The following is a 57671-nucleotide window of genomic DNA, read 5'->3' on the forward strand; positions in this document are numbered from 1 at the left end:
AGCCACTGCCGCGCCACCACGCAGCACGCGAACCGCGGGCCCCGGACACAGCACAGTGTCCGGGGCCCGCGGGCATTTGGAAGGGGCAGGAGGCTTTTGCGGCGCCGGGGATGGCAGTGGCGGCGCTGGGCTCTCAGGGAACGGGTTCGACGTCGTTCGCGTGCTCCAGGGGTGAGGCCGCCTTGCGTCGGGGTGCTTCGGCCTCCGTCGCCGATGCAGTAGCCAAGGCCGGGCTGCGCAGTTCATCAAGCCTGACCAGGATGACGCCACCGACAATGAGCGCCCCGCCCAGGAGTTGGATGGCGCCGGGAAGCTCCCCGAGCAACAGCCATGCCCAGACCACGGCAAACAGCACCTCGGTCAGCGAAACGAAGGATGCCACCTTGGAGCCCAGGGCACGGGCCGCCATGATGCCGGATACGTAGGCCAGGACCGTTGCCAGGACTACCAGTCCGCCCAGTGACACCCACCATGGCGTAATCCACGGGCCGAGCCTGGTGTCCGCCGTACTGAAGGCCATGGGCAGCAAGCCGGTTGCGGCGGCGAGCCACATTACGGAAGCCCCCACCATGAGGCCGCCGGACGCCAGGACGATGGGCGGCAGGGAATCGTTCTCCTTGGCGGTGATGAAGAAGTACATAGCCAGGCACACTGCCGCCGCAATTCCCCAGAAAACACCAATGACGTCGATTTTGACCGCACCAGTGAGGTCAAGGACCAGCACGAGGCCCGCAAGGGACAACAGCGTACCGCCGAAGGTCAGCGCGCGTGGCCGCTTCCTGCTGGCAGCCCAGAGCCACAGGACGATGATGACGGGTGCCAGGTACTCCAGCAGGAGCGCGACACCAACGGAAAGCCGGGCCACAGCGTTGAAGTAGAACAACTGGCACGCGGCCACTCCGATGAGGCCGAACAGGACGATGGTGACCCAGTTCTCGCGCACCTGGTGCCACCGGCCACGCAGGGCGGGGATGGCCGGAATCGCAAGGATCAGGGCCGCGCCGGTGAGGCGAGCGGTTACTGCGGCCCCCGGAGACCAGCCAGTTTCGAGCAGCGCCTTGGCGAAGGATCCGGAGATTCCGAAGACAGCGGAGGAGAACAGTGCAACTCCCAGGCCGGAAGCCATAAAGCCACGGCGTGCTGCGGACATGCTTGAGGGGTTGGTGGCGGCAGTCATCGTCGCCTCCTGTCAGGAGTAAAGTGGGGTAATGCCCATGACACTACGCCGGGCCCTGTAAGGAGTCAAGATGGTCTTTGCCCCTGACACCGAGGTGGCGCTCCGCACCGTGGTGAATCTGATCAACAGCGCCGCGAATGGCCAGGAAACCCTGGCCACCGTGTCGGATCTGGACCGCTTCCTCGAGGCCGAAGGTTTCAGCGGATCCCGGACACGCAACGCGGCGGAACTGGCCAGCATCCACAAGCTGCGCGGCGAGCTAGCCAGGGTTTGGACCTCAGATGAGGATGCGGCGGTGGAATCCGTGAACCGCCTGCTGCGGGAGGCCAACGCCCTGCCGCAGCTGATGAAGCATGATCAGTGGGACTGGCACCTGCATGCCACCACCCGCGAGGCGCCACTGGCGGAAAGAATGGGCACCGAGGCAGCCATGGCCTTGGCGGACGTGATCCGAAGCAAGGAGATGGACCGAATGCTCGTGTGCGAAGGGGATGACTGCGATGCAGTGGTCCTGGACCTCACGCGGAACCGGTCCAAGCGATATTGCGACACCGGCAACTGCGCCAACCGGGCACACGTCGCGGCCTACCGGGCGCGCCAGGCAAAGGCGAGCTAGAACGGACGGGCCCGTCGGGTGCGCAGGATCAGCGGCCGGTCGGTCCGTCGGCGTCGGGGGTGCCGGGCTCGTCGGAACCAGGCTGGGAGCCTTCCCGACCGGCCCGCGGAGCCGTGCCACCGAATCCATGGGAAGGCTTGCGTGCTGAGCTCAGGTTGACACCTGATCCCTTGCCGAGGTGCTCGGCATTGTCCTTGTAGCTCATCGAGAGCATCGCGGCAATGACCAGCGTAACGATGAACGCGATGCCGGCCCCGGTGAAGGCGAGGTCGAACCGAGGGGCGCGTGAACTGCCGCCCGACGCGAAGATAAGGACTGCAAAAAAGGCGAGGACGGCCCAGAACGCGGAGAACATCAGCGGCCCCTTCACCGAGGTCCGCATCTTGCGCGGTTTTCCTGGTTGCTGGTCTGCCAAGGTGATTCCTCCCCTGCAGGCATAGCGCGAAAGGCCTGCCCGGTTCGAATGTGCGGTGGGTGTGTACGGCTAAACTTCTACGCCGGGTAGAACCGTACCTGTCTAGTTTACGGCTTCGCGGCAGCGCCCCGGGCATCATGGCGCAGAGTCAGCGCGGACAGCACCCAGAGGACGCCGGCAAGAATGGCCCCGCCACCGGCGACCCCCAGCAGCGCATGCGCACCGAGGCTGATGAAGAACGGGAGCGCCGCGGCCGTTCCGAGGCCAATGACCCCGGAGGCTATCCAGTCCCTGGCCAGGACGTGCCCGCCACGGTGCCGCAGTCCACACACCAGCTCGATCGCGCCTGCGAGGCCCAGGCCCAGCGCCGCCATCACGCCGAAGGGCACGTCGCCATGGAACAGCAGCAGCGCCGCGCCACTGCCTGCCAGGATCAGCCCTGCGGCCGAAAGCAGCTTTCCAGGCGTACTGTCGCGGGTGAAGCCGGCCTTTGGAGTACCCCACAGGACCAAGGCGCCAGTGGCCAGCAAGTAGGTTCCGCCCGCCCAGGCCATCACCTCAACCGACGGCGTGGCCCAGAAGATCGTGACGGCCCCGAATCCCAGCGCGGCAAGGGCCCGCAACAGGACCGGCTTCCACAGGTCTTCCTGGGGAGCGGTACCGGGCGTGGCTTCTGCGGGCGTCAAAGGGCGGGTCACCGGTCCAGTTTAGTAGGCGTGGCTGCTACTGCGAACCGAGCACCATCCACCTGTCGGACCTGGCACGGACGCCGAGGGTCAGGGCGCGGGCAGCCATGTACCCCAGCGCGAAGGCTGCCCACAGCCACCCCAGCCCGGCCAGCCCGGAAGCGCCCGAGCCCGCCACAGCCAGGAGCAGCGGGATGTAGACGGCGAGGTTGACGACGCCGGCAATCGCCAGGTACTTCGCATCGCCGGCACCGATCAGCACACCATCGAGGACGAACACGTAACCGGCCAGGGGCTGACCGGCGGCGAGTACCCACAAGGCGACGGTCAGCACAGAGTGGACTCCGGCGTCGGACGTGAACAAAACCCCTACCCAGGGCGCAGCAGCGGCGAGCAGCACACCCGTGACCGCACCAAAGCCTATGCCCCACCTGATCATCGTTCTGGTCAACAGGCGCGCCTTGGCGGCATTGGATGCCCCCAGCTCCTTGCCAATAAGGGCCTGGGCCGCGATGGCTAGGGCATCCAGGGCGAAGGCGAGGAAGGAAAAAATCGTCATGGCAAGCTGGTGCGCGGCCAGGTTCACCGGACCCTGGGCAGTAACCACCAGCACCGTTGCGAGAATGGCGATGCGCAGGCTAAGCGTGCGCAGCATCAGCCACGAACCGACGCGCGTCATCGCGCGGATGCCGCGCCAGTCGGGAAGCAGGGTGACGCCGTGCCGCGAGGCGTTCCGCTGGACCATCAACAGGTAGACGGCAGCCATGGCCCATTGCGCAATACTGGTCCCCACGGCAGAGCCGGTCACCGACCAGCCCAAGCCGTAGACCAGCCACAGGTTCAGGACAACGTTCAGGGCAAAGCCGGCCGTGGCCACCACCAGGGGTGTCCGCGTGTCCTGGAGCCCGCGGAGAACGCCCGTGCCCGCGAAAATGAGCAGCATGGCCACCAGTCCGGGCATGGACCAGCGGAGGTAGTCGGCGGCGAATACCCTGACGTCGCCGTCGGCACCCATGAGGCCCACGAGAGGATCGGCGGCTACGAAGCCTGCCGCAGCCAGCAGAATACCCAGCAGGAGCGCCAGCCACACACCGTCCCGTCCTGCCGCGAGGGCCCGGCCGAGCTGGCCGTCACCGAGCGCCCGCGCCACGGCCGGAGTGGTGGAGTAGGCGAGGAAGACCATCAGGCCGACGGCGGTGTGCAGGACAGCGGAGGCGAGGCCGACCCCGGCCAACTGGGCAACGCCGAGATGGCCCACGATCGCGGAATCCGCCAGCAGAAACAGCGGCTCAGCAATCAGGGCACCGAAGGCGGGGACGGCGAGCCGCAGGATTTCCCGGGAGTGGCCGGCGGGGGTCTTTGCGGCAGCAGGGGCAGCTTGATGTGGCACGACTGCCAGCCTATCGGGGCGTCCGGACATCCGGCCGGCCGCCGTGGCGCTCCCCTTCACGGGCTTCGGCGGAAGCCATGACAAACAACACACCAAGACACAATTAGTTGACACTTCAAGTATAGGTTTGGAAGACTCGGGACATGAACAAGACCTCGCTTAACACCACGGCAGTGACGATTCTTCGCGTCATCATCGGCTTCATCTTTGCCGCCCATGGCTGGCAGAAGTTCAACGAATGGACCATCGCCGGAACCCAGGCCTCCTTCGCCAAAATGGGTGTTCCCGCCGCCGAAATCGCCGCTCCGGCGGTGGCAGTCCTGGAACTTGGTGGCGGAATTGCGCTCATTCTTGGTGTCCTGACCCGGGTGGTCGCCCTCCTGCTGGCCCTTGACATGCTGGGGGCACTGTTTCTGGTGCATGCCTCTGCGGGGGTCTTCGCGGCAACCGGCGGCTACGAACTGGTACTGCTTCTGGCAGCAGCGGCATTGGCGGTGGCGCTTACCGGTGCCGGCCGCATCTCGGTGGACCGGGCCCTCTTCGGCCGTACGAACTCCAGGCTGGCCGTGCTCGCCTGACGGCTCACATCATGATCGAACGACGGCGGTGAGCACCCGGGTGCCCACCGCCGTCGTTGTTTTGTTCCTACACATTCGGTGACGCCCCGGACCGTGAGGTGCTTCTTCATCGGGGCGGGGCCGAAGCTACCCTCGGGTAACGCGGCGCCTCAGTAAGATCACAGCATGACTGAGACCGCAGCCAACTCCGTAACCCTCCGTTTCCTGGCCGCCCCCATGGATGTGGGACACAGCGGGTCCGTTGACGCTGGGACCGTCCTTGAATGGGTGGACAAGGCCGCGTACGCTGCCGCCGTCGGCTGGGCAAAGTCCTACTGCGTCACTGCCTACGTGGGCAACATCCACTTCGCTGATCCCGTCAACAGCGGCGATATGGTGGAAGTCGAGGCCACCATCGTGTACACAGGGCGCTCTTCCATGCACATCCGTACCGTCGTCTCCTCCGGGGATCCCAAAGGCGGACCAGCGACGATGCGCAGCCAGTGCATGGTGATTTTCGTGGCCGTGGGCGAAGACGGCAAGCCGATCCCGGTGAAACAGTTTGAGCCGGTCACCGCCCAGGAAATCGAACAGCGCGAGCACGCCCTTGCCAGGGTCAAGGTCCGGGAACAGATCGTTGCAGCCATGAAGGACCAGGAATATACCGGCGCCGGAACGGCCGAGCGCGTCACGCTGCGGTTCATGGCGGCCCCCACCGATGTGAACTGGGGCGGGAAGGTCCACGGCGGCATCGTGATGAAGTGGATCGACGAGGCGGCCTATGTCTGCGCGTCCCGCTACTGCGGCAAGGACACCGTTGCCGTGTTTTCAGGCGGCGTCCGCTTCTACCGCCCGCTGCTCATCGGACACGTGGTGGAGGTGGAGGCGCGCCTGGTCTACACCGGAACCAAAGGCATGCATATTGCCGTACACGTCCGCTCCGGGGACCCCAAGGGTAAGGAACTGAACCTCACCACGTACTGCCTGACAGTAATGGTGGCGCGCGACGCCGAAGGCACGTCAGTGCCCATCCCCCGCTGGGTGCCTGTCTCGGAGGAGGACAAGCGGCTGCACGCACATGCGCGAGAGCTGCTGGAAATCCGGGGCACTGCTCCCGGAAACCGCCTGCCCAACCACTTGCTGGCGCAGGGCTAAGCGGGCCAGCACCAAACGCTACGGGAGGTCAGAAGCCGCCGCCACCGGCGTCGGCCGCCATGTTGGCGAACCTCGAGTAGTGGCCCTGGAAGGCCACCACGATGTCCTTGGTGGGACCGTTACGGTGCTTGGCGATCAGGATGTCAGCCTCGCCAGCACGCGGTGACTCCTTGTCATAGACGTCCTCACGGTGCAGGAGGATCACCATATCCGCGTCCTGCTCGATCGAGCCGGATTCGCGAAGGTCAGAGACCATGGGCCGCTTGTCCTGCCGCTGTTCGGAACCACGGTTCAGCTGCGAAAGCGCGATGACCGGAACCTGGAGCTCCTTGGCCAGCAGCTTGAGCGCACGGGAGAACTCCGAAACTTCCTGCTGGCGCGACTCCACCTTCTTGCCGGAACTCATGAGCTGGAGGTAGTCCAGGATCACAAGCTTGAGATCGTGCTGCTGTTTGAGGCGCCGGCATTTGGCCCGGATTTCCATCAGCGACATATTGGGGCTGTCGTCGATGAACAACGGGGCATCGTTCATCCGGCCCATGGTGGTGGCGATTTTGGACCACTGCTCATCCTTGATGGTGCCCTTGCGGAGGTCCTGCAGCCCAATGGTGGCCTCGGCGGACAGGAGGCGCATGGCGATCTCGTTCCGGCCCATTTCGAGAGAGAACATCACCGTGGCCAGGTTGTTCTTGATGGCCGCCGACCGGGCGAAGTCCAGAGCGAAAGTGGACTTACCCACGGCGGGGCGGGCGGCGATGACAATCATCTGGCCGGGGTGCAGGCCGTGGGTCAGTTCATCCAGTTCATAGAAACCCGTGGGTACACCCACCATGCCCTCACCGCGGTGGCCGGAGGCTTCGATCTCATCCACCGTGGACTCCATGACGTCCTTCAGGACGACGTAGTCCTCGGCCGTACGGCGCTCTGCCACAGCGTAAACTTCGGCCTGCGCCTGGTTGACGAGGTCTTCCACTTCGCCATCCGAGCCATAACCGAGCTGGACGATCTTGGTTCCGGCGTTGACCAGGCGGCGCAGCACGGCGCGTTCGGCCACGATCTCGGCATAGTAGCCGGCGTTGGCTGCCGTGGGCACGGTCTGGATCAGTTCATGCAGGTACGCAGGGCCGCCGATCCTGTTGATCTCGGCGCGCTTGGTCAGTTCATCCGAGACGGTGACCGCGTCCGCAGGCTCGCCGCGGCCGTAGAGATCAATGATGGCTTCGTAGATGGTTTCGTGGGCTGGACGGTAGAAGTCCTGGCCACGGAGGATCTCCACGACATCGGCGATCGCATCCTTGGAGAGCATCATGCCGCCCAGGACGGACTGTTCCGCGGGAATGTCCTGCGGAGGTTTCCGGCTGCCTTCTGATCCGCGGGTGCCCTCGATCGAGTCCAGATGCGTTACTGACAAAGCTGCCGTCCTCCATTGTGTGCCGCGGCGGAACCGGTCCGGCCGTGGTTAAAGCTGTTCTTCCTGCGGGTACCTGCGCCGTGGAACATCCGCAACGCAGGCACCAGGACAGGTCTATCCGAGGGCACCGACAACTGACCATCCGGCGGCCCTGTCGGGTCCAAAGGCTTTGTGCACAAGAGTTATCCCCAATATCCACAGGTTATCCACAGAGGTACCCGCCACGGCGGGATCCAAGGAATCCGCCGCGGTCCTTCGCGTACTCCGCAGCAGCGTTTTCGCGTCCCAAAAACAGGTATCCCGCTACGCTAGCCCCCCTTTCCCCAAGGGCAAAGCCGCGTGTACCCGCGGCCTGTGGATAACCTGTGCACTAAGGGGCATAGCTTGTGCACAGCCTGTGGGTGACCCTGTGGAAACAAAGAAACTTTTCTATCCCATAAGCCTCTGACCTGCGGAAACGTCCATCCGGACGTGTGGAGGAAATATTCTTTTACTCAACCTTCATCCACAGCTTGCAGGCCGAGGCTGTTGATTGGGAACTGAATTCCGGGTCCAATCCTCCGCATCCATCCCTAAAGCGTGATGAATTCCACAGCACGTGCCCCGAATTGACGCCTTAGCAGGCGACCTGTATGCGAATCAAGGAATATGCTGTGGATAACCACGATCTGGCATAAGCTCTATACATGGGCGAAATACTGATGGTGCTGTTGCCTGCGTTGGTTTTGGTGGCAGTAATCTGGGCTCTCTCAACAGCCCTGAGCCCCCGTGACTCCGGAATCTCCGACGCCGAAAAATACCAGCAGGACCTCGCGATGCGCTCCGCCGAGCACTATGCCGCCCAAGTCCGTGCCGCCACTGCTGCCCGTGCCCGGCTGGAGGCAAACACGCGGCCCAGCCAGAATGAGGCACAGCAGTCACAGCAGGCAGACAACGCCCGTGCGGCATTGCACGCGCAGGCAGGCGGGCCGTCCGGCCAGCACGGGTACACAGCCCTTCCGGGCGGACAGCTCAATCCTCAATTCGCCCTGCAACTCCAGACGATGGCCCGCAGCGGGCAAAAGCTCCAGGCCATCAAACTCCTCCGCCAGGCGACGCACTTTGACCTGGCTACCGCCAAGAAGTACGTAGATCGGCTTTAGAAATGGAATCGCTTGTGATCCCCGCCCTCATCCTGGTGGTAGTTGCCGCCGCAGTGGCCCTGGGTGCCCGCGCCGTCAGCAGGCGCGTGGCGGCTTCCAACGCAGCCGGCACGGCCGCTCCCGCCACCGACCCTGTGGAGTTGGCGCGCACGGCCGCCGCGAAGCTTACGGAGGACCAGCACCGTCGCCTGTACGCCCTCATCGCCCAAGGGCAGGCCATGGCAGCGATCAAGCTCTACTACGAGGCCACAGACGCCGGCCTGAGGGCGTCACGGGATGCCGTAGGCGCGCTGGCGGCCCACCCGCAGCCTTACCGCAGCCCCGCGTCCGCGGAGCCCGTGCAGGATCCCGACGATGACGACACCCCCCAGCGCTTCCCGTACCGCTACCGGGCCATCGCCAGCAAGGGCGATGTAACCCGCGAAGTCAGCAGCAACATGCTCAATGACGAGATCTACGGGCGGATCCGCACGCTGGTCCGCAGCGGCGATATAGAGGCCGCCGCCACGGCGCTGACCAAGCACTCTGACATCACCCTCAAGCAAGCCCGTGAGTTCATCGCGCTCCTGGAAGACTAGGGCCTGCCCTTCCTCCTTGGATTCCTCCCCGCGGCTGTGATGTGTCCAGGGGCTAGAAGTCGAAGAGGTCCCCCAGCCAGCCCTCCTTCTTTTTGTGTCCGCGGCGGTCGTAGTCGCGGTCATGGCCCTGCTTGCCGTACTTCCGGTCGTCGTATCGCGGCTGGTCATACCGCGGCTGATCACGGCGCGGCTCAAAGTTCGGGTACAGCGGAGGCGGAGTCGGACCAGGCGCCGGGACCGCCGGGCGGGCGGGCGCCTGGGATCCTCCGGCCATGGCCTCGTTGGCGCGGTCGATGATCTTATCCAGTTCACCGCGGTCGAGCCAGACGCCGCGGCACTGGGGGCAGTAGTCAATCTCCACACCACTGCGTTCACTCATGATCAGGTCAATTGAATCCACAGGACATTTCATGTCCCGGTCAACGAGTGGCGGCTCCGGATAGTTCGGCAGAGGTGTCCGACGCCGGATTCCCGCCACCGGAGCCTGCCTCAACGTCCGCCCGAGATACCCGCCAGAAGTTGTTCGAACGGCAGGGACTCCAGGGCCGCCGGCTTGCGGCCAGGCTGCTCCCCTGTCAGGAGTCCTGCAAACTCGGCCGCCGCCCGCTCGATCCGGGACGAAAGGGGCGAGCCGCCGTCGTCGGTGTTTCCCCAGTCCTGCGGGCCTGCGAAGACGCCCGTGGCCGCCGTCCGGGTGCGCAGGTAGCTGAACAGTGGGCGCATCGCGTAGTCCAGGACCATCTGGTGCCGGTCGGTGCCGCCAGTGGCCCCCAGCAGGACGGCCTTACCGTCCAGGGACTTGGGGTCAAGCACGTCAATGAAGGACTTGAAGAGGCCACTGTAGGACGCACTGAACACCGGGCTCACCGCGATGATGCCCTCGGATGCCTCGACCCCGGCAATGACATCGGCCAGGCGCGGGGCCGCATAGCCGGTGACGAAATTGTTCGCGATGTCCACTGCGAGGTCCCGGAGCTCAACCACGTCCACAGTCACGTCGTAGCCTGCACGGGAAAGTTTGCGCTCTGCAGCAGCGGCAAGCTGGTCGGCGAGCAGCCTGCTTGAGGACGGCACTCCCAGGCCGGCGGACAGGACGGTGATGCGGCGGGTTTCCACTGTGGACTCCTGAAGTTCGATACGGACTACAATACATGCATTTGCATGTACAGAGGTAACCGGTGGTCATTCGGGTTTATTCCACGCGCCTGGCGGATCAGCGTTCCACTGAGTCACCGCGGCAGGTATCAGGTGGTGCTGGCTGACCTCCTCCGCGTCTGCGAAACTACGAGCATGGCAGAGAACAAGACCAAGCCCACAGATGTTCCTGCGGCAGAATTCCTTGCCGAGGTGGAGCATCCGCAGCGGCGTGCGGACGGCTTCGAGTTGTTGGAGATGATGACCCGCATCTCCGGGCAGGAAGCCATCATGTGGGGTCCGACCATCGTGGGGTTCGGCACCTACCACTACAAATACGAAAGCGGGCGGGAGGGCGACGCCGCGGCCGTCGGATTCTCACCGCGGAAGGCGAACTTGGTGCTGTACGGCCTCACCGACGGACCCGATGCCGACCGGCTCCTGCCCGAACTGGGGAAGCACAGGACCAGCGCAGCCTGCCTCTACATCAACAAGCTCGACGACGTGGACCGGAACGTTCTCGAGGAGCTGATCCGGTCTGGCTACAGGCATGTCACCACGGAGCTTAACAGCCCCTAACCTGCGCAAGAGGTGGTATTTGACGGTAGTCCGGAGCGTCAACACTGCTCTGAAGTGCCATTTCGATGCAGCGTCAGCACAGAAAACCCCCGCCGCCGGTCAGGCAACGGGGGTTTTCGTGCAGTTCAGTGCTTCGCAGCTGTTAAAACTACTTGCCTGCGACTACGTCGAGTTCGATCACTGCGGCAACGTCGTCGTGCAGACGAACGTTGGCCTGGTAGGAACCGACCGACTTGATGTGTGCCGGCAGTTCAACCTTGCGCTTGTCGATGCGGCCAAGGCCAGCGGCCTCAACGGCGTCGGCGACGTCGCCCTGCTTGACGGTGCCGAACAGGCGTCCGGTCTCGCCAGCCTTGACAACGAGCTTGACCGGCTTGGCGGAGAGTGCAGCGGCCTGCTTCTGAGCGTCTTCCAGGGAAGCGTGCTCGCGGGCGGCACGGGCAGCCTTGATGGACTCAACCTGCTTCTCGCCACCCTTGGACCAGGTCAGGGCGAAGTTGCGGGGGAGCAGGTAGTTACGTGCGTAACCGTCCTTGACCTCGACAACGTCGCCAGCAGCACCGAGACCGGTTACTTCGTGGGTCAGAATGAGCTTTGCCATGTTAGTTAATCCCTTCCTTAGCCGCGGCCAGCGCCGGAGTAAGGCAGCAGGGCAACTTCGCGGGCGTTCTTGATTGCCTGTGCGATCTTGCGCTGTTCCTGCACCGTGACGCCAGTGACGCGACGGGCGCGGATCTTTCCGCGGTCGGAGATGAACTTGCGCAGCAATGCTACGTCCTTGTAGTCGATGACAGTGATGTCAGCGGCCTTCAGAGGGTTGGACTTTGGTTTGGGCTTACGGAGTTCAGCCTTAGCCATCGTGGAGCTCCTATTCTATGGAGCCCGTGGATATTGATCCACGGGATGGTGGTGGTCCGACGGCGGCAGTCGCTTCGGTGCCATGCGGCACTCAGGCGGTCCCGGCGTCGGGCCTTAATTTTGGGTGGTTAGAAGGGGGGTTCGGAATCCGGGCCGTTGCCCCAGCCGCCTGCGTTGGAGACACCGGGCGTTGCCCAAGGGTCTTCCTGCGCTGCGGGCTGGTTGCCGCCCCAGTTTCCGCCGGAGTTGCCGCCCTGGCTTGCACCAGCGCCGCCTCCCCCGAACCCACCGCCGCTGTTGCCGCCGCCGAAGCCACCCTGTCCGCCGTTTCCGGCACCCCCGGCGCCGGAGCGCTGGGTACGGTTGACTTTGGCATTGGCGTAGCGCAGGCTCGGGCCGATTTCATCGACTTCGAGCTCAATGACGGTGCGCTTTTCGCCTTCTTTGGTTTCGTAGGAACGGCTCTTCAACCGGCCGGAAACGATCACGCGCATGCCCTTGGTGAGGGACTCGGCGACGTTCTCGGCTGCTTCACGCCAGACTGCTGCGCGGAGGAACAGGGTTTCCCCGTCCTTCCACTCATTGGACTGGCGATCAAAGGTGCGTGGGGTGGAAGCGATGGTGAAGTTCGCTACTGCCGAACCTGACGGTGTGAACCGCAATTCCGGGTCATTGGTGAGATTACCGATGACCGTAATGGTGGTTTCGCCTGCCATCTACTGCCTCCTTGTTCGATCCTGGATGAAGAATTCGATCCTGCGGGGTGAAGAATGAAAATCGGAGCTGAAATTACTCAGCAACAACCTTCTGCTCTTCGGGGCGGGTGATCTTGGTGCGCATGATGGTCTCGTTAAGAGACAGCTGGCGGTCAAGTTCCTTGGCGGTGTCCGGCTTGGCGGTGAAGTTCACCACGGCGTAGATACCTTCGGACTTCTTCTTGATGTCGTAGGCCAGTCGGCGACGGCCCCAGATGTCAACCTTTTCGATGGTTCCACCATCGTTGGTGATGACATTCAGGAACTTCTGAAGCGACGGCTCAACGGTACGCTCTTCGACCTCGGGGTCGATGATTACCATCAATTCGTAAGGACGCATATGTGAACCCACCTCCTTTGGGCTAAGCGGTTACGGCATTTCCGTAACAGGAGGTTCATTTGCGATGCCATGCACAGGCCCGGCCACCGGAACGGAGGCAGGACGCAGCACAGACTTCAATATCTTAGTGCATTTGGATCGGATAGGCGATTCGCGCTTGACTCAACGCTATGCGCCATGGTTCCACAGTGGAAGCAGCCATGAGGATATGTGGAAAACCGAGGCTGGGGGACCAGGGTCCTGTGCGCCGCAGCTAGAGTACAGAGCATGGACGCCGCACCGCTCATCGACCGCCCCGGCCCGGTCAGGCGCAGCCGGCTGCGGTTCCTGGCAATGCTGGTAGCGGGAATCGCGGCCACGCTGGCGACGGGCGCTACCGGCCGATGGTTACAGGCCCCGGCCGCAGGGTGGGCCACGGCAGCGCTGGTGTATGTCGGCTGGGTATGGCTGGTAGTGGGGAAGATGGGTCCGAAGGAAACCAAGGCCCACGCCACCGCCGAGGACCCGTCCCGGACCACCACTGACCTGCTGATCCTGGCGGCGAACGTCGCGTCGCTGGCTGCGGTCGCCGTCGTGGTTATGGACTCACACAATGGCGACGGCGGCACGCAACTTGCTGGGGCTGCACTGGTCCTGGCCAGCGTGGCCCTGTCCTGGATGCTGGTCCAGACCCTGTTCACCCTCAGGTACGCGGAGCACTATTACGGCGGGGCGACCGAAGGCGGCGTCAGCTTCAACCAGGACGAACCGCCGCAGTACACGGACTTCGCCTATCTGGCTACCAGCATCGGCATGACGTACCAGGTCTCGGACACCAGCCTGGAGAACCCGCGCATCCGGCGCGAAGCCCTGAAGCACAGCCTCCTGTCCTATGTTTTCGGTACGGTCATCCTGGCCGCCACGATCAACCTGGTGCTGGGCCTGGCGGCCTGAGGACGTCCGGAGACTTACGACGCTTGTGCTGCGCCGACGGCGGCATCCTCACCCTGCGGAGCCTCAGCTGCCGGTCCGGCCGGGCCACCCTTCCGGTAGCGCCATACCCCGATGCCAACCACCACGGCGGCCAGTGCCAGAGAGAGCATCAGGGACTCGCGCGTGGATTCCAGGATCACCATGCCGATCAGCAGCGCCACGATGCTGGCGATGGAAACCCAGGTCAGGTAGGGGAACAGCCACATCTTCAGGGCGAGGTCCTTGGCGGCGGCACCCATGCGCTTGCGCAGGATCAGCTGCGAGGACGCAATGACCAGCCAGACAAAGAGTGCGATCGCGCCCGAAGTGTTCACGAGGAACAGGAAGACGGTCTCCGGAGCGATGTAGTTCAGCCCCACGGTGACAAAGCCGACGACGGTGGAGGCTAGGACTGCGGAGGCAGGTACGCCCCGCTTTGAAATCCGGGTCCAGGCCACTGGCGCGTCGCCGCGCTTGGAGAGGGAGAAGAGCATGCGGCTGGCGGTGTAGAGGCCGGAGTTCAGGCAGGACAACACGGAGGTGAGGACCACAATATCCATGATGGTGCCGGCACCGGGGATGCCGAACAGTTCAATCACGGCGACGTAGGGGCTCTTGGCTACGTTGGCATCATTCCAGGGCAGCAGGGTGACCACGATGGCTATCGAGCCGATGTAGAAGACCAGGATCCGCCAAACAGTGGACTTGACGGCTTTCTTGACTGCGTCAACGGGGTTCTCGGACTCACCAGCGGCAATAGTGGCGATCTCTGCCCCGAAGAAGGAGAAAACGACCACCAGGATCCCGGCCAGGACCGCTCCCGGCCCGTTGGGCAGGAATCCGCCATTCTCGATGAGGTTGCTCAGGCCTGGTGCGGGGACTCCGGGGATAAGGCCCATAATGGCTGCCACTCCGAAGAGCAGGAACAGCACAATGGCTGCGACCTTGATGGAGGCGAACCAGAACTCGAATTCTCCATAGGACTTTACCGATCCCAGGTTGGTCAGCGTGAGCAGGACCATCAGGATCAGCGCCCACACCCACTGGTCGATTCCAGGGACCCACCGGTGCATGATCGCCGCGCCGGCGGTTGCTTCGATGCCCAGGACGATGATCCAGAACCAGGCGTACAGCCACCCGATGCTGAAACCTGCCCAGCGGCCCAGCGCCTTGTCGGCGTAGGTCGAAAAGGACCCGGTTTCAGGGTTGGCGGCCGCCATCTCGCCGAGCATCCGCATCACCAGGATCACGACAATTCCGGCAGCCATATAGGCCAGCAGGATTCCCGGGCCGGCCTGTTGGATCGCGGCACCGGACCCCACAAAGAGGCCTGCCCCGATGACGCCGGCAATGGCGATCATGGACAGATGCCGCGGCTTGAGCGACTTGGCGAGTTGTTGGTCAGCGTGCATGGGTGCGCCGTCCTTCATGTTGGTGCGGAAATTTGGCTGCCTTGCGGGGCCATAACGACGGGGCGGGAGGCCATCGTGGTTGCTCCGTGCGGTGGATCACACGTTTTATCCCACCCTAGACGCGCACCGGGCGCCGGTTGATGTGCACTGGCACAGAACGCCGGAGGCCAAATCAGATGTTTCCACAGGATGGCACACCATTGCGAACCATCCACTGCCTTGCAGGCAACTTTGAAATGCTCTCGAAACCTAAGTACTCAGGGCTCCAAAACCTGAGTACTCGCGGCTGAAACTACTCTGGTGCGGGATCTGGAACGGGGCTATATTGACTTCCAACGGTTGGGTACCGTGCTGGACGTAACGAAGCGGCCAGGAATTGCCCCGGCTCAGTCATGGGAATGATTGGACGGGGCTTCGACGACACATACAGGAAGTACAAGGCAATATCGGTCTCCTTCAACGATGGATGGGGACCACATGTCGTTAATCGGGCGAAGCAAGGAGTTGGACCGGATCCTCTCAGTGATCCGGGGGCCGAAGGAATCCGCCCTGAGCGTTGTAGGCCGCCGTGGTGTGGGTAAATCCGCCCTCCTGTCAGAGATCCCGCGACTCTCTGACTACCGGACAGTTTTCCTGCGGGCCAGTGCCTCCGAGTCCGACTGGCCTCTTTCGGGCCTCACTGCACTGCTGAACGGAATCGATGATCCCGTCCTCAACCGGTTCGCCGATGAACTGCTAAGAAACTCCACCGCCGCCCTGGATGTCCCCACCGTGTCCACGATGCTCCTGAATGGACTGCATCAGCGCTCGTCCTCACGCACAGTCGTCGTCGTCGACGATGCAGACCAACTGGATCCCAGCAGCCAAGCTGTAATCGGGTTCCTCGCCCGCCGCCTATCCGGGACGGACGTGGCACTTTTCATGAGCGTGCGTGAAGAAGTGCCGGACAGCCCGTTTGGCAGCCTCCCGGCCCTTCACCTCAAGCCGCTGAACTACAACGACACGGTCAGGATGCTGGAGTCGATTCCGGCGCGGCAAGTCGCAACAGCGGCAGTCCACGCGGTGGCTGCTACAACCCAGGGCAACCCGCTTGCCGCCGTCGAGCTTTACACCTGCCTGTTGGAGCGCCAGGCCGAGGGGAAGTACGCCCTGCCTATTCCACTGCCCTGCAAGGGGAGCTTCGAATCCGAATTCGCGGCAACGGTGGGCAGCCTGACCCCGGCCGCGCGGCAGGTCCTTGACCTGATGTCGCTGTCCTGCCGGAGCGATATCGCCACCTTGGAGAAGGTTTACAGCGACCTGTGGACGGGGGTGGACGAACTCCTGGCCAACGGCATGGTCAGCAGGTCCGGCCCGCATCTGCGGATCCAGGACCAGTTGCTGCGGGGCTTCGTCTTTACCGCCATGACGCCGGCTGTCCGGACCACCAACCACCGTGCGCTGGCGGATGCCGCCGGCGAGACAGATCCTTACGCCAGGCGATGGCATCTGAGCTTTACGGCCTTGGAGCGCCAGACGCCGTTTGGCCTCCTGCGTTTTGCCGTTGACCTGATCCGCAACGGGGAAGTGTCCTTCGCCGTGGAGTACATCGAGCGTGCCCTCACCATCAACCCCTGGGAAGCGGAGACTGCGGCACGGCTCGCCAACGTGGCTGAACTGCTGTTCAACAGGGGAGAGTTCGTTTATGCCAGGCGGTACCTGGAATGGGCGCAGCGTGTGACACGCAACCCCGCTCTGATCCTGCGCCTGACCGGCCTGGATTTCGAGATCCAGTTCATCCAGGGCGCCGCTGTGCGCTCCAGCATGGTGCTACGCCTGGTGAAGGAGTTCGGCCAGCACGATCCTGCCTATTCAGCCACCCTGTTAGCGATCGGTGCGCTCTTTTACGCGGAACGGTGGGAGTTGGACGACGCCCTCCGCCTGCTCCGCCACGCCGAGCAGTTCCAGGACGCTGCCTCCAAGGACTGCCTCGCAGTGACGGACCGTGCCAAACTCCTGATCGAAGCAATCAGCGGCAACACCGGGAATCTGGGCCGCAAGCATGACGCGGGCGCCACAGTAGCTACCCTTCTGGTGCAAGGCCGCGCCCTGACCTACGCAGAGCATTATGAACTTGCCCAGGAGGCCTTCGCAGTGGTGCGGAACTCCGTTGAGGCGAACAACGTCAACTGGAGGGAAACCGCGGACTACCTGGCCGTGGACAACGAGATCCGGGCCGGGAACGTGCGGACCGCCGTCCGGCTCATTGAAGACCTGGAACTCACGGAGCCGGAATCCAAATACCACCGCGGGATGCGGCACATCTTCCGCGTGTGGCGCGCCCACTCACTGGGCGACGAGGCGCTGGCCCGGCTTTACGTGGCGGAGGCACAGCGTTTCTCCGGCGCTGAAAGCCACCCCGCCATCACTGCCCAATTGGCCGCCTGCCAGGGACATTTCGCACTCATGCGCGGCAACCTGGCCGAATCATTCGCCCAGTTGTCCCGCGCCGTGGAGATCGGCATGGCCTTCGGCAACCCGACACTGCTTCGCTGCGAAGCGGACCTGGTGGAAGTGCTGGTGCGGTTGGGACGGCACCGCGAGGCCACCCAGGTCCTGTACCGGCTCGAAAGCCGCTCCGTGGGGCTCAGATCCCCATGGCTGCTGACCGCCGTCGCACGCAGCCGAGCGATGCTCGCCGACGGTGAGCAGTCGCTTCAGCTGTTCAACCACGCACTTGAGAACAGGGGTGCCCACGACTCACTGCTGGAACGCGCCAGGACGCTGCTCTGCTACGCGGAGCGCCTAGGGGCCTTCGGCCGGCTGCGGGATGCCAGGGACGGCCTGCTGCGGGCCAAAGTGATGTTCGACGAGGTCGGCGCCGACGCGTGGACCCAGCACGTTGATTCCCTGTTGCTGGACGAGCGCGTTGAACCTGCCCGCGCCCCTGGCAACCCTTCCATGCTGATGCTCGCCGACCATGAGCGGGCCCTCGCGCAGATGGTGGCGCGGGGCATGCGCAACAAGGAAATCGCAGCCACGTTGTACGTCTCCGTGCGGACGGTGGAAGTGCGCCTTACCGCGATCTACCGCAAGCTGGGTGTGGAGTCTCGCGCACAGCTCACCGCCCTGGCCGCAGGCAAGGATTCCGCAGCCCGGGAACCCTACGTCCTGCCTGTCCTCTAGGGACCAAAACGCTGGAACCCGCAGTATCCACATTCTTCCCTTCCCGCTACCACAAAGCGCCTGCTTTTCCCCGTAATAACCGCCGTTTCCGGGCTAATTTTGCTTCACAAGTGGAACCCAATGCGGACTCTGCGGGAAGCGATGATCATGGCGGAAATTCCAGTAGCCCCTTTCCGAAGCGCGTCGTTTGGCTGGCCGGTTGAACCCTTGGCCGCGCAGCGGAATGCAACGTCGCCATTGCGTCTGCCGGAATCCTCACCGAAAGGGTCCCCGCAGCCACCGGCTGCCGCCCCGGCAACGCCAGGACGCAAGGCGACGGCGGCGTGGATCTCCACCCACATCAACCTCCTGCGCATCACTGACTCGGTCGTGGTGGCCTTGGCCGTGTTCGCCGGCTACCTGCTCTCCAGCGTCGGTTTCACCCCCGGCGTAGAAAGCGACAAAGGCGGAGTCCTCACCGCCACCACGGTTACGCTGCTGTGGCTCATGGCGCTGGAAATTTATCGGACCCGCGACTCGAAAGTCCTGGGTGTCGGCGCGGACGAGTACAAGCGCGTTGCCTCCGCAACCCTGCGGATCTTCGGCCTGATGGCCATTGCCGCCGTGGTCTTTTCCGTCCATGGCGGGACCGCGTTCGTCACGGTTTCCCTTCCGTTGGGACTGGTGGCCTTAACGGGCAACCGCTGGGTGTTCCGGCGCCGGCTCACTAAGGAAAAGGCCCGGGGACACCACCTGTCCCGGGCCATCGTGGTGGGGGAACCTGAGGAAGTCCGTTACGTGGTGCACCAAGTGGCCAAGAAGTCCGGACCCGTCTACAAGATCCTGGGAGTCTGCCTTCCCGGCGCCCGGCGCGGAGCCAGCCTGCGCGTGGATGGCCAGCAGATCCCGGTTCTCTCCTCCACGGACGACATTGCCCGCACCGCCAGGCTGACGGACGCCGATGCGGTCATCGTTGCGGGCCCTCTGCCCGGCGGAAACAAGTTCATCCGCGAACTCGGCTGGAAACTGGAGGAATGCGCCGCGGAAATGGTCCTCGCCGCCACCCTCACAAACGTTGCGGGTCCCCGCATCCACTGGCGGCCGGTGGAAGGACTCCCCCTTATGCACGTGGACATTCCCCAGTACTCGGGGGCGAAACACGCGCTGAAGAGGGTCATGGATGTGGCGGTAGCGCTGGCTGCCCTCCTTGTGCTGTCGCCACTGCTCCTGGTGCTTGCCGTGATTGTGCGGCTGGACAGTCCGGGCCCGGTGCTTTTCCGGCAGGACAGGGTTGGCAAGGACGGCACCGTGTTCGGGATGTTCAAGTTCCGGTCCATGGTGGTGGACGCCGAGGCCCGTCTGGCCGCCCTTACTGAGCAGAACGAGGGTGCCGGAGTGCTGTTCAAGCTGCGCGATGATCCGCGGGTCACCCGGTGCGGGCGGTGGATGCGGAAGTACTCCCTCGATGAACTCCCTCAACTCTGGAATGTTGTGCTCGGCGACATGAGCATGGTGGGACCCCGCCCGCCGCTGGCCCGGGAAGTCCACGGCTACGAACGCCACACTCACCGTCGACTCCTCATCAAGCCGGGAATTACCGGCCTCTGGCAGATCAACGGCCGCTCGGACCTTTCATGGGACGAGTCAGTGCGGCTGGACCTCTATTACGTCGAGAACTGGTCCATCGCCGGTGACCTGCTGATCCTGTGGCGGACATTCCGCGCAGTACTCCGGCCCTCCGGCGCCTACTAGATCGTGCGAGAAGAAGGACAGCCATGAAGAGCTTCATTGATCCCTTTCATACACCGGCCCATCGGCTGCCGGCCCGGAAACTGTCAATCGCCGTCGTCGGTGCCGGATATTGGGGGCCGAATCTGGCCCGCAACCTTCAAGCGAGCCCCGTCTGGGACCTGGTTGCCATCTGCGACGTGAACTCAGAACGAGCGCGGGCGTTGGGTACCCCGTTTACTGACGTTGCGGTGGTCGAATCCCTTGATGAACTGCTGGACACCTTCGAGGTGGATGCAGTCGCCATAGCAACGCCGGCGCATGCCCACTACGGGACGGTCATGACGGCTCTTCGGGCAGGAAAGCACGTCCTCGTGGAGGAGCCGATGGCGGACAGCCTCAAGCATGGACTTGAGATGGTGGTTGAGGCGCAGGCAAACGGCCTGGTGCTGATGGTGGACCACACGCACTGCTACTCCCCAGCAGTACTCAAGATGCAGGAGCTGGTGCAGGCCGGCTCTTTGGGCGAGATTCTCTTCGTGGACTCCACGCGGATAAATCTGAGTCTGGAGCGCCCTGAAGTAGACGTGTTCTGGGACGTGGCGCCACACGACCTTGCGATTCTTGACTTCGTTCTTCCTGGCGGCCTGAATCCGACCGAGGTCTCCGCGTTTGGGGGTGACCCGCTTGGTATCGGGAGAAACTGTGTTGGCCACCTAAACTTCAGGCTTCGGAACGATGGCACGGCCCACTTGCACGTGAACCTGCTGAGCCCCACGAAGATACGACAAATGGTCATCGGCGGATCGCTGAGGACCCTGGTGTGGGATGACCTGAACCCGAAGCAACGTCTCAGCGTCTTCGACAGAAGCGTCTCGCTGGACCCGTCACCAAAGTCGGCCAACGAAAAGAGGACTTCCGCTACGGCCTACAGAACGGGCGATATTTGGTCTCCCGCCCTGCCGGAGCGCGAGCCCCTGGGCCAGGTCATAGAGGAGTTGGAATTCTGCATCCGCAACAAGCGTGAGTCGCGCACGGGATGGGATTCTGCGTTGCGCATTCTCGCAGTGCTGGAAGCAGGGGCGCGGAGCCTCAGTCGTGATGGTCAAACGTCCGTTGTCGCAAGCACCGAACTGGCAGACTCAGCCCGTGCCGGGGCCGAGATCCGGAACATGAGGGCACTTTGAGCGGCCGGGTGGAAGTTTGTGGGCACAAGAAGGATAAGACCGCCGAGACAAGGAAAGTTGGTGCCCGATGACTGCGGAAACAGTCCTCGCGGGGATGAGTGCGATGAAGCCATGGCTCGGTGATGAGGAAGCGCGCGCACTGGCTGAGGTTGTGGCCTCCGGTTCGATAGCCCAAGGGCCGAAGGTCAAGGAGTTCGAGAAGGACTTCAGCTCCTTGCAACGCGTGCGCTACGCCGTCGCAACCTCCAACTGCACTTCTGCGCTTCATTTGGCCCTCATAGTGGCCGGCATCGGTCCCGGGGACGATGTTGTGGTGCCGTCACTGTCGTTTATTTCGACGGCGAACGCGGTGACTTATGTCGGCGCACGCCCGATCTTCTGTGATGTCGACCCCGCCACTGGGAACGTGACTGCCGAGACTATCCATGCGGCACTCACCTTGGACACCCGTGCCGTGATCGTGGTGGACCAGGGCGGCGTGCCAGTGGACCTGCACCCCATCCGCGAACTGTGTGACCGGCACGAGATCACTGTGATCGAGAACGCCGCCTGCGCAATCGGCTCCACCTACAAGGACAGCCCAGTGGGCACAGGGGCCGATCTGACTGTGTGGTCCTTCGACCAGGAGAACATAGTGACCACGGGTGAGGGCGGCATGCTCACGACCCGCCGCGCTGACTGGGCTGCACGGGCGCGAACCCTCCGCGACCATGCCAGGAGCGTCACGGGCATGGGCCGACCCGAATCGCTTGCGGCACTGCCCGAGGTCTACCTTGAGATCGGCTTCGACTACCGGATGACTGACCTGCAGGCCGCCATCGGAATCGTGCAGTTGGCCCGGCTCGCACAAATTGTGGAGCGGCGCCGGACCCTGGCCGGCCAGTACGTCGCCGGGCTTGCCGGGTTGAGGGGCTTGCGTTTCGTCGCGGATCCGCCGTACGGCACTACCAACTTCCAGTCCTTCTGGGTTGAGGTCCTGCCGGGATTTCCTGTTAGCCGCGAGGAGCTGCTAGGCAGGCTGGCTGACGCGGGTATCTCCGCCAAGCGGGGCGTCATGGCGGCGCACCGGCAGCCGGCCTACCGCTGGCGCGACACGGGCAACGCCAGGCTGCAGCACACTGAGCGCCTGACCGACCGGACGCTCATCCTTCCCATCTTTCACGAGCTGGACCCCGTCAGCATGAACCGTGTCATGAACACCATCCATGCCGCCGCCAACGGGGTGGGCAGGTGAGCGAGCTGATCCTGATCGCCGCGAGCGGGCTGGCCCGCGAGGTACTGGCGATGGTCCGCAGCAGCGGCCAGTACGACGTCGTGGGCTTGCTCGATGATGACAAGGAGATGGCGGGAGTCACCGTGGACGGGGCACCTGTCCTGGGGACCATCGACGATGCACCCAAATACACGCACGCTTTTGTGCTGGTGTGCCTGGGCTCCGGAAAATCGCGGGAAGCGGTGGTGGAGCGGCTCACCGCGATGGGCCTGCATGAGGCGCGGTATGCCACAGCGATCGACCCGTCCGTCCAATGTCCGGAGGGATGCAGGATCGGCCGGGGCAGTATCCTGCTTCGGAACGTGACGCTGACGGCGTCGGTCACGCTCGGTTCGCACGTGGTGGCCATGCCATCGGTCACGTTCACGCACGACGACGACGTTGCGGACTTCGCCACGTTTGCCGCGGGTGTGTCGCTGGGAGGCGGAGTGCGGATTGGCCGGGCCGCCTACCTGGGCATGAATTCCAGCGTCCGGGAACGGACGTCTGTGGGCGCCTATGCCACGGTTGGGATGGGTGCCGCCGTGCTCAGCAACGTTCCCGACGGCGAGACCTGGGTGGGTGTGCCAGCCCACGAAATCGACCGGGACATTTTCTGCTTTGGGAACGGACGCTAAGGATCCGGGAGCCTCGCGGGACTGAGCCCTGGACCCTGGCCGCTGCCCGCGACCCTTACGCGGCAGTCCGGAAGAACAGTTCCGTCACCGCAGCCAGCCGGTGCGGGTCTTCCACGCCGCAGAGTTCGCGCGCAGAATGCATCGACAGCAGTGGCACCCCGACGTCCACGGTCCGGATCCCTAGCCGCGTGGCGGTGAGCGGGCCGATGGTGGAGCCGCACGGCATCACGTTATTGGACACAAATTCCTGGTACGGCACCTTCGCCTGCCCGCAGAGCCGGGCCCAGAATGCGGCACCGTTTGCGTCCGTGGCGTAGCGCTGGTTGGCGTTGATCTTCAGCAGCGGGCCGCCGTTGAGTTCAGGATGGTTGGCGGGGTCGTGCCGCTCGGCGTAGTTGGGATGGACAGCGTGCCCGGCATCCGCGGAGACACAGAACGACGCCGCCAACGCCTGCCGCCGCTGGCTCACCGTGGCACCGAGGCCATCGGAGATCCGCACCAGAACATCCTCCAGGATGGGTCCGCACGCCCCGGAACGGGAGTTGGAGCCGATTTCCTCGTGATCGAAGGCCGCCAGGACTGCGATCGGCGCATCGGCGCGGTCAGAACCAGTCCCAGAAGTGGAGGCATGCGCGATGAGCGCCGCCAGCCCCGCGTGCGTGGCCGAAAGGTTGTCCAGGCGCCCGGAGGCAAAGAACTCCCCATGGGCCCCGAAAACCGCAGGCGGCTGCGTGTCCGCAATGACGACGTCGTACCCGCCAATCCGGGCGGGATCAATGGATGCACCGTCAACATGTGACGCCAGCACGGCCAGCAAGTCCACATTGGCCGGGTTGCCGAGCCCCCACACCGGGTTCATGTGCCGCTGCTTATCCAGCGTGAGGCCATCGTTCACCGCGCGGTCCAGGTGGATTGCCAGCTGCGGGAACCGGAGCAGCGGCCCGGTGGCCGTGAGGTGCTGGGCGCCGTCGAGCATGACCAGCCGGCCGGCCAACTGCAGTTCCCGGTCAAGCCAGGAGTTCAGCAGCGGCCCGCCGTAGATCTCGACTCCGGCCTGCAGCCAGCCATGGGCCCCAGTGGTCGGCTTGGGCTTGAGCTTGAAAGAGGGGGAGTCGGTATGCGCTCCCAGGATGTTGAAGCCGGTAGCCGGCCCTGCACTTTCCGGCACCACCCAGGCGATGAGGGCGCCGTCACGAACTATGTAGAACGAGCCTGCCCCGCCTTCCCACGGTTGCAGCTCATCCAGGCCTGTGAACCCGGCCGCATCCAGCCTGCGGGCAGCCTCATGGACGGCGTGAAAGCTCGACGGCGAGGCGCTGACATAGGCGCCAAGGTCCTGGATGTGGTCTGCGGCGTTGGAAAGGGAAGGCATGGTCTCGAGTCTAGATGGTCACATTGAGCCCGGCCGTGTATCCGGCGGCAGCCGATCCGGTCATGCTGGCAAGCTGGTAGATCCCGCCGTCGTCACCGAAGACGTTGTCCGATTGCAGAGTGGTCCGGGGGAAGTTCCGCGCACTGGTTTCATAGCCAGCCGTGGCGTAGACGTCCTTGCACGCCGCATCCGTCAGGGCGATCTGTGAAACGGCCAGCACCTGCCCGGCAGAGGTGGCATTGCTCATGGACTCGAACACCTCAAAATGGATGTGCGGCCAGCGGCCCATGTAGGCGCCCGGAAAGATCGACGTGAACGTGACCTGGCCGTTCGCATCGGCCTCCTGGACCCCGCGAAGGAAGTTCTCGTTGTCGAGCCCGGAATCGTACATGGAGTACTTCCCGTCGCGGTCGCAGTGCCACGCGTAGACGGCCGCACCGGCGAGGGGCACGCAGCCGTTGGAGTTGTCCAGGAGCGTGAGGGTGAAGGTCAGGGGCACTCCCTCGACCTTCGTGGTGGACGTTCCGAAGCTTGTGGTGATGTCCTGCCGCACCACGCCGTAGGCCTCCAGGACGTTGGGCCCGTTGGAACCGTCTCCGGGATATGGCCCCGCGGTTTCCTGGGGGATTTCCGCACTGCACTCGGCAATTGCGCGGGTCAGCGTGGGCGTCGGAGTGGCTGTGGCGGTTGCGGTGGGGGCTGCAGTGGCCGTGGCCGACGCCGAGGTGCTGGCTGTGGACGTCGACCCGCCGGGTGTGCAGGCCGCCAGCGCCACAGCGGCGCCGCCGGCACCGAAGAACATGCCCAGCGACCGGCGGCTCATCAGGGTGGAGAGGTCGAACTCGAGGCCACGGTCGTGGTTGGGGTGGGGCTGGTGATTGGTCATGCGTCCATACAAACGCCCTCCCCTATGCCATGCATAGAGAGTTCCTGTGAGGGTGCTGTGTGCCAGCAGGATGCTATCGGGGGATTCAGTAGTCAGGGTTGCTCGGGACCACCAGGCCGGTTTCGTACGCATACACCACGGCCTGGACACGGTCACGCAGGTGCAGCTTGGTGAGGATACGGCGGACGTGGGTCTTCACAGTGGCTTCGGACAGGAAATACCGATGCGCGATCTCTGCGTTGGACAGGCCCTCTGCCATGGCCTCAAGCATCTCCGTTTCGCGGGGCGTCAGCTCCTCCAGCAGCGGATCACGCGGCGCGGCAGCGGGAGCAGGGCGGGCAGCACCACGGACGTATGTTTCCAGGAGCCGCTGCGTGACGCGTGGGGCCACCACCGCATCCCCGCTGGCCACCACGCGCACGGCGTGGATCAGTTCCGACGGCGCCACGTCCTTTAAGAGGAATGCGGACGCGCCGGCCTGGAGGCCGGCGAACGCATACTCGTCCACGTCAAAGGTGGTGAGGATGATGATCCGTGCGCCGGATCCGGATGCTGTGATGGCACGGGTGGCCTCGATGCCGTCCAATACGGGCATCCGGACATCCATCAGCACCACATCAGGGTTGAGCTCGCGGACCTGCCTGACGGCGTCAGCGCCGTCGGAGGCCTCCCCCACGATGTGGAGGTCGTCCTCGCCCTCCAGGATGAGGCGGAAGCCCATCCTCAGCAGCGGCTGGTCATCGGCCAGCAGGACGGTTATTGGTTGGTTCCCTGTCACGTTTTGCCTTGCATTTGGTGTGGACGGTTGAGCGGCTCAGTGGGCCCGTCATCGGGACAGGTGAGGACGGCATATACGCGCCAGCCCCGGCCGCTGCGCCCGGCTTCCACGGTGCCGGAGTAGATGCGTGCCCGCTCCGCCATTCCCGCAAGCCCTTGGCCTGGACCCGGAAGCGCCGGCCCCGAGGTGCTCGAACCTGGCCCGCCGCCGTCGGAGGTTCCCTGCCCCGCAGCGCCGGCGCCGTCGTCGAGCACTTCAATGGTGACGGTTGAACCGGCCCGGGCGATGCCCACATCCACGCGGCCAAGCGACCTGCCGTAGCGCAGGACGTTCGTAAGCGACTCCTGGACGATCCGGTAGACGGTCAGCTGGAAAGCCGCATCGCCGGGCAGCGCGGGACCGGTATGCGAGTAGTGCAGCGGAAGGCCGGCGGTGCGGAATCCTTCGAGGAGTGTCGCGAGGCTGTCACCGGAGGCCAGTGGCTGCCGCGGCGCCATCGCCCCGGAATCATCCCGCAGTACGCCCAGCACACGCCGCATGTCCGCCAACGCAGTCCGGCCAGTCCGGGACAGTTCACCGAGCACCTCAACGGCGCGGTCCGGGCTTTTCCGGACCACGACGGCGGCCCCATCCGAGAGGCTGATCATTACGGTCAGCGAGTGGGCCACGACGTCGTGCATTTCCCGCGCGATCCGGTTCCGTTCGTTCACGGATGCCAAGCTGGCGGTCCGCGCCGCCCAGGCTGCGATTTCCTGCTCATGTTCCCGCCGCTGCCGCACGGAAATTCCGATTCCCGTGGCGATGACGTTTGACAGGGCGATGGTCGCTCCCGTGGCGATGCTGGTCAAAAGGTGGAAGTCACCGGGGTTGCTGCCGGGGTCATGGACGAAGGAGGTGTCCATGGGTCCGACGGCGGCCAGCAGATACAGCAGTGCCAGCGGGGCAGTGGCCACCGCCATGGTGACGAGCGCGAACCGGCGGGTGTGCACTACCGCCACCGCATACAGCGAGAACCATAGCCCGGCAGAGACGTTCGAACCCCACGGGTGGAGCAGGGTGACAGCCACTTCCACCACCGCTATGAAGGCAACGAGTGCCACGGGATACGGACGCCGGAAGAACAGGGCTCCTGCAACGGCGAGAAGGAGCACCGCAGCCAGCCATGCCCCGGACATCACAGCATCCACCACGGTGGGGGCCACCAGCAGGGTGTAGCTGACCACCACCACGCCGTCCATCACCCGCGGGTGCTTGTAAAGGTACCGGCGGAGCAGGCCCCGGCGCTTGGCCGTGATTTCGGCAAAGGACGCGTCGGCCAAGCCGGCCGGCGCGTCCCTCACTGGTGCCGTTTCATTCATGGTCTGAGCCTAGCTGCAGCTTAGACGTCGCGTTTCTTCAGGACGACGGCGGCGAAAACGACCGGGATGACCACCCAGGCACCGAGGACAAGTGCAGCCTGCCACGCCTCGAGGGTGTCCGGCATGTGCTGCACGGCAGTCATGGGGTCGACTGTATTCCCCGGGAGGTACTTACGGGTCTGGACAAAGAACTCACCCGGGATCAGCTGGAAGGCGATAGGTGCCACGAAGAAGAGGCCAACCAAGGTCATAATGCCGCCCGCCGAGTTCCTGAGGAGCGATCCCAGCGCCATGCCTATGGCGGCGACGGCGGCAACATAGAGGCTGTTGATGAGCAGCATCTTCACCGACTGCGAGCTGGCCAAGTCCAGCTTGAGGTCGTAGTTGTCCAGGATCGGCACGGAGACCAGGCCCGCAACGTATACCGAGACGGCGGTGACTACGAAGGCGGTGACCATCACCACCAGCAGCTTGGCGACAAAAGCCGGCGTCCGTTTGGGCACCGCGGCGAACGTTGAGCGGGCCATGCCCGTGGAGAACTCGGAGCTCATCAGGAGCACGCCAAGGGAGCCGAGAATGAGCTGGGCAAAGGCAATACCCGACGTCGGGACGCCGACGGCGATGTCCCCGCCTTGGGCGGCAAAAGCTGCGGCCGCTTCCGGGTCGTTCAGGGCCTGCTCTGCGAACTGGCCCGTGCCCCAGGCCGATAGGGCGCCAAAGCCAACCACTACCAGAACGGTGCAGGCGAGGAGGATCAGCGTGGACAGCAGGGTGCGGAACTTGATGAACTCGGAGTTCAGCACGCGGAGGAAGGACGGGCCCGGGCCTGTGCTGATGGCATCACCGGTCAGTTTGCTGGAGGACGCGGAACCTGCGTGCGCACCTCGGCGGGACGGGTTGGGTTCGAGGGTGGTTGAGCTCATGGCCTAGTTGCCTCCGGGCTGGACGGGAGCCGAGGCGCCCGTGGTGATCAGTGAGTGGTATTCGACCTCATCCTTGGTCAGCTCCATGTAGGCCTCCTCAAGGCTGGCCTGAAGCGGCGTCAGTTCGTAGATCATGACGCGGCTGTCGAGGGCGGCGCGGGCAATCTGGCGGGGATCCAGGCCCGTGACCTCGAGCAATTCGTTTTCCTGCACTTCAACGGAGACGCCATCCCCGGCGAGCAGTTGCATCAGCTGGTCTGGCTGATCGGTGCGGACGCGCGTGCGGATCCGTCCCTGGCCGTTGATGATGTCACGGATGGGAGCGTCGGCAATGATCCGGCCGCGCCCGATCACAATCAGGTGGTCCGCCGTGACTGCCATTTCGCTCATAAGGTGGCTGGACAGGAATACGGTACGGCCCTCGGAGGCCAGGTATTTGACCAGGTTTCGGACCCAGACCACGCCCTCCGGGTCCAGGCCGTTGACGGGTTCGTCCAGGATGACGGTCTGCGGGTCACCCAGCAATGCGGCGGCAATGCCAAGCCGCTGCCCCATGCCGAGCGAGAAGCCGCCGACCTTCTTTTTGGCGACGTCCGACAGGCCTGTCATCTCGATGACCTCATGCACGCGTTTCTTGGGAATGCTGTGTGTTGCTGCCATTGCCCGAAGATGGTTATAGGCCGTCCGGCTGGTGTGGACCGCCTTGGCGTCCAGCAGTGCGCCGACGTCGCGCAGGGGAGCGGCGTGCCGGGCGAACGGTGTGCCGTTGACAGTCACAGTGCCCGACGTCGGCCGGTCCAGGCCCATAATCATGCGCATGGTGGTCGATTTGCCGGCACCGTTGGGGCCGAGGAAGCCGGTCACGCGGCCGGCTTCGACGGTGAAATCGACGCCGGAAACGGCCGTCTTTTCGCCGTAAACCTTGGTCAGGCCTTTTGCCTCGATCATGGATTGTTCCTTCGAACAGCAGCCAATGGCTGCGGGGATTTTTGGAGAGTGGTGTATCCACCACGCTACAGACGCAGACCATGGATTTCGCCGGTCTCAGGGATGATTCAGGGTTGAATCAGGGTAGTCCGTCCGGATGACCGGATCCCCCGCAGAGTCCACGGGCGCCCCGCAGGAAAGTGGCTCAGGACTGTGGCGAGTAGTACGTCAGGTGACGGTTGGCGACCCGGAACTCCGCCGTTCGGACGCCGGCCAGGGCTTCGCCGTCGACGGCCAAAACCATCGGTGAGCCGTCGGATTCGACGCGGATCGTAGAGGCTTCGGACAGGTGGGTGATCCGGGAAGTAGCCACAGTTCCAGTCAGGACGGACCACAGCAGGCGGAGCCTTGCGAAGGACTCATCAGCAGTGATCATGCGGACATCCAGGACGCCGTCGTCCAGGACGGGCCTCACCAGGGGTGCATGGTCCCGTGGGTAGTAGCGGCCGCGCCCAATGTAGGCGATCCAGAGTTTGTGCCGCACGCCGTCCACCAGCAGGGTAGTGGGCGTTCCCGTCGCGAAGGTCCGGAACATGGCCACTACACCGGCCAGTGGCTTACCCAGCGCGGGCTGCAACATTTCCCGGCGCCGGACGAGGTTGGGATAGAGGCCGATGCTCGCTGTATTCAACATGACGAGCTCGGCCGTTTCAGGGTTCCCTGCCATTCCCCGTTCCACGGTCACCAGGCCCACGTCCGCCAGGGCCGCTTCGCCACGGTTGGCGGCAGTCACGGCTTCCTTAAGGTGTCCCGTGCCGGCGTCCCGGGCGAAGTGGTTCAGGGTGCCCCCGGGCAGCACCAGCAGCGGGAGGGAATGTTCGACGGCGGCGGCGGCCGCGGTGCCAACGGTTCCGTCCCCGCCCCAGACTCCCAGGGCAACTGTTCCCGGAAAGGTGGCGGTCGCCTGTATTTCAACGGAGAGGTCTTCGCCAGGCTCCACCGTGTTTATATGCGCTTGGGGGAATACCTCCTGGAGCGCCCCGGCCGTTTCCTGCGTGAACGATCCCCCGAGGGTGTTCACCACGATGCTGAGTCCGGCACCACCGGGCAGTTCCGGAGCTTGGGTGAACGTCCGACTCACGGCAGGAAACGGCGGGCGGACTGGCCACCACTTCCTGGTTATCAGGGCTGCGCCTGCGCCGATGGCGGAGCCGAAGAACACGTCCGAGGGCCAATGCGCTCCGGTGTGGACCCGCGAGTACGCAACACCCACGGCCACAGGGGCCAAAGCGGCCCCGACCACCGGCTTCACCAGTCCGGCACCCACGGCGAAGGCGATGGCAGAGGCCGAATGCCCTGACGGCATGGACGAACTCGTGGGTTGTGGATGGACGAACCGGAAGACCGGAAGGTGCTCCGGTAAAGGCCTGGCACGGGGCAGCAGGGTTTTGAAGCCCATATTGGTTACTGCGGAGGCTACCGCTTGGGCGATCAATCCGTGGAGGGCTGCCCGGCGGGGCTTTCCCGGGAACGCCGCCATGATGGCTGCAGCGCCCATCCAAAGCTTCCCGTGGTTGGCCGACGCGGACAACCGGCGGAAAAACACGTCATGGTTTCCGCCTGGGAATCGCGACACCTTCCGGACGAGATGCCGGTCGAAGCGGCTAATCCAGCCGGAACCCCTGCGCCACCTGATCTGCATTCCACCACCCTACCGCCGGGAGCATTTCACCCGGGCAGGCCAGCCGGGACCTATTTCCCGCTCAGCGGCTTCGCGGCGCCCGCAAGGAGGAGGGCAAGCAGGATCGGAGCCAGAATGGCCAGCAGTGCCAGGTGGATGCCGGTCAGGTCGCCCAGGTATCCCAGCAACGGCGGACCGGCAAGGAAGGAGATATACCCCAAGGTGGATACAACCGAGACACGGGCTGCGGCATGCTTGGGATCATCAGCTGCAGCGGACATGCCCATGGGGAAGGCCAGGGCAGCACCTACGCCCCACAGAGCGGCGCCGACCGCGGCGAGCCAGACGTTGCCGGCCAGGACGAACAGCAGCAGGCCGGCCGCCGCAGCGGCCATGCTCGCGCGGAGGACAACCACGCGGCCGTAGGCGTCGATGGCCCTGCCGCCGACGAAGCGCATTGCTGTCATGGCCAGGACGAACAGGGCAAACATCAGGGCTCCGGTGGACTCTGTGGTGCCGAGCCCGTCCACGGAAGCCTTCGCGATCCAGTCATTTCCTGCACCTTCGGTAAGGGTTGCACCGAGGACCACGACGCCGATCAGCAGCGTGCGGCCGTCCCGCCACGCGGAGGGTCCATTGGCCGCCTTAGGTTCGCCTTCAGCCGGTGTCGCAGCTGCTATGTGTGGCAGGAAGTACCGCGGTGTCACCAGCGCCACTACGGCCACCACGCCGGCGATGACCAGGAGGTGGACCGGCAGCCCGACTCCGATGGTGGAAAGGCCGGCGCCGATCAGGGCACCTACGAAGGCTCCGCCACTGAACGCCGCATGGAACTGGGGCATGATGGTGCGGCGCATCTTGTGCTCGACGTCGGCGCCTTCGATATTTTGGGCTACATCCCAGAGACCAATGCCGATGCCGAAGAAGAACAAGCACACGGCGGTACCCGGGACGGATTCGACCGAGAGGCTGAGGGCAATCCCGACACCTGCCAGCGTTACCAGCACACCGGCTGCCCGCACCGTGTTGGCGGTTCCCAGCCTGCCCACCACGAGGCCAGCCGTCGGAAGCGCCAGCAACGAACCGACGGCGGTGCACAGCAGGAGGGTGCCCATCTGGCCTGATGTCAGGTTCAGCGTCTCAGTGACGGCAGGGATGCGTGCCGCCCAGCTGGCGAACACCAGTCCATTGATTCCGAAAACTATGAATGTGGCGGCGGCCGCCGCCTTGAGGGACGGGCTGGCCGTGGTGCGGGTATTGATGCTCATGCTTTCACTACTTCCACCGAGAGCTTGTTGAGGTGTGCGAGTTCTTCCGCACGCAAGTCTTTGTCTGTCACGATCACGTTCACTGATTCGAGGGGCGCTACCAGTGCCATAGCGTTGGCATTCCATTTGGAACCGGCGCAGGCAACAATCACTCGGGCTGCTGACTCGAGGCCTGCCCTTTTGACAGCTGCGTCGTCGAGGTCGTGCGCGAGCAGGCCGTCTTTGAGGTTCAGGGCGCACGGCGTCACCACGGCGGTGTCGAAGCGCAAGGACCGGATGTTGGCTTCCGCCAGCGGGCCGCGAAAGCACAGCTCGCCGGGAACCAGGCTGCCGCCGGGGAGGAGCAGGGCCGGTCGCTGGCCTGCATTCGGGTCGTCAGCCGTCACCGTAGTCAGCGACCGCACGGACATGGGCATCAGCGTCAGCTCGCGGCCGCGCAGCGTCCTGGCGATTTCCGTCGCGGTGGTTCCACTGTCCAGCCACACGTGTTCCCGATCCCGCAGCAAGCCGGCCACGGCCGCCGCAATCCGGACCTTGACGGCCTGGTCTTCGAGCTCACGCTGGCCGTAGCCGGGGTTCTCACCGCTGACAATCAAGCTCCGTGCGCCGCCGTGGACGCGCCGGAGGACGCCATTGGATGCGAGCACCTCCAGGTCCCGGCGGATCGTGGCTCCGGAGGCGCCGCAAGCTACTGTGAGCTCCTCGACGGAAGCCTCGGCCTGACGGCGCAACAGCTCGCCAATCAGCCGATGGCGCTCCTCAGTCTTCATGTTCAAATGCTAACAAGATTTGATCATTTAATCATTCCAGTGATCAATCCACCTCTACGGCCTAGCGGACCCGTTCCACTCGCTTTTCGTCCCAGACGGGCTCGGTGGATTCGTACACTTTGCCGTCAGAACCAAATATCAGGAAACGGTCAAAAGTCCGGGCAAACCAGCGATCGTGCGTCACGGCGAGGACCGTTCCTTCGAAGTGGTCGATGGCGCGCTCAAGTGCCTCGGCCGAGTGCAGGTCCAGGTTGTCGGTCGGCTCGTCGAGCAGCAGCAGCGTGGCTCCGGAGAGCTGCAGGAGCAGGATCTGGAACCGCGCCTGCTGCCCGCCGGAAAGGGATTCGTACTTCTGCTCGGACTGCCCCGCCAGGCCGTAGCCGTCGAGGGCGCCGGCCGCAGCCTCGCGGCCCAGCCCGGACCGGTGCTCATCGCCGCGGTGCAGGATCTCCAGGAGCGTCTTGCCCAGGAGGTCGGGACGAATGTGGGTTTGGGCAAAGAATCCCGGCCGGATGCGGGCGCCGAGCTTCACGGTGCCCTCGTGCGGCACTTCGGCGATCTCGACATCGGACACGGGCAGGTGCTCACGCTCCGGATCCGTGCCTCCGGTCGCGAGCAGGCGCAGGAAGTGGCTCTTGCCGGAGCCATTGGAGCCCAACACACCCACACGGTCACCAAACCACACCTCGGTGGAGAACGGTTTCATCAGGCCGGTCAGTTCCAGCTTCTCGGCCACGATGGCGCGCTTGGCAGTCCGGCCGCCCTTGAGCCGCATATGTACGTTCTGCTCGATTGGCAAGGCCTCCGGCGGGCCAACCTCGAGGAACTTCGCCAGCCGGGTCTGGGCTGCGTGGTAGCGGTTGGCCATATCGGACCGGAACGCCGCCTTGTTCTTGTACATGTTGACGAGTTCCTTGAGCTTCACGTGCTCCTCGTCCCAACGCTTGCGCAGTTCCTCAAAGCGGGCGTTCCGGTCAGCCCGGGCTTCCACGTAGGAGCCGAAGCCGCCGCCATGGATCCAGGCGCCGGCACCGTTGATGCCCGGCTCCAGGGTGACAATCCGGCCCGCGGCGTTATTCAGCAGCTCTCGATCGTGGCTGATGAAGAAGACCGTTTTCCTGGACTCGTTAAGCTTTTCCTCGAGCCAGCGCTTGCCGGGCACGTCAAGGTAGTTGTCCGGCTCATCGAGCAGCAACAGCTCGTCGGGGCCGGCAAACAGGGCTTCCAGGACCAACCGCTTCTGCTCACCGCCGGACAAGCTCGACGCCGGGCGGTGCTGGGCTCGGTCAAAGGGCAGGCCCAGGGCGGCCATGCAGACTTCGTCCCATACGGTTTCTACGTCGTAGCCACCTGCGTCTCCCCAGTCCACGATGGCCTGGGCGTAGCGCATCTGGCTGGGTTCGTCGTCGAGCTCCACCATGGCGAGTTCCGCCTCGTCCACTTCGCGGGCAGCGGCGGCCAGCGCAGGCGGAGCGGCCGATACAAGGAGGTCGCGGACGGTTGAGTCGTCCCGGACCTGGCCCACAAACTGGCGCATGATGCCCATGTTCCCGGAGCGCCCGATCACGCCTTCATCCGGAACGAGGTCGCCGGAAATGATCCGGAACAGCGTGGTCTTGCCCGTGCCGTTGGGGCCGATCAGGGCAGTTTTGGTGCCATCCGGGACCTTAAAAGTCACCCCGTTGAGCAGCTGGGTGCCGTCGGAGAGGAAATAGTCAATACCGGAAACGTCTATGTGGGCCACGCCAATAATCTTCCCACGCCCCGCGCCGCGGTCCTCGTCGGCCGGGTCAGCCGGCTGCGACGAGGAACTCCTTGAGCAGGGGCCCGGACGTGGTGGCGCCGAGGCCGCCATCCTCCACAAAGACGGCTACGGCGAGGTCACCGTGGACAGCCACGATCCAGGCGTGCGTCTTGGGCGGGTTCTCGTTGCCGAACTCTGCGGTGCCCGTTTTGGCGCCCACGGGCGCGCCCGGAACAGTGGACAGGAAGCCTGCGTGGCCGGAAGTGACCACCGCCCGCATCATGTCGGCGAGGGCTGCGGCCTCAGCGGCCGTGATCGGCTTGTCCGAGGGCTGGGACGGCGCCTCGGGAGTGACGGTCGACGACGGCGCCGCGGCCCCATCGGTAGGCTCACCAGTGGCCTCTGCCGCGGCAGGGCCGGCGTCGGGATTCAGGACAAGCTGCGGGGAGACAGGCGCGCCCTTAGCGACGGAGCCGGCCATGACGGCCGCGGCCAGCGGTGACAGCAGCACCTTGCCCTGGCCGATCATCGAGGCCGCATGTTCGGTGCCCTCAGCCTCACCGGGGACTGAGCCCAGAAAGGCCGCTGCCCCCAGTGACGGCGCTTCCACGGCAACCCCCATGGCCATCGCGGCAGCCTCGAGCTGGGACTGGGACACCTTGTCACGCGCTCCGATGAATGCTGTGTTGCACGAATGGGCGAAGGCATCCCGAAGCGTCACGGATCCCAATGATTCGGCGGGGTAGCCCTCGGCGTTTTTGAAGGTCCGGCCGTCCACAGTGAGGTCGGGAGGGCACTCCACCTTGGAATCCGGGGTGAGTCCATTGCGCAGCATGGCCAGCGAATCGACCATTTTGAAAGTCGATCCGGGGGCGTACTGACCCAGCATGGCGGTGTTGTAGCCGTTGCTCCCGGGACCGGAGGCGGCCGCCAGCACAGCCCCGGTGGAGGGACGCAGTGCCACGATTGCGGACGCCGGACCAACACTGGTGAGCGTACTCTCCGCCAGCGACTGGAGGGCCGGGTCAAGGGTAGTTTTCAGGGGTGTGCCAGGCGTTGGCGCCACCTCAAAGACGACCCTGCGCGGATCCGTAGCGGCAGTCTGGATCTGCTCGGTGGTGAGGTCGGCCCGCTGGGCCCGGATTACCACGGCGTCGGTGCCGCGCAGCTGGGCGTCGTACTGCTGCTGCAGGCCGCCGATACCGGTCATGTCTCCGGCTGCCAGGGCCCCGGCTGAGGCCTCGATCTGTTCAGCCGTGGCTTCGCCGACCGAACCGAGGACTGCACGGGCAAAGGTGCGGCTGGGCGCCAAAGGCATGGTGGCAGCAATACCGCGGGCACCGGGGATCTCGGCGATCTGCTGGTCCGTGATAGTACGTCCCTCCTCGCGGAGGGTGATGGCCAGGACAAATGCCTCAGCGCCGGAAGCGGCTACCTGCTGGGCGTAGGCAGCCGGATCGATGCCCACGAGCTGGGCCAGTTTGGTGGCAGATGCAGCCGCATCGGCAGCGCCGAGGCGGGGCTTGTCGATGCCCACATTCACCACGGGCCTATAAGTGACCAGCTTGGCATCGCCGGCACCGAGGATGTCAGCCCGCTGCGGCGATTGCGTGCCTTTGCTGAGGATCTCGCCGTCGGCCAGGTCCGGGACGAGGTCTGCCGGATCCCACACTGCCCGCCACTCGCCGTCGGACTTCTTGAGTTCCGCGGACACGGTGTATTTCCATTCAGCTGAGGCAATGTTCCATGTGTAGTTCAGGGGGAAAGTGGCGCTGTCACCGTCGAGGGAGAGCTCGCCGGCTTCCACGGTAGGCTTGTCCGGCTCGAGGGACTTGAACACTTCCTTGAGCTGATCATTCACGGCCGCTGAGTCCCGGCCGTCGAAGGCGACCGAACCGACGTCCAGGGCGGAAACGCCGGAGGCAAGCTGTTTCGCCGCGGCTTCCGCGTCCCCCCGCCCATCGTCGCAGGCGGCCAGGGAGGCGCCGAGAATGATTCCAACTATGGCAAGAGACAGTTTTTTTGAGTTCCCCACGGCGTCATTATGCCCCGTTTTTGGCCATTCCCCTGCGCGACCGAACGTATGACGCCCCGCGGAGCACGGTGTGAAGTAGACGTATGCCCCGAGGAAGCTGGAAAACTTACTGCCTACAGCCCCAAGGGCGGAACGTCCAGACCAAACATGTCTTTCAAGGCATATTTTGCGGCGTAGAAGCCAGGCATGCCCGTTACACCCGGCCCCGGAGGGGTGGATGATGAGCAAAGGTAGACGCCGCGGAGGGGGGTCCGCCAAGGGACCGTGGAAATAACCGGCCTCTGGAGAAGCCCGCGCACGTCCATGAGGCCAGCGCTGAAGTCTCCGCCAACGTAATTCCGGTTGTAGCGGCCGAGCTCCGCTGCGGTTGTTACGTGGGTCTGCATCACCAGGTCGCGGAATCCGGGCGCGAAACGCTCGAGTTGCGCAGTGACCACCTCGCCCATGTCCCGCGTCGATCCGGCGGGGACATGGCAGTAGGCCCAGAGCACGTGGTGGCCGGCGGGCGCGCGGCCGCTGTCGAAGCGCGACGGCTGGGCCACCAGAACGTACGGGTGTTCAGGGTGCCTCCCGGCCGTAACCTCGTTTTCGGCGTGCGCCAGTTCAGCACGGGTACCGCCAACGTGCACTGTGCCGGCATCCGCCAGTTCGGGGGCTGCCCAGGGAACCGGTCCTGACAGGATGTAGTCCACCTTGCAGGAGCCGTTCCCGTACCGGAACGACTCCAGCGACCGCCGGTACTTAGCCGGCAGCCCATCCCCGGCGATGTGGAGTAATCCGCGCGGTGCCACGTCCACGAGGGTTGCGCGGGCACCGCCGAGTTCCCGGAGGTCTTCAACCGGACTGTCCGTATGGATCACGCCGCCGTGGGCGCGGATGTCATCACCCAGCGCGGCAGCAATCGACGCCGAACCCCCCACCGGAATCGGCCAGCCTTGGGCGTGGGCCAGGCCGTTGAGCATCAGCCCGGCACCTGCGGCGGCCAGCGAAGGCAGGTGCGAGACAGCATGGGCCGCTACGCCGCTGAGCAGTGCGGGAGCGAATTCTTCCCTGAACCGCGTATTCCATAGCCGCGTGCCCTGCTCCAACGTGCCCAGCCCGAAGATCACCGCAGCCACTGGATCCTTGGGGATCCGGAGGAGCTGGTGCTGGGTCAGGTCCATAACTCCGTCGATGCGGCTGACAATCGGACCCATCAGCTTCCGGTAGGCCTGACCGTCACGCCCCAGCCCCTGGACTGTTCGCTCCAGTGAATGGTAGGCCAACGCCGCGCGGCCGCCGTCGAGGGGGGATCCGAACGACAATTCAGGAACCACCAGTTCCACCCGGCGGGCCAGCTCAAAAGCGCGGAAAAAAGGTGAGGCCAGGGCCATCGGGTGGACCGCCGAGCAGACATCGTGGAAGTATCCGGGCTGCATCAGCTCTGACGTCCGGGTTCCGCCTCCGATCGTTCCTGCCTCTTCGAAGACCTCAACGTGGAGTCCCGCACGCGCCATCACGGCGGCAGCAGCCAGTCCGTTCGGCCCGGATCCGACGACGGCGACGTCAGGCATGGCTCTTGGCCCGCCAAGGAAGGACGGATTCCGCCGGTTTGAGGATATGGATCCGCAAACGGTCAGGTGCCCCCTCAAAGGGCCCGCCTTGGGGGTCATCCATCTCATGGCGGCGGACGGGATCGTAGCCGGGGTCGTAGATGTCCCACACCACACGGCCCATAAGATATGCCGTTGCGAGCATGTGAGCCGCGACAGCAAGGACGTAATAGGGCATATCGATATTGTGTTGCGAGGAGCCTCCGCTGGTCACCTGTCCGAGGTACATCCAAATGGCAGCCCAGTGGAGGCCCTCAATTCCCTGCCACACGAGGAAGTCACGCCAGCGCGGCCTTGCCAGGGCAAGAAGGGGAATCAGCCAAATCACAAACTGGGGGGAGTAGACCTTGTTGGTCAGGATGAATGCGGCCACTATGAGGAAGGTCAACTGTGCGAGCCGGGGCCGCCTCGAAGCGGTCAGTGCAACTATGGCAATGCCGACGCAGGCCAGGACAAACAGGTTGAGGGCCAGCGCGTTGATGACTTCGGCGTCCAGGACTTTCCAGCGCAGCCTTGTTGCCACCAGGTTGTACGCGAACCAGGGTGAGCTGTAACCGGCCGGCCGATCTTCCGTGAATTGGTAAAAGTACCGCCACCCTGCGGGGTTCATCAGCGCAATCGGTATGTTGACGGCCAGCCATGCCACCAGGGCCGCACCCCCGGTGACCACGAATGTCCGGATCCTTCCGGTCCTTAGCGCCAGGAGCAGGATGGCCCCAAAAATAAGCACCGGGTAGAGCTTGGTGGCTGTTCCCAGGCCGATCAGGACGCCGGCCAGCACCAGCCTCCCCTTCGAAAAACACAGCATGCCCACGGCCAGCAGACCCACGGCCCACATATCCCAGTTGATGGTCCCGGCCAGTACGATCCCAGGCGCCAGCGCCACCATCGCAGCATCCCAAGGACGGCGCCGCGACATCCGTGCGGTTGCCAGTACAGTGACGATCCAGACAGCGGCGATCAGGGTTGCATTGACGTCGAAGTAGCCGAGGATCCTCGCATCGGTGACGCCCTCACCCGGTACAAGCCAGGCAGTGGCACCTGCGATGAGCCCCATCAGGACCGGGTATTCGAACAGGCTCCCTTGGCTGAAGAACGGGAAGGTCCCGTCTCCCAGCCCGCGGTTGCGGAAGAGCTCCGGAAAATCCGAATAGCACGTTGAGTAGAACTGGCTGGGGGACTCCCAACCGTTGGCGCGGCAATAGCCCTTAATGAGGATGCTCACCAGGGCCGCGAGCACCGTCAGGATGATCAGCACGCGCTCCACCGTGAACACCCCGGGGGAGATCATGCCAGGAGCCGAACGGACACCCATTGGCCCGCCAATGATTTCAGTGAAGTTTCTGAGCAGCAGGTCGCTGCGGCTGGGAACCACCAAGCGAGTGCGTCGCGGGTGTGCCGGCGGTTTGGTCTCCTGCATGCTTTCGAGCTTACCCGTGTGGTTCCAGGCAGCAACGACCCACAGTCTGCAGGAACGCCATTGGACTCGCTTCGCTTAAATGGGGGAGCCCACGCGTCGCCGCGTGGGCTCCTTGCGGATTGCTGCCGGTATTAGCCATCAGCTCCTCCTGTACGAACGAAGAGGGACTGCGGCATCAGTTCATGCCGCGCATTTGCTGGTGCATCAGTAAGAAAACGTACTCACGATGGCTGTCCAGTAGGTCACCGTTGAATTCACGGGGCCTGTCGCGGACTTGTTGGGGCCTGGAGAACAGTCGCTGGATCTTTTTGATCATGTGTGTCACCTCCTTCCGAGGGTCTTTGGCAGCTTGGCTTGCAGGCTGCGAACTGGATGGTGCAGGCGTGGTGATCGTCATGGTCTCTGGGCTTTCAGCAGGAATTAGGCACAACAAATAGAGCCGTTTATGGTCGCGACAATAAACGCCTGAATTTAGGCAAAGAAATGCCCGGTGCTAATTAATAGAGTTCGCAGAATGCGAAAATGGGGCCCCTGAGGCTGGCGCTGCAGACCCAACAAGAAGCTGGTTCCGAACTATGGGTGCTGCGCAACCGAGGGGTTCCGCCTGGACCAGATGCTGACAACCGGCCACCCTGACGGGGCGGCTAGTAGGTGACTATTGCTCCACTGATGCTCGGCATCAGCAGCAATAGGCTTTAGGAGTCAGTTCGTCGGTCAAGATGGCGCGCATATGCGACAGGGGCCGGGAACGCGGTGATGGTCATCTTCCATCCGCTAGTCAAAGTAATCATTTCTCCCAACCTCCTTTTCCGCTAAGCCGTTGCACTGACTGACTCGCCAGGCAAACGCGCGCCTTGACCCCGGCGAGACGCTCTGGGGTCAGAAATAAAATTACACTATGAATGCATCAGTTCGCCACTGAATGGGGAAACATTTCAAATTCTTTTGTAACTAAAGCCTTCTAGAGGCCCCAGCGCACAATTGCCGGAGTCTTCTTATCCCAGCCCAATGTGCAGACTTTCGCGGTACCCAATATGAAGTGGCGTCCTTCGGTGGGTGCCAGTTCGAGCCAGCGGGCGGTAAGGATCCGGGAAAAGTGCCCGTGGGCGACGATCAGCACATTATCCAGGCCTGATTCGAGGACCCTCGCCACGATCTTGTCGGCGCGGGCCGCCACTTCGTCCAGGGTTTCCCCGTTGGGCACCCCGTGCGTCCAGATCAGATAGTCAGGATTGTCCTTGCGGATCAGGTCCGAACTGATTCCTTCATAGTCGCCGTAGTTCCACTCCACGGCGAGGGGCTCGTGCTGCGCGTCCGGGAATCCTGCGAGCTCGGCGGTGCGGCGGGCACGGCGCAGCGGGGAGGTCAGGACCAGGTCGAAGTCCACCTGGTCCAGCACTTTGCGAGCCTCTACAGCCTGCTGCTCGCCCTCCACCGTGAGCGGCAGATCGGTCAGGCCCGTGTACTGGCCGCTCTTGGACCACTCCGTTTCGCCGTGGCGCAGGATCCAGAGCTGAGGCCGGGGGGTCATGGCAGAAATGTTCATTTGGGCTCCTCAGTAGCGGAAAGTTCGACGTCGGCAGGAGACTCATCGGCCTCCGGAACCGGAGGTGCTGCTTCGGGCTGCTGCGCCCACCAGGCGAGCAGCCTGGCCTCGGCATCGTCCGGCTGCAGGGGGCCATGCTCCATCCGTTCCTCCAGGAGGAACTTGTAGGCACGGCCAACGACTGGCCCCGGTTTGAGGCCCAGGATGTCCATGATCCGGGCACCATCGAGGTCGGGGCGCACGGCGTCCAGGGATTCCTGCTCGCGCAGTGCTGCGATGCGGGCCTCAAGGTCGTCGTAGGCGAAGGCGAGGCGCTCGGCTTTGCGCTGGTTGCGGGTGGTGACGTCCGAGCGGGTCAGCCGGTGCAGGCGCTCAAGCAGCGGACCGGCATCCGTGACGTAGCGGCGGACGGCAGAATCGCTCCAGCCGGCATCGCCGTAGCCGTAGAAGCGCATGTGCAGTTCCACCAGGCGGGCCACGGCTTTGATGGTGTCGTTGTCGAAGCGCAGTGTCTTCATCCGCTTCGCAGTGAGCTTTGAGCCCACCATGTCGTGGTGGCGGAAGCTGACCGCGCCGCCCGGTTCAAAACGCCGCGTAGCCGGCTTGCCGACGTCGTGCATCAACGCCGCGAACCGCAGCACAAAGTCCGGAGCCGGCACGTCGCCGTCGGCATCGGTTTCAAGGGCAGCCGCTTGTTCCAGGACCTGCAGCGAATGCTGGTAAACGTCCTTATGGCGGTGGTGCTCGTCCGATTCAAGCCGCAGGGCGGAGACTTCGGGCAGCACGTACTCTGCCAGGCCGGTGTCCACCAGGAGGTCCACGCCGGTCCGGGGGTTGGCGCCGCAGATGAGCTTGACCAGCTCATCGCGCACACGTTCGGCGGAGATGATCGTGATCCGCTCGGCCATTTGGCTCATGGCGAGCCGGACGTCGTCATGCACGGAAATCCCCAGCTGGGAGGCAAACCGTGCGGCGCGCATCATGCGGAGGGGATCGTCGGAGAAGGAGGCCTCCGGGGAGCCGGGGGTGGCCAGGACGGAGCCGTGGAGGTCCCGCACGCCGCCGAAAGGGTCAATGAGCTCCAGCGAGGGCAGGCGCAGTGCCATGGCGTTAATAGTGAAGTCGCGGCGCAGCAGGTCATCGGTCAGGGAGGAACCGAACGCCACCACTGGCTTCCGCGACTCCGGATCATAGGCCTCGGCCCGGTAAGTGGTGATCTCGATCTGGAAGCCGGCTTTCCGCATGCCGATGGTTCCGAAGGCGCGGCCAATCTCCCAGTAGTTGTCCGCCCACTTCTTAATGAGGCCCACCGTCTGATCCGGAGTGGCATCGGTAGTGAAGTCCAGGTCCGGCGACGTCCGCCCCAGGAAAAGGTCACGGACCGGGCCACCCACCAACGACAGCTCGTGGCCTGCGTCGACAAACCGCTGGCCGAGCTCCAGGACCACCGGGTCAACCTGGAAATCGACGGTGTGGGATTCAGTCTTGTGATGTACGTGCGCCATAGTTACTTAAGCTTGGCAGAAACCAGAGCGTTGGCAGGCCAAAATCTCGTGAAGATCACGCCTAATCGTTCCGGCGGGGGCAAAGTGCGTCATACGCAGTCCATCCTGATGTCATGTTCCGGTCATCAGGAACGGGCAAGAGTCGTTAGAGTGGACTTCATGGCCCATCCCGTACCGAGCGCTCCCGGCAGGAGGACAAACCCACCGTTGCCATCGGCAATCGGTGCCCATGTCGCGCCCGCCCAGCACTCGGCACCGGCCTCGCTTCCAACTGTGGAGGAGATCAGCGCCGGCGGGGTAGTAGTGGACACTTCCGACGGCGACCTCAAGGTTGCGATCATCGCCCGCCTTAACAGGGGCGGACGGCTCGAATGGTGCCTGCCCAAGGGGCACCCGGAGGGCAAAGAAAACAACGAAGAGGCCGCAGTCCGCGAAATTGCCGAGGAAACAGGCATCGAGGGCGACATCCTGGCGCCGCTGGGCAGCATCGACTACTGGTTCACTGTCAGCGGACATCGCGTGCACAAGACCGTGCACCACTACCTGCTGCGCGCCACCGGCGGCGAACTCACCATCGAGAACGATCCCGACCAGGAAGCCGTGGACGTCGCTTGGGTACCTATCCAGGAACTCGCGCGGAAGCTCTCCTTTCCCAACGAACGGCGCATCGCCGACCTCGCGCGGGAAGTCCTGCCCGAACATCTTTGAGTAGTCCATCGCGCGCGCACCGCGGCCGCGGCTTCCCGCTGCGTTGCGGCAATATCGGCTTCCGGGTGAGACGATGAAGTCGATGTCCGCTACCAACTTCCCCTCCGACAACACAGGCAATGCCGGTGAAGCCGAGCCTGCTGCCGTCCAACCCAGCGAAACGCGCTCCAGTGCCATCATGGCCGCCGGTACGCTGATTTCCCGCTTCCTGGGGTTCGGCAAGACCTGGATGCTCGGCATTGCCCTTGGACTCGGGTCCACTGTTAACGACACTTTCATCAACGCGAACAACCTTCCCAACCTGATCTTCCTGCTGGTTGCGGGTGGCGTTTTTAACGCCGTACTGGTGCCCCAGATCATCAAGGCAAGCAAAGCGCCGGACAGGGGAGCGGACTACATCAGCCGGCTGCTGACCCTGGCTGTGCTCCTGCTGCTGGGGCTCACGGCCCTGGTGACCCTTGCAGCCCCATGGGTAATTGAACTGACCACGCAGGGTTACTCGCCACAGCAGAAGTCGCTGGCGGTGGCTTTCGCGTTCTGGTGCCTGCCACAGATCTTCTTCTACGGCCTGTACGCGCTGCTCACCCAGGTCCTTAACGCCAACGGAGCCTTTGGCCCTGCCATGTGGGCACCCATCCTGAACAACCTCGTGGCCGTCGCTGGCCTGGGAATGTTCATTTGGATCTTTGGGGCCAACATTGCCAACCCGCACACGCTGGAAAACTGGGGTTCTTCGCAGACCCTTCTTGTGGCGGGGTTTTCCACCATTGGCGTGGTGGCCCAGACCGCGATCCTGCTGGTGCCGGTATTCCGTCTAAAGCTCAAGCTGCGTCCGCGGTTCGGCTGGCGGGGAGTAGGACTTGGCCAGGCGGCAAAACTCAGCGTGTGGACACTGCTGACGGCCGCCGTCGGGCAGCTCGCCTTCCTGTATGTCATGCGTATCGCCACAATTCCCGGAGCCGAGCGGCTCAGGCTTCAGGCTGCCGGTGATCCGGCTGCCGCCATGCTGCCCGGCAACGCCGTGCTGGAGGTGGCCAGCCAGCTGTACCTGCTGCCGCACTCCATCATTGCCATTTCGCTGGCCACAGTCCTGTTCAACCGGATGACCCGGGCCTCCCAGGACGGCAACCGGGACGAGCTCCGTGATGCCCTTTCCCACGGACTGCGAACCATGGCTGTCGCCACTGTTTTTGGCGCGCTGGCCCTCTTCGCCCTGGCGGGACCGCTGGGCATGTTCTTCTCGGGCGGCCCCCGGCAGGACGGCGTGATGCTGGCCCAGACGCTCACGCTCCTGGCCCTCAGCACGCCCTTTATGAGCGCAAACTTCATGATGTCCCGTGTCTTCTACGCCAATGAAGATGCACGCACACCGTTCTATATTCAGCTCCTGCTGGCCCTTGTCTATGTTGTGGGCGCCTTCGCCATCCAGTTCCTGCCCGTCGGCCAGATCATCTACGCCATCGCCATCCTCTATATGGTGGGCAACATCCTCTCGGTGGTGATCAGCGCCTATTTCCTGCGCCGGCTGCTGGGACACCTCGACGGTCCGCGGATTGCCAATTCGTATATCCGGATGGGGTACGCCGCGCTGGGATCCGCCGTTGCGGGCGCCGGCGCGTTATGGCTGATGGGCAGTTACAGCCCGGACGGCTTTGCCTGGACCAACCAGGCAACCGCACTGGTGACCCTCATCGTCGTCGGACCCATCATGCTGGTGGTCTACGTTTTCCTGCTCAAGATCTTCCATGTCTCGGAGTTGCGCGACCTTCTCCGCCCGCTGCTGGGACGCCTTGGTCGGTCCAAGTCCGCCGCTCCCACTGACTCCGGTCCGGAGACGCCGCCGTCGTCCGGTTCAGGGGGAGCCCACTCCGGAACGGGACGTCCGACGCCGGAACGCGCCACGGTCTCGGTGGACACCGGCCTGATTCCCCGGATTTCCGGCGAGTTTGACGCCGTCTCTTTCCGGGCGGGGCCAGTGCCGGAGCCGTCACGGGACCACGCCCCCCACGCCGTTCCTCCTCCAGCCGACTCCGACGACGGATCCGGCGGTGGATACTTGCCGGCGGAAGACGTGCCCGGCACAGCCAGGCGGGGCCTGCTGCGGGACGAGATCCCGTTGCCCGGCCGGCGGACCTTCCAAGGGCCAGCGGGGCAGAACCCCCACTTCAAGCCGCGACGGCCACGAAAAAAGTGACATAGCCGGGGTTATCAGCTGCCTGTCTCCACCGGCCGCCACAGCCCATCGGCTAGGATCGAAAGTGAACAAGGGTTGTTGCAGTCAAGCGTCAGCCGGCCCGCCGGCAGGCCCTGGAACGGCAGTGGCACCATCCACAAGCCGGCAATTTCCCGGACAGTCTAGGAGGAACACGTGTCCCACCCGATCGATGTTGGATCAGTACTCGGCGGCCGCTACAAGGTCACAGCCACGGTATTGACTTCACACGACCAGGATCTGGTGCTGGACGGGGTGGACCAGGTTCTCAACCGTCCAGTCAGCATTCTGGTCGCCGGCCCGGAAAATACCGAGCAGGTTGCCCAGAGTGCCCGTGAAGTTGCCACCGGTGAACGGCCCGGCACCGTCCAGGTCCTTGATCTTGGTGTCACGGAGGCAGCCACCTACCTGATCACCAATCACACTTCCGCCGCAGACCTGCTGGACCTTGTGGTCGCCTCCAACCCGCCGTACGTAGAGCCGTTTTTCACGGATACGCTCGGAAGTGAAATCTTTGGCCAGGCACGGTCACATGAACCGGAACCGTACGACGACGAAGAGAACGTCGACGCCGGCTACATCAAGTATTCGGATGATCACCCAAGCCAGGTCGACCCTTACCGGGCCAACCAGCCGGTGGTTCCGCCTAAGCCGCCCGCCCGGCCCGCTTCGTCCCCTGCTGCTGGCGCGGCCGCTGGAGCGGCCGGCGCTGCTGCCGCCGGCGTTGCCGCTTCCGGAGCCGCGTCCCAGCATGTCACCTCCCCACAGCCGCTCCAGCCGAACGGCCGGCAGCCCAATGTGCCGGTAGCCGGGGGCTCCGGTTCCGCGAACAGCACCAGCGCGGCCTCACCCAAGGTCTCCCTGTGGAATGAAGAGGACTACAACTACGGTACGGACCAACAGGAAGCCGCCTATGATGAGCCGGCAGCGACCGCCGCACCCCGCCAGGCGGATCGTTCCTCTGGGAAGTTCCCCGCTTTTGCCCGTTCTGCTGCGCCCGCAGCGGCAGCGACATCCTCCGCCCCCGCAGACGAACCCGAAACCTACTACGACGACGACGAGCCCGAGCGCGAGCCCCGCTCCATGCGCTGGCTGGTCGGGGGCCTGCTCGCCGTGGTCCTCATTGCTGGACTCGTCTTCGCTGTGACCAATCTGGGAAGCCTGTTCCGCTCTGATCCACAGGCAAACACCACTGCCACTGGCTCAAACGCGGCTCCTTCGGAATCCGGTCCGGCCAACCCGACCGCTACTTCGACTGCGCCAGCTGCACCTCCCGCCATCGAGGGCATTACCCGCCAGGGTAATTTCGATTTTGCCGCCACCTACGATGTGGACCTGGTGAAAGCGTTTGATGGCAATGCCGCCAGTTACTGGTCTGACATGGAGTTTGCCACTGAGGGATGGGGCGGGCTAGCTCCTGACGGTGTGCCGCTGTTCATTAAGCTGAAGAGCCCGGCCACTGTTTCTTCTATCACGCTGACCCAGCTGGGAGCATCCGGCGGTAACATCAGCGTGTTCACGAACGACCGGCCATCATTGGATGGCGCCAAGCAGGTGGGGACCAACAGCTTCACCTCCACCGATCTGACCATGCCCCTCGCTGAACCTGTTGACGCCCAGTACGTCATTGTGTCCATCAAGTCTTTGCCCAAGCTGGCTGCGCCTAAGACGCGATATGGCTACGGCATCCGTCTTGCCGAAATCAAAATCCAATAGTTCACGCGTTCTTGTCGTTGCAGTCGAGCCGCGCCAGTTCCCCTTCACTCTTGGGGTAACAGGCGCGGCTCTGCTGTCTGCAGACGGTAATCTGGTATGGCGTCGTTGTTGAGGTGACTTTGCATCGTTACCGGATGGTTCCTTCGTTTACCGGCGCCCGGAATATTCAGCAATGCGATTCAGTTGTGCCATGTGGCCACCTCCACGGGGTGGCGCATCAATTAAGGAAGAGGTTCACCGTTCAGTGAGCAACGCAGAAAACACCGCGTCCGAAGTACGTGATGTCATCATCGTCGGCTCGGGCCCGGCTGGCTACACGGCCGCCGTCTACACGGCGCGTGCCAACCTCAAGCCCTTGCTTCTGGCGGGCTCCGTCACCGCTGGCGGAGAACTGATGAACACTACCGACGTTGAGAACTATCCGGGCTTCCCCGAGGGCATCATGGGCCCGGACCTCATGGAGAACTTCGAGAAGCAGGCGGCGCGGTTCGGTACGGAGATCCAGTTCGAGGATGTCACCGCACTGCAGCTTGAGGGCGATGTCAAGACCGTCACGATCGCCACGGGTGAAACATTCCAGGCACGCGCAATTATTCTGTCGACGGGATCCGCCTACCGTGAACTGGGACTACCCAACGAGAAGCGCCTTTCCGGCCACGGCGTGAGCTGGTGTGCAACCTGCGACGGTTTCTTTTTCAAGGACCAGGACATTGCAGTCATCGGCGGGGGAGACTCCGCCATGGAGGAAGCGCTGTTCCTGACCAAGTTCGCAAAGTCTGTCACAGTAGTCCATCGCCGCGATTCGTTGAAGGCTTCGAAGATCATGGCTGACCGCGCGCTGGCCCACGAAAAGATCAGTTTCATCTGGAACAGCACCGTGGACGACGTCATTGGCGAGAACAAGGTAACGGGACTGAAAATCAAGAACCTCCTGGACGGGTCCGTTTCCGACCTCGCTGTCACCGGGGTCTTCGTTGCAATCGGCAACGACCCCCGCACTGAGCTCGTGAAGGACACTTTGGATATCACGCCCGCCGGCACCATCGCCGTCGAGGGCCGCAGCTCCAAAACCAGCATCCCCGGCGTCTTTGCCGCCGGAGACGTTGTGGACCCCACCTACCGTCAGGCCATCACGGCTTCCGGTTCGGGCTGTGTGGCAGCCATTGATGTAGAGCACTACCTCGCAGACCTTCACGCCTAATTCGCGTATCCACCCTTTGAAGAGAGAGAAAAGGTTATGAGCAACGCAAAAGACGTAACTGATGCAAGTTTCGGCACGGATGTCCTGTCAGCGGACAAGCCGGTCATTGTGGACTTCTGGGCGGAGTGGTGTGGCCCTTGCCGCAAACTGGGCCCCATCCTCGATGAGATCTCCGTGGAGTACAGCGAGAAAGTGAACGTCGTCAAGGTCAACGTTGACGACAACCCGGCCATCGCTGCTGAGTATGGCATCACATCCATTCCCGCCGTTTACCTGTTCCAGGATGGGCAGGTCAAGAACACGGTGATTGGCGCCAAGCCAAAGCAGTTCTTTGAGAAGGAATTCGCGGACGTTCTGTCCTAAGGGTTCTCGCTGGAACTGGGCTCATCGCTCAGCCGCCAACCGGATGGCCACCGCTTCCAAGCGGTGGCCATCCTCTTTTAAGCGGCTGAAGTTACTGAGGTCCACCACTTATGCCGCGATCTGCTGGGTTATGTGTCCATTTTTGGTTTAATTCGTATCGGGTTTGTTCCCCCATTCGTCCTGAGTGTCACTTTCTGGACTTGCCTGCAACAGGGGGAGCGCTGGGCAAACTTGATGAAGTTCGACTTGTGTTGGCACGGCTCCGAGCCCTTGTTTCACGTGAAACATTGTGGCCTTGAAGTGGCAAGAGATGGACTCTGTGCGGCATGCAATGGAGGGCGCCCATTCAGGTCTGTCATCATCACACCTCTGGTGAATCAGTTCCTTTGGGCTGAGCTAAAGAATGACCTGGCGCCGCACTTCCATCACGAGTCGATACTTTGACTTCATAGTCGCCGGTGGATTCCTCGCGGTGCTCTGCGACATTTTCCGAGTCCATCCAAGGCTGTCGAGCGCGTGCGGGACCCGTGGACGAACGATTCGCGCACCTCATCGGAGGTCCTTGCCAGTCGGCGTAATAGCGTGTTTCACGTGAAACATAGCGAGTCATCCCTCCTGCATACAGCGGGCCACAATTGGACGAGCACATGATCCGCGGGTTCACATCCAGTGCAACATTCCCTTGAATTCTGGCTGCGCGACACCCGCCAAGAGAATGGAAGATCGCCAAGGAACAATGGCAACAACCGGATACGGCTAACATCCAGCATACTGTGAGAATCAAACCGCCCTTTTCGACCGTTGTGCACCCTATCTGTCTGCAAGTCGCGATTACTGTTACGGTCGGTTGCTTGCCGCAAAGTCCGGTGGCAAAGTCCGGCTCTGCCGCTCGGGACAGGGGACTTGGGCCCCTCGGGATAGGGGACCGTGTCGGAACGTCGATCTGCAGCAACGGGCGCGTCCAGGTTCCTGAAACACCCGCCATAACGCCATCGTCCCCGGAGTCCACGACTACAGATTCACTAGTGCGCGGCCCAGGGCAACTCATGGCGCAGTCGCCGAGGTTTCTGAATCTGGCTGGTCCCCATCGATTCATCCTGTCTCTTGAGCCCACTACCTGAGCATTTGGTGCAAACTCTGGGCGGCTACGGAATAGCCCTACTTAATCTGGCACTAGCTCAGCCAGGCAAGCCAGCCCGATTCTAGAAAGCTACCTTCGGGCATATCGCCACTGTGGACGGGGAGGAGGACCTATCCACTGCGCGCGAGAGGCCACCACGTCCGCCGGCACCAATAATCGAAGGCACGTGTACGGCCGCCCGGCAGTACGCCGCACTTCTTTTCCACTTGCGAATTTTCGTAGGGGCTCAGCGACCCAATGGACAACGCGTCGGGTATTCTGTCCGCCTCTACTCAGCTCATCATGTCCTTGGAACCAGAACACCAGGACACCAGGACAAAGCCACCAGGGCCACGACGCCTTCCGGCTGTTTCACGTGAAACAGGACTCAAGCAGTGGCAGACGCCAACCGTGGCGGTACTACGATCGACTCTTGCTTGGCTACATCCACTTATCCCCTCAACTCGCAATTGGCTTCGTCGGCTGGCTTCGTCGGCAATGTCGGCTTGCAAGTGCGTTGACACTACTTCGCATAGCCCTAGCCCTGCACTTTGCCGAACCCAACGCCCGGGGCAGTCGGCACTACGCTGGCTCCCGGACAGAGCAGACAGCCATCCGATACGCCCTTCGGCCTTAGCTGCCGGTATGCCCCTTCGGCCTAGTGCTGCTGCCGCGGTGCATGCGACCTGCAGCCCGGCTCGGAGCTTCCGGGAGCCCTTTGGCTGCTGTTGGCGCCACGACCGTGGCCCGGACGGACGCAATGTTTCACGTGAAACACCCTAGCCGTTCTTGGCTGTAAGGAACCAAAAGCGGGAGGCACTCATGACGGAGAAAGCAGTCGCTGCGGCGGCTAGACCCCCAGACACGCACCTGCCGAATTTGCGCCGCCAAACCCACTCGCACCTGGGTACTCAAAATGAACAGTGCTGGTCACTTGAGAGCCTCACTTCCCAAACGTCATAGAAGTATCCGACGTCAGTCGGCGAGTGCACGACTCCGCTATGCCGTTCAACAGCTACCGCCCAGAGGAACGCAAGGCACCACGCCTCAAGTCCCGCAAAAGCGGGCCACATCACGTAGCGGTCAGATCTTCAACCATTCACGGCCTTCCGTCGGTCGGTTATTCAGCAGCGAACTCGTCTTACTAGACGATCGGGCCCTGGTTGCGTGGATAACCTTAGGCAACAACCTTCCACTGTCGAACCCATGTTGAGGCACTCGGAGGGGAAAGCCGCGCCAAGCATGCCGTGATCCATTCCATGGCAGTGACCGATTCTTGAACCCGCGTCTCACATACCGTTCCGCCAACGGAACAAAGCACTGACTTTGAACCAGTTAGGCTGGAGGCTCCACCTCGGTGGAAGACCAGTTTGTCAACAGGCTGCATGCTTATCCCCAGAAGTTATCCACATCATTATCCACAGGCTTATGCACAAGGTGATCTTTGAGAAATTAATCACAGGAACGCAGGACTGCCATTCCTTGTCTAGCGCCGACATGGGCTGGCGGAAGTCCCCTTGAGCAGAACCCCCATTGCCCCCACTTCTGCGCTACTATTGGGGCCCTTCAAGCCCGAAAATCAGCTCCAGTAAGCGAATATCCCGGTATTTCCGCCCGAGACGAGACAACCTAGTGTGTTTCACGTGAAACAGGCCGCCGTCCAGTGAGTAGGGACCAGCCAAAGAGAACCCAGAAAACCAATGGGGCGTCGACACCGAAGTGGCTCGCGGTATGTCCGGCCGTCTTCTATCCACAAAGTTATCCACAGCGTTATCCACTGCACAATACACAGGTCGTCCCCAGACTACGTCGACCCAAGCCTCTCGTCTAAGGGCGTCTGCCAGGCCTTCAGGGAACCAACGCCCAACTCCTCACCGGTAGCATTCATAGTTCTTTTCCGTCCGGACACATGGAGTGGACAGCTCGCCGAGTACCTCCTGGAGTCAAAGACCGCTCCGCGCCCCACCTGGGACAGGCCGGCTGGAATCGGACGAATACGTCCATCCTCCAGCCTTGTGTTGTCACGCGCTCCGGGGCCGCCAGTCCGGAGCCAACTCCTCCTCCTCCAAGCGGCAGCCCCTCCATTCCTTCGTACGGTCGCTCCGTCGGTCGTTGAGATCAGCTGTCAATTGGCGGTTCAAATCCTGCACCACGCTCGCCCGGCGCAATAGTTGTCGGGGTACTGAATCCTGCCTGCTGATTGGCCCAGCCCCATGTGGCGACGGAACGCCACGGGATCCGTAGTGAACCGACTAGGGCGTTCAAGGAGGGGGAGTGCCGATCAGCTCCCACCCCGAGGCCATGTCTTCCCCTGCATTTGCAGCGGGCAAGAATCGTTCGTCGTTAAGGTTTTTGGTCCCGGACTGCCGGACCGATCGCCCATTGTGGAGGACCGAGTCTCCAAGATCGACAATGCGATGAGATAGGGCCTGGCAGATCGGCGATGACGTGCATGGCTGGTCCGACAAAGCCGCCGGGTGGGGGACTGTCAGCCTGGCGTGCTCCCTCCACATGAGATTTCCGTTCCGAAGCGTATAGAGTGTCCACGCTCGGGTTCATCGGGACGAAGGCTGCTGAATAGCTCAACAAGAGAGTCCTCTGCATACCGTGGTTCAGTACGATCCAAGGCAAGGACCGAACCTAGCCTGCCCAGACCCCCCGAAGACGAATCAATTTGGGCAGCAAGGTGTCCGACGTCAGAAAATGGTGGCCATGGGCTCCGACGCTATGTATGTTGCCAGCTCAGCCTCTTCCCACGATGCCGGTCCCATGAGGGGCGTAGCGAACGTGAGGCCCGTAGCACGGCTGTTGGGCCGCCCAATGAGGTGGACCTTCATATCGCCCCCTCTGTGGCCCCGGGCCGCCTCCGGGACGCAGATGCGCCCTGGATGGTACGGGTAGTGATGGATCTGGGGGCCTTCAGAGACGGGCAAAGCAGACGCAGTGCCACAATGAGCGGGTATGAGTTCACTGCCCGTCCGGACCTGTGAACTTTCCGGCTGGAGTAGTCCTGTTTCACGTGAAACAATCCGCCGAAATAAGATTCCCTCAGGAAGGCCAAGGCAATCATCTGCCGCTCACGGAAGGAATGCGCATGCTTCGGCCGCGGCCCGGATACTTCTAATAGTTCTATGTTCGGATCTAGCTTATTGACGTACAGTTGCAAGCTTTGACGCCTGAGCCGGCATCCTGGGCCGAGGCAACGCATGCACTCCAATGTGCCCAGATTCTAAGTAGCCGCCAGGCTAGACGTACCCAACATCGGGGATTTCCGGCATCGGGGAGCAAGTTTCCGCCCTAGTCTCTGCATCGAAGCCGTGTCGTTTCAGGTGAAACGACAGGGGGACACTGTGGCTCGTTCTGCTCCCACGGTGCAATGCGCTGGACGAACGGTCGCAGAGATCAGGTTCCACGACATGAGAACCCTGTGTCCCAGAAGGAGCCGCGACCGTAAAGGACACAGAGAGTCCCAGCAATAGCGCCACCAAGTTGGAAGCCATGCTAGAAAGACTCTTTTCACGTCCGGATTCGATGAACTCTGGGCTCGCTTCCGGAATGTATCCGCTTGATCTCGAGAGCTTCCCGTTTTGTTTGCCGTAATAGGTCAAGGACTCACATAGAAGACAAACCTCAAAGCGGTCCTGGAACTCCAACAGAAGACGCCCGAACGTTGTGGCCATCGCGCCTCAGTGAACGGACGGAACGATGAACAGGAACCAACACATGCTGCTGGATTAAAAATGCATCCTATAAGTTTCAACTCAGCGCGTCCCGATATGCGTCCAACCTGATTCCGCCGGCTGGCCTTGGTCCCGACCAAGCACGGGGAGTGCAGCGGCCTAGAAATGGTACCCAAGAAGTCACTAATGACATGGTGCTCCCCACAACGAACTGCGCACCCCCTCGTGGAAACGAAGACAAAGAAGGGGGCCTGTTTCACGTGAAACAGGCCCCCTCATGCGTATCATTTTAGCTGTCCTGGCCCGGAGCCAAGACCTCCATGATCCTGTTTAGGTCCTCAACGCTTGCAAATTCGATGCTGACGCGTCCTTTACGCACTCCAAGCGAAATCTTGACGTTTGTATCCAGGCGGTCTGAGAGTGAAGAAGCCAGGTAATCAAGCCGTTCGTGACGGGCGCCAGGGCGCGGAATGTTGTTCTTGGCTGGCTTCGCCGGGTCCTGGTAAAGAGTGACCGCTTCCTCGGTAGCACGCACGGACATACCTTCGGCCACGATCTTCTGCGCCAGGCGTTCCATCGCTGCAGCATCGGGAAGAGCCAGCAGGGCCCGCGCGTGGCCCGCCGATAGAACACTTGCCGCCACACGCCGCTGGACCAGTGGTGGCAGTTTTAGGAGTCGGAGCGTATTGGAGACCTGCGGCCGGGACCGTCCGATTCGGTCTGCAAGCTGTTCGTGAGTGGTGCCAAAATCTTCAAGAAGCTGCTGGTAGGCCGCAGCCTCTTCCAGTGGGTTGAGCTGGCTGCGGTGCAAGTTCTCGAGCAGCGCATCACGGAGAAGGTCATCATCTGTGGTGTCACGGACAATCGCGGGGATGGTTTCCAGGCCTGCGGCTTGGACAGCCCTCCACCGGCGCTCACCCATCACCAACTCATATGGTTCACCACCGGATTCGGTTGATGTGCGCACCACAATTGGCTGGAGGACGCCTATTTCGCGGACTGAGTGAATCAGCTCCGCCATGTCATCTTCATCGAAGACGGAACGCGGCTGTTTCCGGTTCGGGTGGATGTCACCCACGGGAATTTCAGCGAACCGCGCTCCGGGCACTTCCACCAAGTCAACACCGTTGTCGATCTGCTGGGTGTCCTCGGAAATGGCAGCTGATGTCCCGGCGGGGGCCTCGTCCTCGGCAAGCTTGGGGGAGCTGGTCTTCGCGGCGGCTGTCCGCTGCTTCGACGGTTCCTTCGCAGCTGCCGGCTTAGCCTCAACTTTAGGCGTAGCTCGCGGCGCCGTCTTGGGCGCGGCCGATTTCCTGGCCGTGGGCGTGGCCTCAGTTTCAGCCTGTGCATCAGCAGCCGCGGGTTCGGCTACACCGGGCGTCCTGTCAGACGGCGTACGGTCGGCATCATCCTCAACCGAGGTGACTTTTTTCCGGCCTTCAGGAAAGAAGAGATCCACTGGCCGGGACGCTGCAGCCCCGTTACCCGACGCACTGCCAGAGGCGGAACTTGGAATGAGTGCGCCAAGACCGCGGCCTAAGCCCCGTCGCTTTTCGCTCATGGATAAATCCCTCCAGTGGTAGAGCCTGACAAAGCCCGGCTCCGGTTGTTGCAGTTTTCGAAGATTCTAGCGTTCAGCAATTTCAGCTGCGGCTTCCAGGTAAGACAGGGCTCCACTGGAGGAAGGATCGTAAGTCATCACGGTCTGCTGGTAGCTTGGCGCTTCCGATATCCGGACGGACCGTGGAACCACCGCACCCAATACCTGGTCCGGGAAGTGCTGGCGAACTTCTGCAGCTACCTGCGCCGCCAGGTTAGTCCGGCCGTCGTACATGGTCAGAAGAATTGTGGAGACTTCCAGGTCAGCGTTCAGGTGCTTCTGGATCATCTCTATGTTCTTGAGCAACTGGCTCAGGCCCTCGAGGGCGTAGTACTCACACTGGATAGGAATCAGTACTTCGCCAGCGGCGCAGAAGGCATTTACTGTGAGCAGCCCCAAACTGGGCGGGCAGTCAATGAAAATGTAGTCCAGGCGTTCTTCGCCGTTCTTGGCTCGGGCCTTGGCATAAACATCAATGGCCCGGCGGAGCCGCTGTTCGCGGGCCACAAGGGAGACGAGTTCGATCTCCGCGCCGGCGAGATGGATGGTGGCGGGTGCACAGATCAGGTTGCTGATATCAGGGCACGGCGCCACAACGTCGGCGAGCGGGAAATCGTTGATGAGGACGTCATAGATACTGTCCACATCGGCATGGTGCTCGACGCCCAGTGCTGTAGAAGCATTGCCCTGGGGATCGATGTCAATGACCAGGACGTTTAAGCCGGCCGCTGCCAGGGCTGCTGCGATGTTTACGGTAGTGGTGGTCTTGCCAACGCCACCTTTTTGGTTCGAGACCGTGAAGATCCGAGTCTTCTCGGGTTTGGGCAATTCCCTGCCCAGGAGGCGTTCCCTGCGCTTGGTCTCATGGGCAAGTTCACGGGCGATCGGGCTGGAATCGTCCATCGAGTCAAAAACATTGGTTTTACCGGAAGTGGTTGTTTCACGTGAAACAGCGGCCATCGTTGCAAGTTCAGCAACCGGATTCGGGTGAATTCCGCCCCGTCCTGGTGCGTATCCCGGCCCAGCAACTGATCGTGCTGACCCCAAAGACACAAACGGGGGAATCCGTTGTGTGGAGGCTTCGCTACTGGTCACTGGGACACACTCACTCTCGTTCAGCTTTTTGCTGCCGTTGTCTAGCCTAACCGCTTCGCCCTGTAGACCAAGGTTACCGGGGCCCGGCGCTAGGCAATCTTTTGGGACTTATTTACAACGATGCGGACCACGGTGGTGGGCTCCTCCAGGAGATGCTCACCCACCGTGACTACGGACGTCTGGACGCCACCGAGTTTCCTGATGACCTTAGCGGCTTTTTCAATTTCCTCCCCCGCGCTGCGGCCCTTGATAGCCACAACCTCACCCTTGCCGCCAAGCAGCGGAATGGTGAGTCCAGCCAGGTTACTCAGTGCTGACACCGCACGGGCGGTCACCACATCGGCATTCACATGCCCCACGGCGAGCTCCGCCCGCGTTCGCATGACCGTCACGTTGGCCAAGCCAAGGTCATCCACCACTTCCTGGAGCCAGATCACCCTGCGCTCGAGAGGCTCAATCAGGGTCAGTTCCAGGTCCGGACGGGCGATGGCGAGGCACAGTCCGGGGAGGCCTGCACCGCTTCCGACGTCGGCAACATGGCTCCCGTGGGCGATCTCACTTTCGATGACTGCGCAGTTCAGGACGTGCCGGCTCCACAGCCGCGGGATCTCACGCGGGCCGATGAGCCCACGCTCCGTTCCAGAGGTAGCCAGGTGCTCAACGTATCGCTTAGCGAGGTCCAGCCGGTCGCCGAAGATCTTCTCTGCGGCCAGCAGTTCAGCTGCCGTGATATCAACCATGATTAGCTGTTCAGCAATTCTCTAGTCAGCGGATACAACGATGTGGCGGCCAGCGCCTTCACCTTCGGATTCACTGACCAGACCAAGGTCAGCTACGGCGTCGTGGACAATTTTGCGTTCGTAGGCGCTCATCGGCTCGAGGGCCACGGCTTTGCCGGTCTCCTTGACCGAAGCGGCGGCATCCTCAGCGATTTTCTGAAGGTGTCCGGCACGCTGCTGGCGGTAGCCATTGATGTCCAGCACCAGGCGCGAACGGTTCTCGGTGGCAGACAGGACAGAAAGGCGGGTCAGTTCCTGCAGCGCTTCCAAGACCTCCCCGTCTTCGC

49 protein-coding genes (1 of these 49 running past the window's edge) are annotated in these 57671 nt (G+C 63.2%); 18 read left to right on the forward strand and 31 right to left on the reverse strand.

Annotated features, from left to right (window positions below; all coding sequences use genetic code 11):
• Positions 1-133: 133 nt before the first annotated feature.
• Entirely contained in the window at positions 134-1177 is a 1044-nt protein-coding gene (locus V9L18_RS00005; protein WP_337345129.1) for an EamA family transporter, read from the reverse strand.
• Between the two features lie 70 nt (positions 1178-1247).
• Here V9L18_RS00005 and V9L18_RS00010 point away from each other — a divergent pair, with 70 nt between their 5' ends.
• Positions 1248-1793, forward strand: a complete 546-nt coding sequence (locus V9L18_RS00010; RefSeq protein ID WP_337345130.1) for a CGNR zinc finger domain-containing protein — start codon at positions 1248-1250, stop codon at positions 1791-1793.
• A gap of 28 nt (positions 1794-1821) precedes the next feature.
• On the opposite strand, the gene V9L18_RS00015 is transcribed toward V9L18_RS00010, so the two are convergent.
• The 3 genes from V9L18_RS00015 to V9L18_RS00025 all read right to left on the reverse strand — a co-directional run bounded on the left by V9L18_RS00015 (position 1822) and on the right by V9L18_RS00025 (position 4284).
• Positions 1822-2208, reverse strand: a complete 387-nt coding sequence (locus tag V9L18_RS00015) for a hypothetical protein (RefSeq protein ID WP_337345131.1) — start codon at positions 2206-2208, stop codon at positions 1822-1824.
• A 107-nt stretch (positions 2209-2315) separates the two neighbouring features.
• Complete coding sequence (locus V9L18_RS00020; RefSeq protein WP_337345132.1) at positions 2316-2906, reverse strand: hypothetical protein; 591 nt, start codon at positions 2904-2906, stop codon at positions 2316-2318.
• A 25-nt stretch (positions 2907-2931) separates the two neighbouring features.
• On the reverse strand, positions 2932-4284 hold the full coding sequence (locus V9L18_RS00025) for an MATE family efflux transporter (RefSeq protein WP_337345133.1): 1353 nt from the start codon (positions 4282-4284) through the stop codon (positions 2932-2934).
• A 143-nt stretch (positions 4285-4427) separates the two neighbouring features.
• On the opposite strand from V9L18_RS00025, the gene V9L18_RS00030 reads away from it, so the two are divergent.
• Positions 4428-4862 (forward strand): DoxX family protein, encoded by a 435-nt coding sequence (locus V9L18_RS00030; protein WP_337345134.1) that lies wholly within the window; start codon positions 4428-4430, stop codon positions 4860-4862.
• 165 nt (positions 4863-5027) lie between these two features.
• Positions 5028-5996: an acyl-CoA thioesterase gene (locus V9L18_RS00035; RefSeq protein WP_337345135.1), complete on the forward strand. Its 969-nt coding sequence runs from the start codon at positions 5028-5030 to the stop codon at positions 5994-5996.
• A 28-nt stretch (positions 5997-6024) separates the two neighbouring features.
• Here the strand turns inward: V9L18_RS00035 and dnaB are convergent, their stop codons facing one another.
• Positions 6025-7407 carry a replicative DNA helicase gene (dnaB, locus tag V9L18_RS00040; RefSeq protein ID WP_337345136.1) on the reverse strand — a complete coding sequence of 461 codons (1383 nt, stop codon included), beginning with the start codon at positions 7405-7407 and terminating at the stop codon, positions 6025-6027.
• A gap of 686 nt (positions 7408-8093) precedes the next feature.
• Here dnaB and V9L18_RS00045 point away from each other — a divergent pair.
• On the forward strand, positions 8094-8549 hold the full coding sequence (locus tag V9L18_RS00045) for a hypothetical protein (RefSeq protein ID WP_337345137.1): 456 nt from the start codon (positions 8094-8096) through the stop codon (positions 8547-8549).
• Positions 8550-8551: 2 nt separating this feature from the next.
• Complete coding sequence (locus tag V9L18_RS00050; RefSeq protein WP_337345138.1) at positions 8552-9127, forward strand: hypothetical protein; 576 nt, start codon at positions 8552-8554, stop codon at positions 9125-9127.
• Positions 9128-9179: 52 nt separating this feature from the next.
• On the opposite strand, the gene V9L18_RS00055 is transcribed toward V9L18_RS00050, so the two are convergent.
• Positions 9180-9539, reverse strand: a complete 360-nt coding sequence (locus tag V9L18_RS00055) for a TFIIB-type zinc ribbon-containing protein (RefSeq protein WP_337345139.1) — start codon at positions 9537-9539, stop codon at positions 9180-9182.
• A gap of 77 nt (positions 9540-9616) precedes the next feature.
• On the reverse strand, positions 9617-10243 hold the full coding sequence (locus V9L18_RS00060) for an FMN reductase (protein WP_337345140.1): 627 nt from the start codon (positions 10241-10243) through the stop codon (positions 9617-9619).
• A gap of 174 nt (positions 10244-10417) precedes the next feature.
• Here V9L18_RS00060 and V9L18_RS00065 point away from each other — a divergent pair, with 174 nt between their 5' ends.
• Positions 10418-10840, forward strand: coding sequence for a DUF1801 domain-containing protein (locus tag V9L18_RS00065; RefSeq protein WP_337345141.1), 423 nt, complete (start codon positions 10418-10420; stop codon positions 10838-10840).
• A 148-nt stretch (positions 10841-10988) separates the two neighbouring features.
• Here V9L18_RS00065 and rplI read toward each other — a convergent pair whose 3' ends face one another.
• The 4 genes from rplI to rpsF all read right to left on the reverse strand — a co-directional run bounded on the left by rplI (position 10989) and on the right by rpsF (position 12793).
• Complete coding sequence (rplI, locus tag V9L18_RS00070; protein ID WP_050057159.1) at positions 10989-11441, reverse strand: 50S ribosomal protein L9; 453 nt, start codon at positions 11439-11441, stop codon at positions 10989-10991.
• Positions 11442-11458: 17 nt separating this feature from the next.
• Positions 11459-11698 (reverse strand): 30S ribosomal protein S18, encoded by a 240-nt coding sequence (rpsR, locus tag V9L18_RS00075; protein ID WP_003800144.1) that lies wholly within the window; start codon positions 11696-11698, stop codon positions 11459-11461.
• Positions 11699-11826: 128 nt separating this feature from the next.
• Positions 11827-12414 (reverse strand): single-stranded DNA-binding protein, encoded by a 588-nt coding sequence (locus tag V9L18_RS00080; protein ID WP_337345142.1) that lies wholly within the window; start codon positions 12412-12414, stop codon positions 11827-11829.
• A 73-nt stretch (positions 12415-12487) separates the two neighbouring features.
• The gene (gene rpsF, locus V9L18_RS00085) at positions 12488-12793 is read right to left on the reverse strand and encodes a 30S ribosomal protein S6 (RefSeq protein ID WP_050683795.1); all 306 of its coding nucleotides are present in this window, start codon (positions 12791-12793) and stop codon (positions 12488-12490) included.
• Positions 12794-13060: 267 nt separating this feature from the next.
• Between rpsF and V9L18_RS00090 the strand changes: the two genes are divergently transcribed.
• Positions 13061-13726: a DUF1345 domain-containing protein gene (locus V9L18_RS00090; protein ID WP_337345143.1), complete on the forward strand. Its 666-nt coding sequence runs from the start codon at positions 13061-13063 to the stop codon at positions 13724-13726.
• A gap of 14 nt (positions 13727-13740) precedes the next feature.
• Here the strand turns inward: V9L18_RS00090 and V9L18_RS00095 are convergent, their stop codons facing one another.
• Positions 13741-15156, reverse strand: coding sequence for an amino acid permease (locus V9L18_RS00095; protein ID WP_337345144.1), 1416 nt, complete (start codon positions 15154-15156; stop codon positions 13741-13743).
• 477 nt (positions 15157-15633) lie between these two features.
• Between V9L18_RS00095 and V9L18_RS00100 the strand changes: the two genes are divergently transcribed.
• The 5 genes from V9L18_RS00100 to V9L18_RS00120 all read left to right on the forward strand — a co-directional run bounded on the left by V9L18_RS00100 (position 15634) and on the right by V9L18_RS00120 (position 23105).
• On the forward strand, positions 15634-18321 hold the full coding sequence (locus V9L18_RS00100) for an AAA family ATPase (RefSeq protein ID WP_337345145.1): 2688 nt from the start codon (positions 15634-15636) through the stop codon (positions 18319-18321).
• Positions 18322-18468: 147 nt separating this feature from the next.
• Complete coding sequence (locus tag V9L18_RS00105; RefSeq protein WP_337345146.1) at positions 18469-20052, forward strand: sugar transferase; 1584 nt, start codon at positions 18469-18471, stop codon at positions 20050-20052.
• Between the two features lie 23 nt (positions 20053-20075).
• Positions 20076-21215 (forward strand): Gfo/Idh/MocA family protein, encoded by a 1140-nt coding sequence (locus V9L18_RS00110; RefSeq protein WP_337345147.1) that lies wholly within the window; start codon positions 20076-20078, stop codon positions 21213-21215.
• Positions 21216-21282: 67 nt separating this feature from the next.
• Complete coding sequence (locus V9L18_RS00115) at positions 21283-22449, forward strand: DegT/DnrJ/EryC1/StrS family aminotransferase (protein WP_337345148.1); 1167 nt, start codon at positions 21283-21285, stop codon at positions 22447-22449.
• On the forward strand, positions 22446-23105 hold the full coding sequence (locus V9L18_RS00120) for an acetyltransferase (RefSeq protein ID WP_337345149.1): 660 nt from the start codon (positions 22446-22448) through the stop codon (positions 23103-23105). Before V9L18_RS00115 ends, V9L18_RS00120 begins: the two co-directional genes overlap by 4 nt.
• Positions 23106-23160: 55 nt before the next feature.
• Here V9L18_RS00120 and V9L18_RS00125 read toward each other — a convergent pair whose 3' ends face one another.
• The 13 genes from V9L18_RS00125 to V9L18_RS00185 all read right to left on the reverse strand — a co-directional run bounded on the left by V9L18_RS00125 (position 23161) and on the right by V9L18_RS00185 (position 39859).
• Positions 23161-24477, reverse strand: a complete 1317-nt coding sequence (locus V9L18_RS00125) for a M18 family aminopeptidase (RefSeq protein WP_337345150.1) — start codon at positions 24475-24477, stop codon at positions 23161-23163.
• A gap of 10 nt (positions 24478-24487) precedes the next feature.
• Positions 24488-25363 carry an intradiol ring-cleavage dioxygenase gene (locus tag V9L18_RS00130; RefSeq protein ID WP_337345151.1) on the reverse strand — a complete coding sequence of 292 codons (876 nt, stop codon included), beginning with the start codon at positions 25361-25363 and terminating at the stop codon, positions 24488-24490.
• An 85-nt stretch (positions 25364-25448) separates the two neighbouring features.
• Positions 25449-26084, reverse strand: a complete 636-nt coding sequence (locus tag V9L18_RS00135) for a response regulator (protein WP_376044906.1) — start codon at positions 26082-26084, stop codon at positions 25449-25451.
• 53 nt (positions 26085-26137) lie between these two features.
• The gene (locus V9L18_RS00140) at positions 26138-27499 is read right to left on the reverse strand and encodes a sensor histidine kinase (protein WP_337345153.1); all 1362 of its coding nucleotides are present in this window, start codon (positions 27497-27499) and stop codon (positions 26138-26140) included.
• Between the two features lie 20 nt (positions 27500-27519).
• Entirely contained in the window at positions 27520-28422 is a 903-nt protein-coding gene (locus V9L18_RS00145) for an ABC transporter permease (RefSeq protein ID WP_337345154.1), read from the reverse strand.
• Between the two features lie 3 nt (positions 28423-28425).
• Positions 28426-29370 carry an ABC transporter ATP-binding protein gene (locus tag V9L18_RS00150; RefSeq protein WP_337345155.1) on the reverse strand — a complete coding sequence of 315 codons (945 nt, stop codon included), beginning with the start codon at positions 29368-29370 and terminating at the stop codon, positions 28426-28428.
• Positions 29371-29554: 184 nt separating this feature from the next.
• Positions 29555-31051, reverse strand: a complete 1497-nt coding sequence (locus tag V9L18_RS00155; RefSeq protein ID WP_337345156.1) for a bifunctional phosphatase PAP2/diacylglycerol kinase family protein — start codon at positions 31049-31051, stop codon at positions 29555-29557.
• Positions 31052-31101: 50 nt separating this feature from the next.
• The gene (locus V9L18_RS00160; protein WP_337345157.1) at positions 31102-32298 is read right to left on the reverse strand and encodes an MFS transporter; all 1197 of its coding nucleotides are present in this window, start codon (positions 32296-32298) and stop codon (positions 31102-31104) included.
• The gene (locus tag V9L18_RS00165; protein WP_337345158.1) at positions 32295-33068 is read right to left on the reverse strand and encodes a DeoR/GlpR family DNA-binding transcription regulator; all 774 of its coding nucleotides are present in this window, start codon (positions 33066-33068) and stop codon (positions 32295-32297) included. The genes V9L18_RS00160 and V9L18_RS00165 overlap by 4 nt, the downstream gene beginning before the upstream one ends.
• A gap of 61 nt (positions 33069-33129) precedes the next feature.
• Positions 33130-34812 (reverse strand): ABC-F family ATP-binding cassette domain-containing protein, encoded by a 1683-nt coding sequence (locus V9L18_RS00170; RefSeq protein ID WP_337345159.1) that lies wholly within the window; start codon positions 34810-34812, stop codon positions 33130-33132.
• Between the two features lie 46 nt (positions 34813-34858).
• Complete coding sequence (locus tag V9L18_RS00175) at positions 34859-36847, reverse strand: penicillin-binding transpeptidase domain-containing protein (RefSeq protein WP_337345160.1); 1989 nt, start codon at positions 36845-36847, stop codon at positions 34859-34861.
• A gap of 113 nt (positions 36848-36960) precedes the next feature.
• On the reverse strand, positions 36961-38400 hold the full coding sequence (locus V9L18_RS00180; RefSeq protein ID WP_337345161.1) for a phytoene desaturase family protein: 1440 nt from the start codon (positions 38398-38400) through the stop codon (positions 36961-36963).
• Positions 38393-39859 (reverse strand): glycosyltransferase family 87 protein, encoded by a 1467-nt coding sequence (locus V9L18_RS00185; RefSeq protein ID WP_337345162.1) that lies wholly within the window; start codon positions 39857-39859, stop codon positions 38393-38395. The genes V9L18_RS00180 and V9L18_RS00185 overlap by 8 nt, the downstream gene beginning before the upstream one ends.
• Positions 39860-40033: 174 nt before the next feature.
• Here V9L18_RS00185 and V9L18_RS22020 point away from each other — a divergent pair, with 174 nt between their 5' ends.
• Complete coding sequence (locus tag V9L18_RS22020) at positions 40034-40111, forward strand: hypothetical protein (RefSeq protein WP_376044905.1); 78 nt, start codon at positions 40034-40036, stop codon at positions 40109-40111.
• A gap of 709 nt (positions 40112-40820) precedes the next feature.
• On the opposite strand, the gene V9L18_RS00195 is transcribed toward V9L18_RS22020, so the two are convergent.
• Positions 40821-41405: a histidine phosphatase family protein gene (locus V9L18_RS00195; protein WP_066288602.1), complete on the reverse strand. Its 585-nt coding sequence runs from the start codon at positions 41403-41405 to the stop codon at positions 40821-40823.
• On the reverse strand, positions 41402-42910 hold the full coding sequence (locus tag V9L18_RS00200; RefSeq protein ID WP_337345164.1) for a CCA tRNA nucleotidyltransferase: 1509 nt from the start codon (positions 42908-42910) through the stop codon (positions 41402-41404). Before V9L18_RS00200 ends, V9L18_RS00195 begins: the two co-directional genes overlap by 4 nt.
• A gap of 207 nt (positions 42911-43117) precedes the next feature.
• On the opposite strand from V9L18_RS00200, the gene V9L18_RS00205 reads away from it, so the two are divergent.
• The 5 genes from V9L18_RS00205 (at position 43118) to trxA (ending at position 49110) form a co-directional block, all read left to right on the forward strand.
• Complete coding sequence (locus V9L18_RS00205) at positions 43118-43618, forward strand: NUDIX hydrolase (RefSeq protein WP_376044904.1); 501 nt, start codon at positions 43118-43120, stop codon at positions 43616-43618.
• 82 nt (positions 43619-43700) lie between these two features.
• A complete protein-coding gene (gene murJ, locus V9L18_RS00210; RefSeq protein WP_337345165.1) occupies positions 43701-45812 on the forward strand; it encodes a murein biosynthesis integral membrane protein MurJ in 2112 nt (703 codons plus the stop codon).
• Between the two features lie 174 nt (positions 45813-45986).
• A complete protein-coding gene (locus tag V9L18_RS00215) occupies positions 45987-47546 on the forward strand; it encodes an ABC transporter substrate-binding protein (RefSeq protein WP_337345166.1) in 1560 nt (519 codons plus the stop codon).
• 244 nt (positions 47547-47790) lie between these two features.
• Positions 47791-48747, forward strand: a complete 957-nt coding sequence (gene trxB / locus V9L18_RS00220; RefSeq protein ID WP_337345167.1) for a thioredoxin-disulfide reductase — start codon at positions 47791-47793, stop codon at positions 48745-48747.
• Positions 48748-48783: 36 nt separating this feature from the next.
• Positions 48784-49110 (forward strand): thioredoxin, encoded by a 327-nt coding sequence (gene trxA, locus V9L18_RS00225; RefSeq protein ID WP_131132027.1) that lies wholly within the window; start codon positions 48784-48786, stop codon positions 49108-49110.
• Positions 49111-54199: 5089 nt separating this feature from the next.
• On the opposite strand, the gene V9L18_RS00230 is transcribed toward trxA, so the two are convergent.
• From V9L18_RS00230 to V9L18_RS00245, 4 genes are all read right to left on the reverse strand, one after another.
• Positions 54200-55471, reverse strand: a complete 1272-nt coding sequence (locus V9L18_RS00230) for a ParB/RepB/Spo0J family partition protein (RefSeq protein WP_337345168.1) — start codon at positions 55469-55471, stop codon at positions 54200-54202.
• Positions 55472-55537: 66 nt separating this feature from the next.
• The gene (locus V9L18_RS00235; protein WP_337345169.1) at positions 55538-56605 is read right to left on the reverse strand and encodes a ParA family protein; all 1068 of its coding nucleotides are present in this window, start codon (positions 56603-56605) and stop codon (positions 55538-55540) included.
• Positions 56606-56694: 89 nt separating this feature from the next.
• Positions 56695-57345 carry a 16S rRNA (guanine(527)-N(7))-methyltransferase RsmG gene (gene rsmG, locus V9L18_RS00240; RefSeq protein WP_337345170.1) on the reverse strand — a complete coding sequence of 217 codons (651 nt, stop codon included), beginning with the start codon at positions 57343-57345 and terminating at the stop codon, positions 56695-56697.
• Positions 57346-57366: 21 nt separating this feature from the next.
• Positions 57367-57671 carry the 3' portion of a Jag family protein gene (locus V9L18_RS00245; RefSeq protein WP_337345171.1) on the reverse strand. The gene runs 259 nt beyond the window's last position, so 305 of the gene's 564 nt are visible here — the last part of the coding sequence; its start codon lies beyond the right edge, outside the window — the gene reads right to left on this strand; it ends in the stop codon at positions 57367-57369.

Source organism: Pseudarthrobacter sp. CCNWLW217 (genome assembly GCF_037203985.1).
In the GTDB taxonomy this organism is placed as follows: domain Bacteria; phylum Actinomycetota; class Actinomycetes; order Actinomycetales; family Micrococcaceae; genus Arthrobacter.

What these genes read in the sequence shown, in the direction of transcription:
- V9L18_RS00125 (WP_337345150.1), bottom strand. Translation starts at nt 24,477, where the DNA reads ATGCCTTCCCTTTCCAACGCCGCAGACCACATCCAGGACCTTGGCGCC.
- V9L18_RS00010 (WP_337345130.1), top strand. Translation starts at nt 1,248, where the DNA reads ATGGTCTTTGCCCCTGACACCGAGGTGGCGCTCCGCACCGTGGTGAAT.
- V9L18_RS00090 (WP_337345143.1), top strand. Translation starts at nt 13,061, where the DNA reads ATGGACGCCGCACCGCTCATCGACCGCCCCGGCCCGGTCAGGCGCAGC.
- rsmG (WP_337345170.1), bottom strand. Translation starts at nt 57,345, where the DNA reads ATGGTTGATATCACGGCAGCTGAACTGCTGGCCGCAGAGAAGATCTTC.
- rpsF (WP_050683795.1), bottom strand. Translation starts at nt 12,793, where the DNA reads ATGCGTCCTTACGAATTGATGGTAATCATCGACCCCGAGGTCGAAGAG.
- rpsR (WP_003800144.1), bottom strand. Translation starts at nt 11,698, where the DNA reads ATGGCTAAGGCTGAACTCCGTAAGCCCAAACCAAAGTCCAACCCTCTG.
- V9L18_RS00140 (WP_337345153.1), bottom strand. Translation starts at nt 27,499, where the DNA reads ATGAATGAAACGGCACCAGTGAGGGACGCGCCGGCCGGCTTGGCCGAC.
- V9L18_RS00150 (WP_337345155.1), bottom strand. Translation starts at nt 29,370, where the DNA reads ATGATCGAGGCAAAAGGCCTGACCAAGGTTTACGGCGAAAAGACGGCC.
- V9L18_RS00230 (WP_337345168.1), bottom strand. Translation starts at nt 55,471, where the DNA reads ATGAGCGAAAAGCGACGGGGCTTAGGCCGCGGTCTTGGCGCACTCATT.
- V9L18_RS00110 (WP_337345147.1), top strand. Translation starts at nt 20,076, where the DNA reads ATGAAGAGCTTCATTGATCCCTTTCATACACCGGCCCATCGGCTGCCG.
- trxA (WP_131132027.1), top strand. Translation starts at nt 48,784, where the DNA reads ATGAGCAACGCAAAAGACGTAACTGATGCAAGTTTCGGCACGGATGTC.
- V9L18_RS00045 (WP_337345137.1), top strand. Translation starts at nt 8,094, where the DNA reads ATGGGCGAAATACTGATGGTGCTGTTGCCTGCGTTGGTTTTGGTGGCA.
- V9L18_RS00160 (WP_337345157.1), bottom strand. Translation starts at nt 32,298, where the DNA reads ATGAGCATCAATACCCGCACCACGGCCAGCCCGTCCCTCAAGGCGGCG.
- V9L18_RS00055 (WP_337345139.1), bottom strand. Translation starts at nt 9,539, where the DNA reads ATGAAATGTCCTGTGGATTCAATTGACCTGATCATGAGTGAACGCAGT.
- V9L18_RS00095 (WP_337345144.1), bottom strand. Translation starts at nt 15,156, where the DNA reads ATGCACGCTGACCAACAACTCGCCAAGTCGCTCAAGCCGCGGCATCTG.
- V9L18_RS00135 (WP_376044906.1), bottom strand. Translation starts at nt 26,084, where the DNA reads ATGGGCTTCCGCCTCATCCTGGAGGGCGAGGACGACCTCCACATCGTG.
- V9L18_RS00115 (WP_337345148.1), top strand. Translation starts at nt 21,283, where the DNA reads ATGACTGCGGAAACAGTCCTCGCGGGGATGAGTGCGATGAAGCCATGG.
- V9L18_RS00165 (WP_337345158.1), bottom strand. Translation starts at nt 33,068, where the DNA reads ATGAAGACTGAGGAGCGCCATCGGCTGATTGGCGAGCTGTTGCGCCGT.
- V9L18_RS00105 (WP_337345146.1), top strand. Translation starts at nt 18,469, where the DNA reads ATGGCGGAAATTCCAGTAGCCCCTTTCCGAAGCGCGTCGTTTGGCTGG.
- V9L18_RS00195 (WP_066288602.1), bottom strand. Translation starts at nt 41,405, where the DNA reads ATGAACATTTCTGCCATGACCCCCCGGCCTCAGCTCTGGATCCTGCGC.
- V9L18_RS00185 (WP_337345162.1), bottom strand. Translation starts at nt 39,859, where the DNA reads ATGCAGGAGACCAAACCGCCGGCACACCCGCGACGCACTCGCTTGGTG.
- V9L18_RS00155 (WP_337345156.1), bottom strand. Translation starts at nt 31,051, where the DNA reads ATGCAGATCAGGTGGCGCAGGGGTTCCGGCTGGATTAGCCGCTTCGAC.
- V9L18_RS00050 (WP_337345138.1), top strand. Translation starts at nt 8,552, where the DNA reads ATGGAATCGCTTGTGATCCCCGCCCTCATCCTGGTGGTAGTTGCCGCC.
- V9L18_RS00100 (WP_337345145.1), top strand. Translation starts at nt 15,634, where the DNA reads ATGTCGTTAATCGGGCGAAGCAAGGAGTTGGACCGGATCCTCTCAGTG.
- murJ (WP_337345165.1), top strand. Translation starts at nt 43,701, where the DNA reads ATGTCCGCTACCAACTTCCCCTCCGACAACACAGGCAATGCCGGTGAA.
- V9L18_RS00035 (WP_337345135.1), top strand. Translation starts at nt 5,028, where the DNA reads ATGACTGAGACCGCAGCCAACTCCGTAACCCTCCGTTTCCTGGCCGCC.
- V9L18_RS00180 (WP_337345161.1), bottom strand. Translation starts at nt 38,400, where the DNA reads ATGCCTGACGTCGCCGTCGTCGGATCCGGGCCGAACGGACTGGCTGCT.
- V9L18_RS00030 (WP_337345134.1), top strand. Translation starts at nt 4,428, where the DNA reads ATGAACAAGACCTCGCTTAACACCACGGCAGTGACGATTCTTCGCGTC.
- rplI (WP_050057159.1), bottom strand. Translation starts at nt 11,441, where the DNA reads ATGGCAAAGCTCATTCTGACCCACGAAGTAACCGGTCTCGGTGCTGCT.
- V9L18_RS00065 (WP_337345141.1), top strand. Translation starts at nt 10,418, where the DNA reads ATGGCAGAGAACAAGACCAAGCCCACAGATGTTCCTGCGGCAGAATTC.
- V9L18_RS00145 (WP_337345154.1), bottom strand. Translation starts at nt 28,422, where the DNA reads ATGAGCTCAACCACCCTCGAACCCAACCCGTCCCGCCGAGGTGCGCAC.
- V9L18_RS00005 (WP_337345129.1), bottom strand. Translation starts at nt 1,177, where the DNA reads ATGACTGCCGCCACCAACCCCTCAAGCATGTCCGCAGCACGCCGTGGC.
- V9L18_RS00080 (WP_337345142.1), bottom strand. Translation starts at nt 12,414, where the DNA reads ATGGCAGGCGAAACCACCATTACGGTCATCGGTAATCTCACCAATGAC.
- V9L18_RS00130 (WP_337345151.1), bottom strand. Translation starts at nt 25,363, where the DNA reads ATGACCAATCACCAGCCCCACCCCAACCACGACCGTGGCCTCGAGTTC.
- V9L18_RS00200 (WP_337345164.1), bottom strand. Translation starts at nt 42,910, where the DNA reads ATGGCGCACGTACATCACAAGACTGAATCCCACACCGTCGATTTCCAG.